Origin of the sequence: Pontibacter fetidus, from assembly GCF_010119545.1 — a bacterium.
Taxonomy (GTDB): domain Bacteria; phylum Bacteroidota; class Bacteroidia; order Cytophagales; family Hymenobacteraceae; genus Pontibacter; species Pontibacter fetidus.
Genome location: NZ_JAAEAA010000026.1, coordinates 1 through 52,624, shown reverse-complemented (window position 1 = coordinate 52,624; position 52,624 = coordinate 1). Strand labels below are relative to the sequence as shown.

48 protein-coding genes are annotated in these 52,624 nt (G+C 45.8%); 17 read left to right on the top strand and 31 right to left on the bottom strand.

Annotation, left to right across the window (positions count from 1 at the left end):
- Positions 1-144: 144 nt before the first annotated feature.
- From GWO68_RS16075 to GWO68_RS16055, 5 genes are all read right to left on the bottom strand, one after another.
- A complete protein-coding gene (locus GWO68_RS16075) occupies positions 145-564 on the bottom strand; it encodes a response regulator (protein WP_162347494.1) in 420 nt (139 codons plus the stop codon).
- A gap of 28 nt (positions 565-592) precedes the next feature.
- A complete protein-coding gene (locus GWO68_RS16070) occupies positions 593-1,372 on the bottom strand; it encodes a sensor histidine kinase (RefSeq protein WP_162347493.1) in 780 nt (259 codons plus the stop codon).
- Positions 1,369-2,028 carry a hypothetical protein gene (locus GWO68_RS16065; protein ID WP_162347492.1) on the bottom strand — a complete coding sequence of 220 codons (660 nt, stop codon included), beginning with the start codon at positions 2,026-2,028 and terminating at the stop codon, positions 1,369-1,371. The genes GWO68_RS16070 and GWO68_RS16065 overlap by 4 nt, the downstream gene beginning before the upstream one ends.
- Complete coding sequence (locus GWO68_RS16060; RefSeq protein ID WP_162347491.1) at positions 2,028-2,354, bottom strand: hypothetical protein; 327 nt, start codon at positions 2,352-2,354, stop codon at positions 2,028-2,030. The genes GWO68_RS16065 and GWO68_RS16060 overlap by 1 nt, the downstream gene beginning before the upstream one ends.
- A 567-nt stretch (positions 2,355-2,921) precedes the next feature.
- Entirely contained in the window at positions 2,922-3,527 is a 606-nt protein-coding gene (locus tag GWO68_RS16055; protein WP_162347490.1) for a hypothetical protein, read from the bottom strand.
- Between the two features lie 225 nt (positions 3,528-3,752).
- Here GWO68_RS16055 and GWO68_RS16050 point away from each other — a divergent pair, with 225 nt between their 5' ends.
- Positions 3,753-5,048 carry a PQQ-dependent sugar dehydrogenase gene (locus tag GWO68_RS16050; RefSeq protein WP_162347489.1) on the top strand — a complete coding sequence of 432 codons (1,296 nt, stop codon included), beginning with the start codon at positions 3,753-3,755 and terminating at the stop codon, positions 5,046-5,048.
- Between the two features lie 77 nt (positions 5,049-5,125).
- On the opposite strand, the gene GWO68_RS16045 is transcribed toward GWO68_RS16050, so the two are convergent.
- Positions 5,126-5,800, bottom strand: coding sequence for a YceI family protein (locus GWO68_RS16045; RefSeq protein ID WP_162347488.1), 675 nt, complete (start codon positions 5,798-5,800; stop codon positions 5,126-5,128).
- A gap of 347 nt (positions 5,801-6,147) precedes the next feature.
- Here GWO68_RS16045 and GWO68_RS16040 point away from each other — a divergent pair, with 347 nt between their 5' ends.
- The 4 genes from GWO68_RS16040 to GWO68_RS16025 all read left to right on the top strand — a co-directional run bounded on the left by GWO68_RS16040 (position 6,148) and on the right by GWO68_RS16025 (position 8,547).
- Complete coding sequence (locus tag GWO68_RS16040; RefSeq protein WP_162347487.1) at positions 6,148-6,339, top strand: cold-shock protein; 192 nt, start codon at positions 6,148-6,150, stop codon at positions 6,337-6,339.
- Positions 6,340-6,476: 137 nt separating this feature from the next.
- Positions 6,477-6,701 carry a hypothetical protein gene (locus GWO68_RS16035; RefSeq protein WP_162347486.1) on the top strand — a complete coding sequence of 75 codons (225 nt, stop codon included), beginning with the start codon at positions 6,477-6,479 and terminating at the stop codon, positions 6,699-6,701.
- A gap of 62 nt (positions 6,702-6,763) precedes the next feature.
- On the top strand, positions 6,764-7,219 hold the full coding sequence (locus GWO68_RS16030) for a cold-shock protein (protein ID WP_162347485.1): 456 nt from the start codon (positions 6,764-6,766) through the stop codon (positions 7,217-7,219).
- A 344-nt stretch (positions 7,220-7,563) separates the two neighbouring features.
- Positions 7,564-8,547 (top strand): ABC transporter ATP-binding protein, encoded by a 984-nt coding sequence (locus GWO68_RS16025; RefSeq protein WP_162347484.1) that lies wholly within the window; start codon positions 7,564-7,566, stop codon positions 8,545-8,547.
- Positions 8,548-8,930: 383 nt separating this feature from the next.
- Here the strand turns inward: GWO68_RS16025 and GWO68_RS16020 are convergent, their stop codons facing one another.
- Entirely contained in the window at positions 8,931-9,344 is a 414-nt protein-coding gene (locus GWO68_RS16020; protein ID WP_162347483.1) for a DUF4625 domain-containing protein, read from the bottom strand.
- A gap of 400 nt (positions 9,345-9,744) precedes the next feature.
- On the opposite strand from GWO68_RS16020, the gene GWO68_RS16015 reads away from it, so the two are divergent.
- Positions 9,745-10,101 carry an endonuclease domain-containing protein gene (locus GWO68_RS16015; protein ID WP_162347482.1) on the top strand — a complete coding sequence of 119 codons (357 nt, stop codon included), beginning with the start codon at positions 9,745-9,747 and terminating at the stop codon, positions 10,099-10,101.
- A gap of 191 nt (positions 10,102-10,292) precedes the next feature.
- Here GWO68_RS16015 and hrpB read toward each other — a convergent pair whose 3' ends face one another.
- The 4 genes from hrpB to GWO68_RS15995 all read right to left on the bottom strand — a co-directional run bounded on the left by hrpB (position 10,293) and on the right by GWO68_RS15995 (position 17,026).
- The gene (gene hrpB / locus GWO68_RS16010) at positions 10,293-12,743 is read right to left on the bottom strand and encodes an ATP-dependent helicase HrpB (RefSeq protein WP_162347481.1); all 2,451 of its coding nucleotides are present in this window, start codon (positions 12,741-12,743) and stop codon (positions 10,293-10,295) included.
- Between the two features lie 119 nt (positions 12,744-12,862).
- Entirely contained in the window at positions 12,863-15,865 is a 3,003-nt protein-coding gene (locus GWO68_RS16005) for a DEAD/DEAH box helicase (RefSeq protein WP_162347480.1), read from the bottom strand.
- A 334-nt stretch (positions 15,866-16,199) separates the two neighbouring features.
- Positions 16,200-16,709 (bottom strand): SRPBCC family protein, encoded by a 510-nt coding sequence (locus tag GWO68_RS16000; protein ID WP_162347479.1) that lies wholly within the window; start codon positions 16,707-16,709, stop codon positions 16,200-16,202.
- Positions 16,706-17,026 carry an ArsR/SmtB family transcription factor gene (locus GWO68_RS15995; RefSeq protein WP_162347478.1) on the bottom strand — a complete coding sequence of 107 codons (321 nt, stop codon included), beginning with the start codon at positions 17,024-17,026 and terminating at the stop codon, positions 16,706-16,708. The genes GWO68_RS16000 and GWO68_RS15995 overlap by 4 nt, the downstream gene beginning before the upstream one ends.
- Positions 17,027-17,274: 248 nt before the next feature.
- Between GWO68_RS15995 and GWO68_RS15990 the strand changes: the two genes are divergently transcribed.
- Positions 17,275-18,144 (top strand): DUF5694 domain-containing protein, encoded by an 870-nt coding sequence (locus GWO68_RS15990; RefSeq protein ID WP_162347477.1) that lies wholly within the window; start codon positions 17,275-17,277, stop codon positions 18,142-18,144.
- A 27-nt stretch (positions 18,145-18,171) separates the two neighbouring features.
- Here GWO68_RS15990 and GWO68_RS15985 read toward each other — a convergent pair whose 3' ends face one another.
- From GWO68_RS15985 to GWO68_RS15960, 6 genes are all read right to left on the bottom strand, one after another.
- Entirely contained in the window at positions 18,172-19,002 is an 831-nt protein-coding gene (locus tag GWO68_RS15985) for an MBL fold metallo-hydrolase (protein ID WP_162347476.1), read from the bottom strand.
- An 831-nt stretch (positions 19,003-19,833) separates the two neighbouring features.
- Positions 19,834-20,463: a DUF4403 family protein gene (locus GWO68_RS15980; RefSeq protein ID WP_162347475.1), complete on the bottom strand. Its 630-nt coding sequence runs from the start codon at positions 20,461-20,463 to the stop codon at positions 19,834-19,836.
- A gap of 287 nt (positions 20,464-20,750) precedes the next feature.
- Positions 20,751-21,389, bottom strand: a complete 639-nt coding sequence (locus GWO68_RS15975; RefSeq protein WP_162347474.1) for a hypothetical protein — start codon at positions 21,387-21,389, stop codon at positions 20,751-20,753.
- Between the two features lie 219 nt (positions 21,390-21,608).
- A complete protein-coding gene (locus GWO68_RS15970) occupies positions 21,609-22,802 on the bottom strand; it encodes a tetratricopeptide repeat protein (protein ID WP_162347473.1) in 1,194 nt (397 codons plus the stop codon).
- Between the two features lie 142 nt (positions 22,803-22,944).
- Positions 22,945-24,693, bottom strand: coding sequence for an ABC transporter ATP-binding protein (locus GWO68_RS15965; RefSeq protein WP_162347472.1), 1,749 nt, complete (start codon positions 24,691-24,693; stop codon positions 22,945-22,947).
- Between the two features lie 389 nt (positions 24,694-25,082).
- Positions 25,083-25,448, bottom strand: coding sequence for an endonuclease domain-containing protein (locus GWO68_RS15960; protein ID WP_162347471.1), 366 nt, complete (start codon positions 25,446-25,448; stop codon positions 25,083-25,085).
- 163 nt (positions 25,449-25,611) lie between these two features.
- On the opposite strand from GWO68_RS15960, the gene GWO68_RS15955 reads away from it, so the two are divergent.
- On the top strand, positions 25,612-26,418 hold the full coding sequence (locus tag GWO68_RS15955; protein ID WP_162347470.1) for a tRNA pseudouridine synthase A: 807 nt from the start codon (positions 25,612-25,614) through the stop codon (positions 26,416-26,418).
- Positions 26,419-26,428: 10 nt separating this feature from the next.
- On the opposite strand, the gene GWO68_RS15950 is transcribed toward GWO68_RS15955, so the two are convergent.
- Positions 26,429-27,196 (bottom strand): hypothetical protein, encoded by a 768-nt coding sequence (locus tag GWO68_RS15950; protein WP_162347469.1) that lies wholly within the window; start codon positions 27,194-27,196, stop codon positions 26,429-26,431.
- Positions 27,197-27,606: 410 nt separating this feature from the next.
- On the opposite strand from GWO68_RS15950, the gene GWO68_RS15945 reads away from it, so the two are divergent.
- From GWO68_RS15945 to uvrA, 3 genes are all read left to right on the top strand, one after another.
- Positions 27,607-28,386, top strand: a complete 780-nt coding sequence (locus tag GWO68_RS15945; protein WP_162347468.1) for a hypothetical protein — start codon at positions 27,607-27,609, stop codon at positions 28,384-28,386.
- Positions 28,387-28,503: 117 nt separating this feature from the next.
- Entirely contained in the window at positions 28,504-29,574 is a 1,071-nt protein-coding gene (locus GWO68_RS15940) for a proline iminopeptidase-family hydrolase (RefSeq protein ID WP_162347467.1), read from the top strand.
- Between the two features lie 211 nt (positions 29,575-29,785).
- The gene (gene uvrA, locus GWO68_RS15935) at positions 29,786-32,344 is read left to right on the top strand and encodes an excinuclease ABC subunit UvrA (RefSeq protein WP_162347466.1); all 2,559 of its coding nucleotides are present in this window, start codon (positions 29,786-29,788) and stop codon (positions 32,342-32,344) included.
- A gap of 148 nt (positions 32,345-32,492) precedes the next feature.
- Here the strand turns inward: uvrA and GWO68_RS15930 are convergent, their stop codons facing one another.
- From GWO68_RS15930 to GWO68_RS15915, 4 genes are all read right to left on the bottom strand, one after another.
- Complete coding sequence (locus GWO68_RS15930) at positions 32,493-32,990, bottom strand: hypothetical protein (RefSeq protein ID WP_162347465.1); 498 nt, start codon at positions 32,988-32,990, stop codon at positions 32,493-32,495.
- A gap of 10 nt (positions 32,991-33,000) precedes the next feature.
- Positions 33,001-34,155 (bottom strand): zinc-dependent alcohol dehydrogenase, encoded by a 1,155-nt coding sequence (locus tag GWO68_RS15925; RefSeq protein ID WP_162347464.1) that lies wholly within the window; start codon positions 34,153-34,155, stop codon positions 33,001-33,003.
- A gap of 323 nt (positions 34,156-34,478) precedes the next feature.
- Entirely contained in the window at positions 34,479-35,348 is an 870-nt protein-coding gene (locus tag GWO68_RS15920; RefSeq protein ID WP_162347463.1) for an aldo/keto reductase, read from the bottom strand.
- A gap of 105 nt (positions 35,349-35,453) precedes the next feature.
- Positions 35,454-35,879 (bottom strand): DoxX family protein, encoded by a 426-nt coding sequence (locus tag GWO68_RS15915; protein WP_162347462.1) that lies wholly within the window; start codon positions 35,877-35,879, stop codon positions 35,454-35,456.
- Between the two features lie 298 nt (positions 35,880-36,177).
- On the opposite strand from GWO68_RS15915, the gene GWO68_RS15910 reads away from it, so the two are divergent.
- Together GWO68_RS15910 and GWO68_RS15905 are read left to right on the top strand one after the other, a co-directional pair.
- Positions 36,178-36,519, top strand: coding sequence for a hypothetical protein (locus tag GWO68_RS15910; protein ID WP_162347461.1), 342 nt, complete (start codon positions 36,178-36,180; stop codon positions 36,517-36,519).
- Between the two features lie 190 nt (positions 36,520-36,709).
- Positions 36,710-37,129, top strand: a complete 420-nt coding sequence (locus tag GWO68_RS15905; RefSeq protein ID WP_162347460.1) for a hypothetical protein — start codon at positions 36,710-36,712, stop codon at positions 37,127-37,129.
- A 44-nt stretch (positions 37,130-37,173) separates the two neighbouring features.
- On the opposite strand, the gene GWO68_RS15900 is transcribed toward GWO68_RS15905, so the two are convergent.
- On the bottom strand, positions 37,174-37,374 hold the full coding sequence (locus tag GWO68_RS15900; RefSeq protein ID WP_162347459.1) for a hypothetical protein: 201 nt from the start codon (positions 37,372-37,374) through the stop codon (positions 37,174-37,176).
- Between the two features lie 285 nt (positions 37,375-37,659).
- Here GWO68_RS15900 and GWO68_RS15895 point away from each other — a divergent pair, with 285 nt between their 5' ends.
- Positions 37,660-39,216 carry a protein adenylyltransferase SelO gene (locus tag GWO68_RS15895; RefSeq protein ID WP_162347458.1) on the top strand — a complete coding sequence of 519 codons (1,557 nt, stop codon included), beginning with the start codon at positions 37,660-37,662 and terminating at the stop codon, positions 39,214-39,216.
- Positions 39,217-39,689: 473 nt separating this feature from the next.
- Positions 39,690-42,155: a TonB-dependent receptor gene (locus GWO68_RS15890; RefSeq protein WP_162347457.1), complete on the top strand. Its 2,466-nt coding sequence runs from the start codon at positions 39,690-39,692 to the stop codon at positions 42,153-42,155.
- Positions 42,156-42,376: 221 nt separating this feature from the next.
- On the opposite strand, the gene GWO68_RS15885 is transcribed toward GWO68_RS15890, so the two are convergent.
- Entirely contained in the window at positions 42,377-42,760 is a 384-nt protein-coding gene (locus GWO68_RS15885) for a DUF3037 domain-containing protein (RefSeq protein ID WP_162347456.1), read from the bottom strand.
- Positions 42,738-43,535 carry a HipA family kinase gene (locus tag GWO68_RS15880; RefSeq protein WP_162347495.1) on the bottom strand — a complete coding sequence of 266 codons (798 nt, stop codon included), beginning with the start codon at positions 43,533-43,535 and terminating at the stop codon, positions 42,738-42,740. Before GWO68_RS15880 ends, GWO68_RS15885 begins: the two co-directional genes overlap by 23 nt.
- A gap of 203 nt (positions 43,536-43,738) precedes the next feature.
- Between GWO68_RS15880 and GWO68_RS15875 the strand changes: the two genes are divergently transcribed.
- Positions 43,739-44,305: an NADPH-dependent FMN reductase gene (locus tag GWO68_RS15875; RefSeq protein ID WP_162347455.1), complete on the top strand. Its 567-nt coding sequence runs from the start codon at positions 43,739-43,741 to the stop codon at positions 44,303-44,305.
- Between the two features lie 77 nt (positions 44,306-44,382).
- Here GWO68_RS15875 and GWO68_RS15870 read toward each other — a convergent pair whose 3' ends face one another.
- Positions 44,383-46,626: a cation:proton antiporter gene (locus GWO68_RS15870; RefSeq protein WP_162347454.1), complete on the bottom strand. Its 2,244-nt coding sequence runs from the start codon at positions 46,624-46,626 to the stop codon at positions 44,383-44,385.
- Between the two features lie 152 nt (positions 46,627-46,778).
- Complete coding sequence (locus GWO68_RS15865) at positions 46,779-47,171, bottom strand: hypothetical protein (protein WP_162347453.1); 393 nt, start codon at positions 47,169-47,171, stop codon at positions 46,779-46,781.
- 318 nt (positions 47,172-47,489) lie between these two features.
- On the opposite strand from GWO68_RS15865, the gene GWO68_RS15860 reads away from it, so the two are divergent.
- Positions 47,490-47,738: a hypothetical protein gene (locus tag GWO68_RS15860; protein WP_162347452.1), complete on the top strand. Its 249-nt coding sequence runs from the start codon at positions 47,490-47,492 to the stop codon at positions 47,736-47,738.
- A gap of 91 nt (positions 47,739-47,829) precedes the next feature.
- Here GWO68_RS15860 and GWO68_RS15855 read toward each other — a convergent pair whose 3' ends face one another.
- From GWO68_RS15855 to GWO68_RS15840, 4 genes are all read right to left on the bottom strand, one after another.
- Positions 47,830-49,473 (bottom strand): ABC-F family ATP-binding cassette domain-containing protein, encoded by a 1,644-nt coding sequence (locus tag GWO68_RS15855; protein ID WP_162347451.1) that lies wholly within the window; start codon positions 49,471-49,473, stop codon positions 47,830-47,832.
- Positions 49,474-49,813: 340 nt separating this feature from the next.
- A complete protein-coding gene (locus tag GWO68_RS15850) occupies positions 49,814-50,563 on the bottom strand; it encodes a DUF4184 family protein (protein WP_162347450.1) in 750 nt (249 codons plus the stop codon).
- A 108-nt stretch (positions 50,564-50,671) separates the two neighbouring features.
- Positions 50,672-52,066, bottom strand: a complete 1,395-nt coding sequence (locus GWO68_RS15845) for an undecaprenyl-phosphate glucose phosphotransferase (protein ID WP_162347449.1) — start codon at positions 52,064-52,066, stop codon at positions 50,672-50,674.
- A gap of 175 nt (positions 52,067-52,241) precedes the next feature.
- Positions 52,242-52,624: sugar nucleotidyltransferase (locus GWO68_RS15840; protein WP_262887505.1), on the bottom strand; the 383-nt coding region annotated here is incomplete at its 5' end.

The window sequence follows — 52,624 nt, the reverse complement described above, 5'->3', positions numbered from 1 at the left end:
CGGCAGGGATGCCATAGAACAGGAAAGCGGTACCAGAAAGCCCTGATACCGCTTTATCGTGTCCGAACTGCACTCATGCACATCTGGACTCAAGCACAATCCCTAAATTCGGGATGACTCATGTTTGCTTATACTATAACCAGGTTATAAGGCTATTTTTAAAGTATTGTAGAAATATTTTTTGTCTTGTTTCAGGTAGTGCAGGGCTTCGCGCAACTCATCGGGCTCGGCGCTCTTCAGCAGGTAGCCATGTACGCCTTCATGCAGCAACTTTTCTACCAACGATTCTTCTCCATACATCGATACGATCAGGATTTTTACCATCGGATACTTGCTTAAAATATAGCGGGCAGTCGCGATTCCATCCATTTCCGGCATTTCCAGGTCCAGGATTACGATGTCCGGCAACTGGGGAGTGGCTTCAATCTTTTCAATCAGTTCGGCCCCGTTATTGGCATCGGCAGTTACTGTAATTTCCTTATATGCTTTCAGTATTTCCAGAACGCCTTTCCTGAAAAGCGTGTGGTCATCGGCAATGGCAACTGTAAGATTCTGAAAATCCATACTTTAAGCTTTTTAACTTTGCACTAATTTACGAAATTGGAACAGAAATAATAGCCTTTGTGCCAGAATTTAGTGCCGAGAAGAAATCAAATTTTCCATTAAGCAATTCCAGGCGGGCCTGCAGGTTCATTAAACCTAATCCTCCACCCGAGTTTGGCTCGCGCGACAAGCTATTGTAATCAAAACCATTCCCATTGTCCTGGTAGGTCAGCAACAGGTCTTTGTCTGAATACTGGAGGCTTAACTGTACTTCCGAAGCCTGGGCATGTTTCAGGGTATTGTTCAGGAGTTCCTGCACCACACGGTATAAGAACAGCTCGGTTTTAGGCTCAATCCGTTTATCTGGCTGGTTACAGGTTAGCGTTAAGGCAACCCCGGATGCCGCTGGTATGGCACGCCGCATGGCCTCCAGGGCTTGTCCTAAGCCCATTTTCTCAAGCACCACAGGCATCAGGTTATGCGATATCTGGCGAACGCTTCCCATTACATCATCCAGCATTTTCTTAACCTGCTGGCCACTTTCCTTATTCTCCGACTGTGCAGTCAGCTGGTGTACGTTTAGCTTTACCAGGGCCAGCATGGCGCCAACCTCGTCGTGCAGGTCGCGGGCTACACGGCGGCGCTCCTCTTCTTCGGCCTGTATGGTGGCATCCAGCAACTGGCGTTGTCTTATTTCCTGCAGGTGCCTTACGTGCTCCTGGTGCTGCAACATGCGCCGCTGGTATTTAAACACAAACAAAATAATGCCGATGGCAAGCACCAGCAGCACCGGTGTTATAATAATAACCGGTTTAAGTATTTCTATCATGTTGTTGCCCTCTTTAAGATTAAAGCCAGAAAAGCATAATACAGAAAATTAAGCACCAGCATAATAGCGATACAGATGCGCGCTGCATCATAAGAGGCTGCCAGGGCCGCATTAAACATAGCATACGACATGGTAGTGCCTGCCTTATGGATGAGGATTCCGCAGCTCAACAAAAAAACAGGGTCCTGGTCCAGGTAAGTTACGGTAAGGTCGTTGGCAATTTTATAGAAGTACAAGATCCCCATCAGGATAAGCATCGCATTTCCGGAAACCTTAGTAAGGGAATTCATCTGGGTTATGCCTTCCAGCACAAACGCATCGATAAGGCAAATACCTGTAAAAAGGACAACCGCCAGTATAATACCCTTCCTGAAAAGCGGCCTCCTGAAACTATAATAAAAGATAGAAGACAGGATCAGGAACTCCAGTAAGGTGTAGATATGGATAACCCAGATGTTGTTTTTAGCACCCAGGTACACCGTTAAATGACTCACCGATTCTGAAATAATGGCCAGCGAAATATGCGTAAAGATAAGCCAGAAAAGGACGCCTTTAGTTTTGCGAAGCAGGAACAGGCCTACTACAAACGGTAAAAGCGCACTTGCCGACGAAACTTCGATTAACCAGGGATATATCTGCCGTAGAAAGAATTCCATTATCCGTTTAAGATACCATCCGTGCTACAATCCGGCGGGCATATCTTGCCATTATCCACTACCATACTTTCCAAATCATTCCCGTTGGCATCTGCACCAACCAGCACCAGTTGCTTCTGCCCTCTTTCGTCGCGGGCATAGTACATTCTTATACCCATGCAGCCTTCCTGGTCCAGTAGCTTCTGCAGTATGTCGCGGCCATAAAAATGCGCCTTAACTACAATTCCGTCTGCCGTTGCAACAGCTTGCTTTCTATAGTTTGCGGTCCAGGCTGCTGCCTGCTCCAGGTCTATAGTTGTGCCTTCGGTACCATTAAATGTGCCCATATTTTTTTTACAAAGTTAAGTAAATGATACTTTAAATATAGGAAATTTTATATCTAATACATACAGCTTGCACGTGCATTCACTTTTTATTTGGCCCTATTTGTATCGCATTGGCAAACAGGCACTAAGGAAGGATAACTATAGTTTTTACGTTGCAAGCTATAGTTGTGAGATGATGATGCTAAATACTGTACTGTTCACTTGTCGCACAGGAACTATCAACTAATGCTACTTGCTCTCCTCTGGCAAGTGTGAGCTACGCGCTGCCTCTGGCGGCTTTAAACTATAGATAAAAAGTATAGAATTGATCTTCCTGATATTCCTTTCTGAAAGCAGTAATCTATTAACTTTCGTTTGAGATGGCGAGACGCGAGCCAGGTCAGGGTATGTTTATAAATGAGATTTGCAGAATGGCCGCCTATCTATAGTTTGCCACAAGTACCTAATTCAAAGCATTTAGGGCATGTACACGCAAGCTATAGTTATATAATTTCCAGCACGGCTGTCCCTCCCCGGAAAAGTTTCGGGCGGACTAAATAAAATCTAATGATAGGTTATAATTATAGTTTACTGTTTGTCTTTTGCTGGTGGCGGCGGAGTGATCATGATATGGGCGCCGTGGGTACCTGGGTGCATGATCCAGGGCATGGCGGGTCCTTCGGGTTTTAGCGGCAGCCCGGTACTTTCGGCAGTGGCATACGGGATATACACCACATAGCGCATATAGCCGTCTTTTACTTCACCGGTTGTCGGGTTATAGTTCTCGTCGGATGCTGTAAACACGAACAGGGAGGTAGCTTGGTTTGGCATTTTCAGTTTACCACTCTTGGCTTCTGCTTCGCGGGTCTCAAATATCTGGTGCGTGTCTTTGCCGGCTTTTCTAAGCTCGCGGCCGCGTGCCATAAACGGGTCCAGGTCTTTGTGGTAACAGGATACAGAAAAGCCTTTTTGTTTCGGGTCATCAGCCAGGCACACCATTTCATTAGTGCCTTTACGCAACTGTACAAACTCCCCTTTCTGGTTATAGCCATACACGGTTGCGTCGCTTCGTTTGTCGGCAGGTGCGGCCAGTACGGCGCTTTTTATCTGGGCATCGGCAGCAGGTATAGTTGACTGAGCCGTTGCGGCAAACCCGGTAACCGAGACCAATAACGTAAACAGGTAGATTTTCATGAGGCTTTTATAGGTTAAAGTGCAGGCTAACTTACTGTAACAAGGCATGTTAGGCTATACGTAGCCACAGTAAAAAGTTAGTTAGCAGTAGGCTATAGTTTGCTGCTATAGCGCTGCAACCCTACCAACAACTTTATACCAGCTTACTTAGTATTATAATTTTCAGCAGTTTATAACTATATAGCTGATAAGGATTTGCAGTAACCTAAGTAACACGACTAACCTATGAAAAGAACTACACTTACTATGGCTTCGGCTATACTTCTGGCTTTGGCTGTAACGGCATGCAACCAGGCTGCCACCACTACCGAAAATAGCACAGAAACAGAAACCACAACATACACCACAGCGGCTCCGCCATCAAACCCAGCAGCACAAACCGATTGTCAGCCACTTGAAACCCGCGAACCAAACTCGCCGGAACAAAAGCCCACTTTTCCGGAACAGACCCGGGCCTGCGGTATCACTTCGAAAGCTGCTTTTGATGTGGTAGTGCTGGCTAAAAATTTAGAAAAACCATGGGCTGTAGAACCACTTCCGAACGGCGACTTGCTGGTAACCGAAAAACCTGGAAGGTTGCGCATTATAACAGCTGCCGGGCAGGTGGGCCAGCCTATAACTGGTGTGCCTAAAGTAGATGCCCGCGGACAGGGCGGATTATTGGATGTAGCCCTAAGCCCTGATTTTGCCACAGACCGTACTATTTTCTGGAGTTTTTCGGAGCCACGCGGTAACGGAAATGCCACCAGTGTAGCACGCGGCGTGCTTTCAAAAGATAACAAAAGTCTTGCGCAGGTAAAGGTCATCTTCCAGGCTAAACCAGCATACAACGGCACTATGCACTATGGCTCGCGCCTCGCATTTGGCCCGGATGGTATGTTGTATGTAACCCTGGGAGAGCGCTCTGACCTTGAAATAAGACCGCAGGCGCAGCAGATGAACAGCCACATGGGTAAGCTCATCCGTATCACCCCAGATGGTAAACCAGCCCCCGACAATCCCTTCCTGAACCAGCAAGGCGCCTTACCTGAAATATTTACTGTTGGCCACAGAAACGTGCAGGCAGCCGCTTTCGATACAGATGGCAAACTATGGACAGTAGAGATGGGACCGCAGGGCGGTGATGAACTGAACCTGATAGAAAAAGGAAAGAACTATGGCTGGCCGCTGGTAACGTTTGGCGAAGAATACTCTGGTAAGCCTGTGCCTAATGCCGTTACCACCAAAGAGGGCTACGTAGATCCTGTCTATTACTGGGACCCTGTTATTGCTCCGTCTGGTGCACAGTTTTATACCGGCAATGCATTTCCGGCCTGGAAGGGGAACCTGTTTGTGGGCGGCATGAAAGACCAGCAATTGGTACGCCTGCAGATAGAGAACGGACGCGTAACCGGCGAAGAACATTTACTGAAAGACAGAGGGCAGCGGGTGCGCGATGTAAGACAAGGACCGGATGGAGCTTTATACATTGTAACAGACCAGGAAAACGGTGAACTATGGAAAATAGCGCCTAAGCAATAACAACTAAATAAACTAAAAAAGAGCGCCTGCCAGGTTTACCGGCAGGCGCTCTTTTTATTAATCACCATACACTATAGTTACTTGGTTCCCAGGGTTTTGGTGCCAGCTTCGGCCACCAGTTTCAGGTCTATGGTAAAGGTATCGTAAATGACCTTGTCGGCAGCGGTGCCCATCATCCCCGATCTGTATTTAATATCGTACTTGGTGCGGTCAACTTCAACCAGGGCGGTGGCTTCGGCAGCTTTGCCGTTTATAGTTACCGTAGCCGGAAACGTGATCGGGTTAGTGATGCCCTTTATCGTCAGGTTGCCGGTAATGTTATAGTTTGGCTCGCCGGCTTTTGGTTTTGCCAGTTTTGCCGCTTTGGTAATGGTAAACGTTGCCTCCGGGTGCTTTTCTACCGCAAAAAAATCATCTGACTTCAGGTGGTCGGTCAGTTTTTTGTTGGAGTCGGGCCGGGTAATGTCTTTCACAACAATGGAGCCCATCGCAATGGTAAAAGTGCCACCAGTTAATTTAGAACCATTCACCTGCAAACTACCATCTGCCAGGTTTATCGTTCCGTAATGCTCCCCTCCTACTTTTTTGGCATTCCATTTCAGGGTACTGTTCTGGGTATTTACCAGCAGGGTGGTTTCGGCAACCGCAGGGGCAATGGTTGTGCCGGCTGCATTGTTAGTGGCCGCAGTAAATGAGGAAGTAAGCATAGCAGCCAGCGATAGGGCCCCCAGCACCAACGTAATTTTTTTCATACAGGTAGTTTTATTTTGGTTTACAGATGATGAAAGATACTATAAGTTTTTGATACAGTGCAAATAAGAAACGGTCCGGTAGCTATAAATCAAAGCACAGCTTCACAAATTCTATAACTATAAAAGGATTTGCCGGATAGTAAATGTAAACGCATTTGCTGCGCTTAAATTGTTGATTTGGGGTTAAATACATCCGGCTTTTAAAAATATTCTTCTTTTTAGTGTAATTATTCATCTATAAAGATAGCAAAAAGCAATATTGTAAACTTTTTATTGTACATTGTAAAAAATAATGAACGTATATGCCGCTTAACTTGTAGTAGGTATATAATAAATCAAATCACATCATGAATAACGGAACAGTAAAATTCTTCAATGACACTAAAGGTTTTGGTTTCATCAAAGAAGACGATTCAAATCAGGAGTACTTTGTACACGTAACTGGTTTAGTAAACGAAATCAGAGAGAACGACAAAGTTACTTTTGAGCTTAAAGAAGGCAAGAGAGGACTGAACGCAGTCAATGTAAAGTTAGCTTAAGCTGGCTTAATAACTGATTATAAAAAGCCTTACGTTCAGTAAGGCTTTTTTATTTGTTTGCGAAGCAACTGCACCTCTCCCCTGGTTTTAGCAACCCTGGCTATCGTTTCGTTATCCATTTTTAAACCCCAACTAAGATGAACAGAAAATACCTGGTAGATACCACCACCCGCGAATATATATGTGTAGCCTTAAAAAAAGGACAGGAATGGATCCCGAATAACCAGGATTCGTTACCAGGTTTCATGGATTCGCGTACAAACAAAAACGTAGCTGATTTTGAACTGGTAACAGGCGAGTTTAGCGACAATAACTTCTTCGAGAAGTGGATACGCAACGGCACCAATTACCTGGCCAAGTAACAAGCCCCCAAACTGCGGTAACCAACAGTAGAACATAAAAAAAGAAAAACAGAGAACAACAAATGGGTAGATCACAGGAAACCTTCAGTAAAAAAGAAAAAGAAAAGAAAAAGTTAAGAAAGAGACAGGACAAGGAAGCAAAGAAAGAGGATCGTAAGGCTAACTCTAACAAGGGCAAAGAACTGGACGAGATGCTGGCATACGTGGATGAAAACGGTAACATTACCGAAACCCCACCGGATCCTACCAAGAAAAAGAAAGTTATTAAGCAGGAAGACATACAGATCGGTGTGTCGCGTCAGGCAGATGCTGACCCGGCTGACCTGATCCGTAAAGGAACGGTAACCATGTTTAATACTTCTAAAGGCTACGGTTTTATTAAAGACCACGAAACCCAGGAAAGTATTTTTGTGCACCAGAACGGCCTTGCAAGCGCCATTAAGGAAAACGACAAAGTTACTTTTGAAGTGGAAAAAGGGCTGAAGGGCCTGAACGCCGTTAAAGTAAAACTGGCCTAAAAATAACCGGCGCTGCCATACTTGTAAAAGGAGTGCTGCCGTATTGCTGCTGATGGTACTGGTAAACGTTTCAGGTATATACGTTTATCATTACCCTCCGTACTTTTTTCTTTGCCAACTCACATACCCTTGGCAACTATAGTTTCACTTTTAAGATAGCCTCTCTTTTTATCGGAGCGGCTATTTCTGTTTCATACTATTCCCTAATTATAGTTGCTCTGTTATTAAACTACTGCCCCAACTATAGCGCATCTGCCAACACCATCTATCGGGCGTAACACTCGGAAACATGGCTGCTTTAAAGTAGCTTTGTGCGTTAACTGCTGGCAGCAAAACTTACCCTTATGAGCTTTTTAGATGTATCCGGAATTAGTGTGGTGGAAGAAGGAAATGTGATCTTGCATGATATTACCTTTAGCCTGAAAGAACATCAGAAAATTGCGATTGCCGGCGAAACAGGCTCTGGTAAAAGCACGCTGCTGCAAACTATAGCCGGCCTGGTGCAACCTGCCTCGGGCCAGGTTTTATACCAGGGCAAAAAAGTGATCGGCCCGCACGACAAACTGGTACCCGGCCATGCCGATATCGCTTACCTGTCGCAGCATTTTGAGCTGCCGCAGTTTTTGCGGGTAGAGCAGGTGCTCAGCTATACCAATACCTTGTCGGGTGAGGAAGCCAACACCCTGTACGAAATTTGCCGCATCAGCCATTTAGCAAAACGCAAAACCAACCAGCTTTCGGGTGGCGAAAGGCAACGGATTGCATTAGCCCGCCTGCTTAGCTCTTGGCCCGGCCTTTTATTACTGGATGAGCCTTTTTCCAACCTCGATATGGGCCATAAAAGCATCCTGAAAGCAGTGATAAACGACATCAGTGAAGAACTTGGCATTACCTGTCTCCTCATCTCCCACGACCCGCACGATACGCTCTCGTGGGCTGACGAAATTATGGTAATGCAAAACGGGAAGCTGATACAACAAGGCAGGCCGCAGCAAATTTACCAGCAGCCGGTAAACGAGTATGCCGCATCCCTTTTCGGAAAGTACAATGTGATACCTCCTGGCAAAGCAGGCATATTTACCCAACTTACCAGCAAAGAAACAACAAGTAAAAGCTTACTTATCCGCCCTGAAAGGTTTATTGTTACCCGTCAGGATAGCAGCGCCATAACCGGAAAAGTTACCACCACACATTACTTCGGAAGCCATTACGAACTGGAAATTTTAGTAGAAGAGGTGCCCTTAACTATAAGGACTGGCGAAAATAACTATAAGCCAGGCGACAGCATCGGTATTTCTGTTCCGGACAATGCGGTTTGGTTTGTATAGCAGACTATAGACAGTCAAAACCAAATGCCTTAAAAACAAAAACGGACGCCTTTTCAGGAGTCCGTTTTCTATATCGAATGGTTTATTATTAAAATAGAACCATCTTCAACTTTTAGCCACCCTTTTATACGGGGGTTGTTGCAGGCAGGTTACAAACTCATCAAAAATAATTAAATTATTTTTCAGAGATTATCCCATTTCCAACTCAACATGCTTTAATCGCAGTTTTTTAATCGAAAAAAATTTAAAAAAAGTTTAAAGTATAGCTATTCTGAAAGCCTATAGTTGCCTGATAAGTAGTTTCCAGGATTTGCATAAAACACCAAAGGCCTTACATATTGCAAGGCCTTTGGTGTATTGTAACTTACGTTAGGTTTTCAGGCTTATTCAGTCAGCGTAACAGTTACTGACTCCGAAGCTTCGTTACCGGCATCGTCTACTGCAGTAACAGTTACCATCCAGTCACCAGCAGCTGCATTTGCATCTACGTTAATATCAATGTCGAAATCTGCTTCTCTGTCATCGTTCAGGAAATCTCTGATAGACTTGTCTGAAAGCTCTGTAGTAGTGCCATCCGGGTCAGTCATGCTCACGGTAATTTCTTCCAGGCCTTCGTTATCGGTTACAGTACCTTCCAGGTTAATTACACCACCAGCAGTAACAGTAGCACCAGTTGTAGGAGAAGTAATCGTGATTACCGGATCGGTTGTGTCCAGTGTTACATCATCATCGTCATCGTCGCAGGCAACAAATGCAAAAGAGAAAAGAATAAGGAATGCCCAATTAAGTTTTTTCATAGTATTTAGTGTTTATTTATAAATATTTCATGCTTCCTTCAGGCCAAATGCCATCAGGCAAGCGATTTTGTTTCCTATTTAACGGCAAGAATTGTACGTTGTTGTGTTGGATGCCCGAAAGTATGTGCAGAAAGTAGTTATGCCATAGGCTAAATTGCATTTGCAACTCCTGGTAATATGTTTGGTTTTAGCACAGACTATAGTTCTTTAGTTAGACTTTAACAGCTCTGTGAGGTGAGGTTAGCTTACTCGCTGCAAACTCTCGTTTTAACTTGTGTTTCAGGGGAATTTCAGTTTTTGCTATAGTTGCCGTGGTCCAACCACCCCTGCCCCTCCTTGTCTAAGGAGGGGAATTTTTGGTTTGTAACAGTTGTCTGCAAAGAGCACACTGTAATGAATTATGAAACTACATAACAGGCAATACCTGAAGGACTTTAGAAGGGAATTAAGGAACAATTCTACTGTTGCTGAGGGCGAACTTTGGAAATACTTAAAAAACGGTCAACTTCATGGGCGAAAATTTAGACGGCAGCATAGTATAGGAAATTATATCCTAGACTTCTACTGTACCTCAGAAAAGGTAGCCATTGAGTTAGATGGTCAGGTTCATTATCACAATGTGACAGAGCAGGCAGATATGGAGCGTGACCAAGTTTTAAAAGAACTAGGCATAAAAGTTCTCCGCTTCGAAAACAAAGATGTTTTTCAGCAACTAGATTCGGTTCTACAAGAGATAAGCAGTCACTTTCGTAAGTAAGTAAGTAAGTAAGTAAGTAAGTAAGTAAGTAAGTAAGTAAGTAAGTAAAATTCCCCGCCTTAGACAAGGAGGGGTTAGGGGTGGTTGGACCACGTTACCTACAAAGCAATACCAGCGAGACACTCGCAGGACCACCGGATGCTGCGAGGTCTAAAAACTTTCTAACCTTAAAGATGCAAAGTATTGCGTCTCTACACTCCCCTACTCCAATCTATCTCCGGAAACACCACCTCCAGCTGTCGTTTGATCACGCGATAATTCCCTTTCCAGAAACTAGCCAGGTCCGACACCGTGGTAATAGGCTTTAGCTCCGGCGACAGCAAAGCCAGCTCTACCGTCATCTCTCCTTCATCCACAGTCGGGCTACTCTCCCAGCCAAGTATATCCTGCAAACGAATCTCCAGTTTTGGCTGCGACCCATCGGGTTTATACTCCAGCTCAATCGAAGAACCATCAGGTAAAACTATACACGCGGGAGCCAGCACGTCCATTCTTGCCAGTTTATCAGTATCTAAAAACTTCTGAAGTATAGGCAGCAGCTCCAGCTCCATTAGCTCGTCGGGGTGCTCAATGTCGAACAGGTATGGCTTCAGCCAGTCCCAATTGGTCATCAGTAAAGTAGCGGTGCTTACGTCGGGCCAGAACTCGGAGGGGCGCCATTTGCGCAGGCTCATTACACGGTTTTGCCATTGTGTTACGTCGTGGTTAAAGTCCAGCAGGTGCTCGCCTTCGTGCTTGATGGCTTCGGAAATGGCAGGAACGCGGTGCTTCTCGTCGGGTGGTGGCAGCGGTTTGCTTTGCAGAACTATACTTCCGATGCGGGTATCCATAGAGGCAGTCAGTTCGCCGTCGTTTACATCCCAGGTATAAACTTCCTGCTGTTTTACGAGCGGGGCCAGATCTCTCGGGTTGAGCGGCGATGCCAGGAAAATACGACCGGGGTTGTCGCCGGTTCCGGCGTGCAGGTGCGCGATGGCCAGCCAGGGCTCGTGCGCCAGGTCGTCGCGGTGACCAGCAGACGCGTATTGACCGCTAGCCAGCTGGAACTGCGCGTTGTTGCCGGGGCGGGCGTACGCAATACGCTCGGGGTAGCAATGCGTCAGCAGCACACCGGTTTCATACTCATCAAATTTGCCGTTATCAGGCTCTATACTAAACAGCTGGCGGTACGAGCGGGCTACCTTCTCTATCTTACCAAATTTCTTGCCCTGCCCCTGCTCTTTCCTATACCTTCTAAGCGCTTCAATTCTTAAGTTAATGTCGATGCCGGCATTGCGATCCAGCGGGTCGCGCTCTTCCAGGATGGCGGCAATATCACCTGCCAGCGCTACCTGGTCGGATCCATCGGCTTTTAATAGCATGTGCGCGATGCGTGGGTGGCAGGGCAGCGTGTGCATTTTCTTGCCATGCGCTGTTATGCGGCCATGCTCCAGCGCCTGCAGCTGGTGCAGCATTTCAGTGGCCGATTGCAAAGCAGCGCGCGGCGGCGGGTTCAGCCAGGTAAGGCCCCGGATATCCGTAATGCCCCACTGCGCCATGTCCAGCACCAGCGAGGACAAGTCAGCTTCCATGATCTCGGGGGTGCGGTGCGGGGCCATGCGCTCCTGCGTGGTTTTGCTCCACATGCGGTAAGCGGTACCAGGGCCCAGACGACCGGCGCGACCGGCACGCTGGTCGGCGGCGTCTTTGGAGATACGCACCGTTTCGAGGCGCGACAAACCGGACTTCGGATCGAAGCGGGAGGTTTTGCCGAAGCCCGTATCCACCACCACCGAAATGCCTTCTATGGTTAAGCTGGTCTCGGCGATACTGGTGGCCAGCACTACTTTGCGTTTGCCTTCGCGGTTGGGCATAATGGCGGCGTACTGCTTGTTAAAAGGCAGCATACCGAACAGCGGGTGTATCTTAAAATCGCGCAGCTGCCTGTGGAGTAATTCTTCTACCTTCCGGATGTCGTTTTCGCCGGGCAGGAACACGAGGATATCTCCTTCCCGCTCCTGCGCTGCCTGCTGCACCACACGGGCCGTCATTTCGGGCAGCATGCGGTCGTCGGCGTCGCCGGTGTAAATGGTATCTACAGGGTATTGCCGCCCCATACTTTGCGCCACCGGGGCCTTGAGTATACTCGTAAGCTGGGGCATATCCAGGGTGGCCGACATCACCATAATGCGCAGGTCCGGGCGAAGCGTGTGCTGCGCTTCCCGGCTCAGGGCCATGGCTACATCGGCATGGATGCTGCGCTCATGAAACTCATCAAAGATCACGAGGCCTACACCCGTAAGCGAGCGGTCGCTGTGGATCATGCGGGTAAGGATGCCTTCGGTAACGACTTCGATGCGGGTTTGCTCGGAGATGCGCGTCTCGAAACGGATGCGGTAACCAACGGTCTGGCCTACCTCCTCGCCCAGCAGTTGCGCCAGGCGCTCGGCAATGGTTTTGGCCGCCAGGCGCCGGGGCTCCAGCATGATAATCTTCTGATCTTTCAGCCATACTTCATCCAGTATAGCCAGCGGCAGCAAGGTGCTTTTACCGGCTCCGGGAGGGGCATTTACGATCAGCGTGTTCTGCGCCGCAAGGTGCTCCCTAACAGCAGGTATAATTTCCCGAACGGGTAAGTCTATGGTAAATGGATTGAAGGGCAAGGGGTAAAAAATTATATGATAGTATAGCAAAAAGCAGGTACAAAATACCTGCTTACAAAATTATGAGAAGTTGAAGTCTAGTGTAAATAAATATTTTTCAAACTAATGTCCGTACAAAATTAATAGCTAAATATTTTCAATGTTGCACCCACACTTGAAACCGCACTCCATGTTGATCTAATTAGATATACTAATTGAATCACTTCAGGTTTTACATCTTCTATTCTTGTTTTTTGCAATTCTATTTCTAAATCGTTTTTGCAAAATAAAGCTCCTGTGAGTAAACAAACTTCTTTTTTAGTATTTGGATCTTTTAACATCTTTTGATAAAGATCCCAAATCTGACTACCATTTTTATTCCCACATAAAATTCTTGAATTTATGGTACCTACATTACTATGCTTCCATTTACCATCCCATCTCTTAACATTCAAAACAGGTTCTTTTTCATAGAAAGGAGACAAAAAATCTAGGTTCTTTACTGCTTGACCGCATACTTCTTGAAACGCACTCGCCGAAAGCCTTTTATCATCTGCTTTCGCATGTATCAACACTAAGCGATTTTTACGGGTATCAATTCCTATAAAATCTGCCATTTCAGTATTTAAATCTTCACAAACTAAAATATCGAATGAGAAATAATTGCTTAGTTCCTTAGATCTATAACCTTTTCCCATCCTTGCAACTATTCCAAATAAAGTGTCTTTATGCCATAAGTTATTTGAAGTAGGTAATGTTGTACTATTACCCTTTTCACTTTTTATGTTTTTTAATATTTGAACAGAAGTAAAAACTTCTAATATATTTAAGTCATTAGAGCGACCTAATAGATCCAACTTCGGAGAATAAAAATTCCCAGAAGTGTAAAATGCTTTATTATCTTTTGTAACAATTCTAATAGGTTGATACCTATTAAGGTAGGAAATGAAGTTTTCCTTATTCGCGGGGTTAGTTAATAGTTTTGAAAGATTAGGGGATTTAATTTTATACTTCTTTGTCTTAGAGTCAAACTCAATACTACATGGAAATTCTTTTTTAATATTGTTATTGTAGCTAACAATAACTTTGAATTTTTTATTAACAACAGGTATTGAACACTCTTCAATCTCAAAATGATATCTATCATTAGCTCTAAAAACAGATAAATCATCGGCATCCACATCGAACATAATATTTGATGGAGTAGGGTCATTGGGGACATTAATTTGCTGAGCAAATCTTCTGAGATAGTTGCTTTTAATTGATGCTGTATTAAGGGCAGTATTTAATTGTATTAGCCAATTGTAATAGCTATTGATAGGTATATAATCTGATTTGTAATCTGATATTCTAGATCTTGTTAACCCTACATATCTTCTACTAATATCAGTCCCATCACTTATAATAGCTTCTGTTAAAGTAGCAACTTGATTGTGATCTGTTAAACCAATCGGAGATTTTTCTAAAGCGTATGATGTAAGATTATTTGACTTTATAGTATTTCTACCAACATCTGAATTGATTAAGTTAATTCTAGTAAAACGTTTACTACTACTCAAAACCCTTAATAAAACAGATTGATCTAAATTTGGCAATTCATTTATACAACCAGGTATGATATTATCTGTTGAGAAATAGAACAGGTTATTATTTATATGATAGAAAATAATTATACCTAATTTATTTTCTATAAAAACATCTTCTTTAACATATGGTGAGTTATTAAACATTTCATATAAAATAGCATAACCTTGATTCGCTAATTCAAACGCATTGATAGGAATAATATCATATTTCTCAATTTCTTCTTCAACATTTGCCTTTAAAATTTCGAAGTCGAACGTAGATTGAACATCTTTTGCGATAACTCTTCTTGGAAGTATAATATCATTTTCACCAATTTGCTGTTTAAGACTTACACGTTTGAATTCACCATTAAAATATATCCAACTAATTCTCTCATTTGGCAAAGTAAAATCACTTAAGTCATAAAGCTTATTATACTCTACAATATTATTATCATATAATAAATACTTCTGCCATATTTGGTCATATGCCTGTTTATCAGAGCATATAACAACTGATTTCATTGCTGGAGTATTATTATTCCTTGTGATTCGACCAATCTGTTGTATTAAAGATCTTTCGTTATTAAAATCTTCAAAGACAACAAGTATTAAGAAATTAGGATAATCAATTCCCTCCGCTAATTTGAACTGATGTACGATAATATCATAATTTGCTAATACTGTATTATCGGGTACTTCATTTAAACAATTTCTCTCATTGCCCAAATCCTCATGTATACCAAGTACTTTAAATCTTTTCTTTTTTAAGTAGTTAACTATTCTTTTAATAGACTCTTTATTATCACAGCGTATTATAGTTTTGGGCTCAAGACTTTCTCCATTAGATTTAAAGTTTGCTATTTGTTGGTTTACAGTTCTTAAGATATCATCGATCCAATCTCCAAACTTCCCATTTAATGAAAATTGGAAGAATTCTACATCCCTAATTATATTATTATTGATGGCTTCCTGATGTGACAAATAATAATAAGACTCTTTATCTACCTTAAATAGCTTTAGGTCATTCCTGAAAGGTGTAGCAGTAAATAAGAGAGTCTTCTTTTTTATACCTCTAACTGCTGATGCCCAAGAAAATGCTGGTTCACGATGTCCTTCATCAAATATTACGAAATCGACATGATCTTTTAGAAATCTATAATGGTCTGGATTCTTTTTCCTTAATAGATGAAGTGTATTTATAACACATATTAAAATAAAAGGAGAGTTGCTTGTGTTACTTTCAATATTTGTTCGAATAATATCAAAATCTGCGGGCGCAAATTGCTTAATATATTTCTCTTCTAAATTAACTGGGTCAACATTAGTCTTACCCCAAAACTTTTCTCTTACTTCATCATAAACTTGTTGTCGCAATGCTATAGATGGCACCACTATCAAAATATTACTATCAGAATAAACTACTCTTGAAAGTGTAGCAAAAATTCCTGTTTTACCAGCACCTGTTGGAAGTTTAAGTAAGAAACTTTTTTCATTAGCTCCATCAAGATATTCTTTAGCTTTTTCTATAGCCTCCTTCTGATGACTCCAAAGTGTAATATCTTCTATCCTTACCATTATAAAAAATTTTTACAATATAGTAAAAATTAAATATTACACTAATTGGATTGTGGTGGACAAAAGCTTTAAACTAGTTTAATTCTTTTTTCATATATCATCATATCTAAAGGATAAGATACGAATCACCTCGAGCGCAAGCATATAGCTCGTGCCTCTTCTATTCTAAGCAGCTATACCTTTAGCATGAGTAACAGTACGAGCTACAATCTTGAACTAGCAGACGATGAATGAGTACTATAAACTATAAAAGCGGGACTCTAAGGTTATGCACCAGCCCCGCTCTTATAGTTTATGCTTTTAAATATGATCTCTTTTCTGCAGCTTACAACTCTTAAGCCTCCTGTTTCTGAGCAGCCAGTAATGCATCAAGGCCTTCCATGGCCATGGTCAGGCCTTCTTTAAAGCCCATCTGGATGGTGGTTTCGAGCTGTGACAGGTCATCGAAGGTGATCAGGTTCTCTACAAAGGTAACCTCCTCTTTGGGTGTAAAGCTTACCTCCCACTTCGATTGCGGCATTTCTGTGTTTACCACTCCTTCGGCATCTGCAAACCCATCCAGCGCGGTAAAGCGCTTTTTAGGGTCAATGGCTTTATAGTTAGCCAATGCCCAGTGCTCTTCCCCTTCGGGGCCAACCATGGCATAGTGCCAGTAGCCACCTTCTCTGAAGTCCATCGATTTGGTGCGCGATTTCCATGGTTTAGGCGCCCACCATTGGTCCAGTATCTCGCTTTTGTTGTAAGCATCCCACACAAGCGGGAGCTCTGCGGCAAACTCTCTTTTAACGGTGATCGTGTTGTTTTCCTTGTTCACGGAGAACTCGAATACAAGGTTTCTTTTCATGGCTTAGTTTGTTTTATGTTAGAAAATATAGTGTCGAGTTGGTTAAAGCGGTCTTCCCAGATCTTCCGGAACTGTTCCAGCCATTTGTCTATTTCTTTCATTTTAGCTACTTCCAACTGGTAGTAAATTTCGCGCCCCTGCTGTTCCTGTTTCACAAGCTGGCACTCTACAAGTATCTGCAAGTGCTTCGAAACAGCCTGCCTGCTGGTGTCAAAATGTTCGGCTATCGCATTCGGCGTCATGGCCTGCAAGGCAATCAACCCAATAATGGCTCTTCGGGTAGGGTCTGCTATCGCCTGGAAAACGTCTCTTCTCATCTCTGGATAAAAATATGCAACCGTTTGTTTGCTAATATACGCGCAACTAATCGGTTGCGATTATTATTTTGGTTTATTTTTTATGTAAGACCTTGACATAGCCGCACTTGAGGTGTAGGTAGTATAGAGTTTTGATACACTGATTCCTATAGAAAGTATACAATACTATCCGCTATACAATTTTGGTTCTCCCAGGCAACCTCTCTCCACTCACTTCCATCTATTGCAAAAACAAACCCTACCTAACTATGAAAAAACTATTACTCGCCGTTCTGCTTTTGGCAGGTACTTGCCTTTCTCCTGTACTGGCGCAACAAGGTAAAACCGATGGCAATGATGCCCGGGCACAGGTCATGCTGTTGGGCACTTTCCACTTCGCGTACCCTAACCTGGATGTGGTAAAAACTGAAAAAAGCGACCAACTGGATATAAACTCTCCCGAAAGCCAGCGTGACATAGCGCGCATTACCAGCCAGATGGCTACCTTCAAACCTACCAAAATTGCCATTGAGGTAAGGCCGGAGAAGCAGGCCCGCCTGGACTCGCTATACCAGGCTTACCTGGAGGGCCGCTACGAGCTGGGCGTGGGCGAAGAGTACCAGTTGGGTTTCAGGCTGGCCAAACAGCTGGGGCACCCGCGCGTGTACGCCATCGATACCTGGGGTAATCTGGATGCCTACCAAAAGCCTGGCAGCAAAGACTTTGAAGTTAGGGAAGACAAAGCAGCGCACATGGAGAAGTTCTGGGAGTACATGCAGGCAACGGTAAAAGCCCGCCACGAAGCCAAACAAAAGCTGTCAGGCAAACAAGTACCTACCCTTTACCAGAAAGTAAAGGAAATGAACCAGCCTGAAGCTATTCGCAAGGACCTGGAAAACTATTTCCGGGAGGCTTTTCAGTATGAGGCACAGCCCTACGATTATACCGGCGTGGACTGGTACAGCGCCTCCTGGTTTAACCGCAACCTGCGCATATTCCGCAACATCCAGCGCATCACCGAAAGCCCTGAAGATAAGATACTGGTGATCTACGGTGCCGGCCACCTGGGGCCGCTGCAGCAGGCTGTGGATAGTTCGCCTTATCATGAGCTGGTGCCGGCGTATAAGGTGTTGCGGTAGTGGTTTGGGATGGTTTACACTGTAGGGCTACTCCATCTCAAAGCCTTCCCGAAACTCTTTTAAGTGGGCATAGCAGACCGGGCTGCTCAGGTCCTGTGGCTTGTCTTCAGGGGCAGGCGTTTGGGTGGGTTTATAGGTTGCCAGCAGTTTGTCCAGTTTCTCATGGATGGCCCCATCTACAACGCCGCCGTGGTAACAGATGATGCGTTCCAGTTCCAGTTGTTGTAGTTTTTTAACGGACTTTACTGCCTGCGGGAGGTCTAAGGTATAGTTGGGGTTTGCCAGGTCCAGTTCCTCCTGGGCTGCTACCACAGCATCGGCAGCTATTAGCGTTTTACTTTGCGGCAGGTAAACTGAGATATGCCCCGGCATGTGTCCGGGTGTCAGGATGATGTGAATGTCGCCCCAGGAAGCAGGCACTTCATTTTCGGTAAGCACCACATCAACAGCTACAGGCTGCACTACTTTTAGGCTCTCCTGGAACTGTCTGGCCCAGGCCCTTTGCTCGTCGGGTACGGTATGATACAGCGCTTCGGCCTGCTGCAACCGCAACGACTTTTTACGCCCGCTGATGTAGGGTTCTTCCAACGCGGAGGCGTATACTTTTGCCTTCGGAAAAGCTGCTTTCAGTTCCTGCAGTCCGCCCATGTGGTCGATGTCGTGGTGGGTGATGAGGATACCTGTCAGGTTATCCAGTAAAATTCCATAGCTGGCAGCGGCCTTTTGTAGCATAGGCAAAGAACCGGCATAGCCACAATCCACCAGCAAGAGCTCGCTGCTATTCCGGAGCATGACCGGGTACAGCACTTCGTCCTGCCCCTGGTGGTTATGGGTTATTTCCAGCACTAATACTTCCATTGGGTTTATAAGTGTTTGGGATATTGTGGGTTGGTAACTAAGGTAACTACTTTTATATACTTCTGAAATGGGTAGTGGTTTGGGTTTCTGGGTTATAGTTTATAGTTGCTGTGGTCCAACCACCTATTTTTCCCACAGCGCTACCGCTCGCTACCTTCAAACTCTCGTTCCCGATAGTCTAAGGAAGGGAGCTTTTCTTTACTTACTCTCTATTTTGTCATCCTGTAAGAAGTGAAGGATAGCCTTTGCTATAACACACCCCTGCCCCTCTCAAGAAGGGAATTGCTGCCTTTACTATAGTTTACTTTATAGTTTTATAGTTGGTGTTAGTCATCCCCCTGCCCCCTTCAAAGGGGGACTTTCTGCCTTTGCTATAGTTGGATTCATGGTTTTATAGTTACAGTCCACGAGGCGGACAGGTCGCGACCTGTCCCTACGGAATTATAGTCATGATCAATCTCGGAGCTTATCCTATCAAACTATAACTAAGCTGTCAATAGTAGAAAGATCGCAGTCTTTGGGTTGAGCGACTATGACTTGTAGGGTGGCGTGAGCCAATCCGAGGAGCGGGGATAGCAAGAAGGCAGCAGCGCAATGCCCTTATCGAGGTCCCCTACCCCAAAGACGAGCCCTCGCGGGCTGCGAGCGAGCCAAAGCGAACTATAAACCTGTAAGTTGATAGAGCTCCCAGGATTAGAGATAGTTTGAAACGATAACTTGGTTCGGGTATGTATAAACCTTAACTATAAGCTGAAACAGATTTCTTACGTTGTCCGAAATGACAGTTAAAAACAATAAACCTAACGTTGCCAGGTTGTATTAATTTCTAACCTATAGTTCCCCAGCCAGCAACGGTAAGATGATTGAAGCATCTTGCACTGTTACTTCCAGGTTACCTTGTACCTGTACATTTACTGAAAGTCCATCGGGTTTTGGGGCCACATCCTGTACTGTTACTGCGGCTACAGCACCTTTCAGTTTCAGCCCTTTCAGCTCCAAACCTTCGGCTAATTGGCTGTTCACTTTTTCTAGTTCTTTGCCAATAATTGCACTAACATCAATCCGGGCTTTCTCGATGATCTGGTTATAGGCTACTTTGTTTACCAGCACCTCGAGGGCGGTGTTGTAAAAGCTACTGGTAGTAGCAGACTCCATCGAAAACTGTTGCACAAATACCTGCTGGGTAGCGTTGTCGTAAGCCAGTGCGACCGAGGCGTAAAGGTCTACCTTGTCACGTTTCAGTACGGTTCGTAAAATACTGAGCTGCACCCTAAGCTGTAGGTTATAAGCTCCTGCCCTGCTTCCTGTTATACCAACATCCAGCACCTGCGCATAGGGGTTCTCTGATATGCCGTCTTCGGGTCTTGGGATGTACATACCGATCAGTTGCTGCTGCAATACACTTTCCAGGGCAGAGTAAGAAATGGTAATAGGTATGTTGAGTTGTAAAGGGTTTTCCATAGTGTTGAGTTCAGGAGAAAGTATGCACGTTGATGCAGCGTTTATAGTTACAGCAGTGTGCCTAGGTAGGGCAAAACAAACTAACTATAGCTGGTTCCTCCGGTGATAAGCTGTATAAAGGTACGCAGAGAAGCGCGGCAGGGCAAATCAAAAATTCTGTACACTGCCAGGTGTTGCTGAAAACCGATGAAACTATAGCTCCCGCTCCGGTGTATTTTTCTGTTATGCTTAAAACTAAAACAGCCGCTACCTGTGCGGCAGCGGCTGTTTTTTAAAGTTTATAGTTTTTAATAATAGCGGACTCTTTCACCATCGTTGTTCCAGTGTGAGCTGCTGAAACGGTTTCGGCCACTGTTATAGCGTGAGTATTCATCAGCACTATATCTGCCAGCAACGTTAGAACCGGAACGGTTGTACGCTCCTTCGTCGCTATCCGGTATGTAGTGTATATTTCTGGATTCGTTGCGTGAACTATAGTTGTAGTCCTGGTTATGTGGTCCGGAGTAGCGGCTGCTGTTATAAGAACCGTAGTCGTCTGAGAAACCAGAACTTACGCCTCTGTCACCAAACTGACGGTTCTGGTCCTGATTTTCTCTGTAGAACTCCTCGTCGCCGCGGTAGTTGTCCTGGTTATCATTATAATGTCCGAAATAATTGGTTTCTCTGTCTTGATCCCGGCGCATGGTATTGTTCCGGTCAGAATAATTCTGGCGCGTTCTGTTATGCCTGTTGTATTCCTCTTCTATTTCGCTGCCCTCATGGTAGCTGCGTTGCGGGCGGTAACGGTCTCTGTTGTTGTTGCCTCTTTCGTGGCGATAGTGCTGCTCAAACTCATCGGTCAGGTTACGGGCAGCGTGGTAATGTGCATCGTTGTTATAGCCCTCGTATCGGCCATAGTTGTACCAATCTCTTTCTTGTCTGTTCATAGCTTTATCAGGTTTATATAAAATTATGTCTTCTATATAAACGACCTTCAGGCATAACGGTTTAATCTGAACTATAGGCATTTATTGAGTCTTAAACTATAGCTGCGTATCCGGGAAAAGCAAAACGGATGTGGTATGAGCCTGGTAACGTAAAAAAAGCGCCCCGCAGTTTGTAACCTGGGAGGCGCTTTTTTTAAAGAGGTAAGCAGGTTTGGCATTTTACTTATTACAGCCGCACTGCCATGTAAAGCCATTGTACTCTACTGTAACCTGGGCTACGTTGGTGCCTGGCTGGTACCTGGTCAGTTTAGGTCCTTTGCTTTTCATAGGTCCGGATAGCCAGGTAATTACGCCTGTTTTGGGGTTGTAACTATACTTGCCGGTTCCTCCGTCATCGAGCCAGCGGTAGGTACCATCTTTTTTAAGCGCGAAATAGCCTTTATACTCATAGCGGTAAGCCGGGCTCGTGTTCGGTCCATTCCATACCGATTGGTCGCAGGCATAGTTACCGTATACCAGCGCACCGCCATAAGTTACTTTTTTGGCCGGGGTCGTCTTTACCACTTTAGAAGCCTGCAGTTTATTCCATTTTGTTTTGCCCGACGTTACATCCGTGGCATAGCGTGCGGCCAAAGCCTTGTCGCCGGCTATGGCTTTCTGGTAAAAAGGCTTTGCAGCGGCTTCCTTTCCCTGGCCCGCCAACGATACTGCTTTCAGGTAATTTACATAAGGGTTTTCGGCATCAACGCCCAGCGAAAGACTGAACCGTGTTTCGGCACTGCCAAATTCGCCTTTCTCGTAGTATAGTATGCCCTGCAGGGCTTCCTGGCCGGGCGCAAACATCTGTGTTTCTTTACCGCCGGTGGCATAAGAATGCTTTAGCTGTGCAATGTAGGCATCGAGGCCTGCTATAGTAGCGGTGTTCGCTTTTGCTGGAGCGCTAGCAGGAGTGCCAGTAGTTTTAACAGGGGTGGTTGTTTTATCTGGAGTTACAGCAACCTGTGCGGGCACATCAGTGGCATAGCGTGTTTTAAGCGACGGATTTAATGCAAGGGCTTTCTGAAAATATGTTTGTGCCAGCTTCGTTTTTTCAGGGTTTTTCTGTTTCAGCAACGACACGGCATACTGGTAATTCGCAAACGCATGGTCGGGGTTGGCGCGCACGATGCTTGCAAAACTATACTCTGCAGAAGAGTAATTTCCGGCCTCCAGGTAATCCTGCGCATACAAAAAATCAGACCCTAGTGACATAAAAGAGGTTTCGCTGCCGCCTGTTGCCAGGGAGTGCCGAAGCCGCTCAATGTATGCTGTCAGTTCGTCGTTGGTTTGCTGTGCATAAAGCTGTGCGGCGCAAAGCAGCAGTATGCTTACCAGTAACATTTTTAGTTTACGGCCCATCTTATTACGGTTCATCTTTTCAACTATAAATATAATCATCCGGCACAAAAGTATAGTGTTTTACAGATGTTTTAATCTAAAATTAATAACCACTGCGTCAGCTGATTGCAAATGCTATAGTTACCTGTATCACCGTGATCGGCTCATCTACAAAAGATCAGATGCGGGCCTGGTAAGTGTACAGCTGGTAATACCGTCCCTGCTTTTCCAGGAGCTCTTCGTGACGGCCTTGTTCTGCAATACGCCCCTGCTCAATTACCAGAATCTGGTCGGCCTGGCGGATAGTGCTGAGGCGGTGTGCAATTACAAATGTAGTGCGGCCCTGCATCAGGGTTTTGAGGCTGGCTTGTATCAGGCTCTCGCTTTCGGTGTCGAGGTTAGAGGTGGCTTCGTCGAGTATCAGAATGCGTGGGTCGGCAAGTATGGCGCGGGCAATGGCAATACGCTGGCGCTGCCCACCTGAGAGTTTTACGCCCCGCTCTCCTATCAGCGTATCAAGGCCATCGGCAAAACGGTCGGTAAACTCCTGCACGTGCGCTGCATGTACGGCCTGCATTAGTTGCGTTTCGGTAGCGTTTGGCCTCGGGAAAAGGATGTTCTGGCGGATGGTGCCCTCAAACAGGAAATCGTCTTGCAACACTACGCCCAGCTGGCTTCGGTAACTTTGCAGGCTTACCATTTGCAGGTCGTGGCCATCTATCGTTATGGTTCCACTGTCGGGGTTCAGGAACGATGCGGCCAGCCCGGCTATAGTTGTTTTACCGGAACCGGAGGTGCCTACTAACGCGGTAACCGAACCGGCTGGTGCTTTAAAGCTGATCTCTTTCACGACATCTTTCCCCGACTCGTAGGCAAAAGCAACCTTATCGAAAATAATGTCGCCGTGTATTGCTGGCAATTGCAGATTCCGGATCCCGTGTTCATCTTCCAGGGGTGTGTTCAGGATTTCCTGTGTACGGTCGAGGCCGGCGAACGCTTCGGTAAACTGGCTCCCGATGTTACTCATCTGCAGGATTGGCGCGATCATAAATCCCAGGTATAAGGTAAAGGCCAGGAAATCGCCAAAGGTGAGCTCGCCCTTCATAATGAGGTAACCGCCAATGCCCATAATACCCGCCGAAGCAAAACCCAGCAACAACGTTGCCGCGCTGGTTACCATGCTGGTAGTGGTCAGGCTTTGTTTTACGTTCAGGAAAAGTCTCGTTACGCCATCTTCAAAGGTCTTGATCTCTTGGGCTTCGGCATTAAACCCCTTTATTACGCGCACGCCGCCCAGCGTCTCGGTCAACCGCCCTGTTACTTCCGCATTTATCACCCCACGCTCCCTGAATATTGGCCTGATCTTACCAAATGCTTTCATCGAGATCACCCCGAAAATGGCTACCGGAATGAGGACAAAACCCGTCATGAGCGGACTGATGTAAATGAGCAGCACCAGGCAGATAAGCGAGGTCAGTACACCACCGATCATCTGGGCAAAGCCGGTACCGACCAGGTTACGCACGCCTTCAACGTCCGTCATGATGCGCGATACCAGTTCGCCGGTTTTGGTATTATCGAAGAAGCGGATAGGCAATTGCATGATGTGGCGCTGTACTTTGGCCCGTAACTGCGAAATAAGGTGCTGCGCCTCTACGCTCAAAATCTGTGTAAGGGCAAACGAGGTAACCGATTGTATAACGATAGCTATTAACACTGCCCCGATCAGCCACTTCAGCATGGTGCTGTCGCCGTTCGGAATTACATCATCAATCAGGTACTTGCTCGCGCCCGGCAACACCAAGCCCGCCAAACGACTGATGATGATGAGTACCAACCCGATGCCAAGGTACTTTTTGCGCGGCCAGATAATGGTCTTGAAAACCTGGGCTATAGTTACATTCTTGAGTTTTTTGGATTTGGACATACGTAGAGCGTTATGTGCTGTGGTAATAAAGTGCAGGTTGGTAAAGGAATCTATGGTTTATTCTAAAGGCACAAGTTAGCTGTTTTATAGTTGCAGGCTTGTCATTTTATTTAGGATTCTCCTTTACCATTGCTCACTATAGTTAATAAATTATCTGCTAAAGTTAATCTGCTAAAGTAGTCATCCCCCTACCCGCTTCAAAGGGGGACTTTCTGCAATGCATATTTTTAAATAATTCCATGCTTTAAAGAAACTTGGAATCAGGAAAGCAGGCTTTTACTAGAGCCCCACAAGATCCTTCAGGATGACAAAAAAAGTCCCCCTTTGAAGGGGGCAGGGGGATGTTTTACACTTACAGAATTTACATCAGCGAGTTATTTCGCCGATGATTAAATATGATGATTCTCGATATATGCCACAATAATCCGCTCTACATTTGGCAGATCTTTTATTACTTCTTCATCCGAAAATCTGAGCGTTATAAATCCAAGTTGATACAATTCATTATCCCTCTTTACATCTTCTACCGTTTTAAAATTATGCGAGTACCCATCTACCTCTATGATCAGCTTTAACTCTTTGCACATAAAGTCTGCGATGTAGTTGCCTATGGGTCGCTGGCGAAGGAACGTATAGCCTGTTTTACCCTTGCTTAGTAACTCGCACCACAACCGGATTTCAGCTTTGGTAGATTCTGTTCTTAACTTTCGGGCAAAAGTCTTCAGGTTCTTGTTATAGTTGTTGTTTTGTTTCATAGTTTAAGCTTGATGCATTTCATCATCCCCCTACCCCCTTCAAAGGGGGACTTTCTGACGTGTTTCTCATCATTCATTTGTATGCTGTAGCGCATGGCATTTTCTACGGAAAAGTATGGTAACTTGTAAGCCTGTTTTGAGCACTAAAATCTAACCAAACAACTTGCGTTATTTCTTCCATATCGGGTATAAGGGCACCAACTATAAAGGCTGGCAGCGGCACCCGTATGGTGTTGGTGTGCAGGAAGTAATAGAGGGCTGCCTGGCAAAAATCCTGAAGATGCCGGTGGCTATAGTTGGTTGCGGACGTACGGATGCGGGTGTGCATGCCACCCAGTTCTTTTTTCACCTGGATGTGGCAGAGGCCTGGGAGTTTGATATGCTTTTCAGGTTGAACAAGGTACTGCCCGAGGATATTGCTGTGTTTGATATTATACCGATGGAAGGGTTGCCACATGCCCGTTTTGATGCCTTCCAGCGAAGCTACGACTACTTTATCCATACTCGTAAAGACCCGTTTCTGAGCCATGTAAGTGCTTTATACTTTTTACAAGACCTGGACCTGGATGCCATACGGGCAGCTTCTGCCCTACTCCCACAGTATACCGACTTCCGTAATTTATGCCTCACACCTGCCGACCACGATAGCACCAATTGCCTTGTAACAGAAGCTAGCTGGTTTATAGATGAAACCGGCGACAGGCTGCGCTTTAATATCTCTGCGAACCGTTACCTGAGCCGTATGATCCGGATTATAGTTGGGCAGTTGCTGAAAGTAGGAACAGGCAAGCTCAGCGTAGCTGAATTTGAAAGTTACCTGGCCTTGGAAAATGCACCCAAACACCTGACCCCAGCCTACCCGCAGGGGTTATACCTGTCCAAAGTTACCTATCCTTACCTTGATATTCCTCCACGCAGCTTGTTTACTACCGTTCAGAACCTGGCTGAGGATAGCTGGCAGCAACTATAGAAATACACGCTTAGAGGTTGAAGAGCAGGTTAGCCTGCAGTATAGATTCGTCGAGGTCTTTGATGCCGGCCACATTGTTCCAGTAACGCCATTCCGACCCGAAGTATACCTTGCCAGGTTTACTTTTGATCGCACCCAGATCCAGCAATAATTGGGGTTGTGTAAGGTACTGCGTGCTGCCCGGTCCTCTGTCTCCAATAAAATCCATAAAGCCCCGGAACCGGAACTGTACAGTTTCAGAAAATGCAAGTGGTATGTCCCAGCTTGGGGTTAGCTGATAGGTGCCGTTATAAGCTGCGCCGTGCTGTTTATAGTAATAGGTTTCGAGTTGCAGCAGGCCCGGCACCCCAAACTTAAAGGCCGGACCAACCAGGTATGCAAAAAAATCTTCGGGGCCACCAAACAGTACGTTTATACCTGCTCCCAGCAACACATCGCTGATGGGGCCAAATTTAAATTCGGTGCCTGTAGCGCGGCCAAGGCTTACTTTCGGGTAATATTCCAGGTACATGTCCGGGCTTTTCAGGCTTACATCATTGGAAAGATCCGTGAAGCCAAAATGCTCGAAAGCGCCATAGTCCCCGAAATGCTCTACGGTTATAGTTGCCAGGTCGCCTTTCTGGATTAGGTTGCGCCCGTAAAGCAACTGCACATCCGAGCCTCCTCTATAAATAACCTGCGCATTTGCCGTTGTACTACTCAGCAGCAAAAACCCTGTAAGCAACAGAAAAGTGCTTATGCCGGAAAGTATAGTTGGCCTTGTAGCATTTGATGCCATCCCCTGAAAAATGTATTTAAAGTATAGAATGCTGATTTAAACTATCATTGGCTGCGTAGTAAGCCACACGTTTCAAAACATTATACTCGCTGCGCTATTTAAAGATTTATACTTAGCGCACTGAGTGCTATAGCTACTATAGAATTATAGCCGAACTGGTTAAAGCAAGACACACAATCAGAAAATTTAACCAGCCTGTACAACTATAAAACAGGCAATAAGTACAGCAGATGGGATGAAAAAGATGCCGGCAAATGGTTAGATTTACACAACTATAGTTCACCTGGCGAACCAGATCATGGCTGCGTTTACTTCACCTAATTTGACTTACCAACTATGATCAAACAAGTGCTGCACGAACCTTTACCGTATCTTTACAAAGCTAACCTGCCAGTATTATTCCACTGCTTATGAACCGCCTTTTACCTACTGCTAAAGCTGCCGATCTGCTTCGTATTATCCAGGCCAAAAGCATACCCACCACTTACGACCCCGAAAAGCACCGGCTTGCCCTACTCGATGCCGCCGGCAACGAGCAGCTATACTTTCGCTTGCCCATCACGGTACTAGCCCCTGCTGCCAGTTCAAACGACAGTAGCCTACAGGTTAATTATGTAATTCTGCTGATACAATCGGGTAACTGTGCGCTGGGTTATTTTGAGAACGGCCGTAACCTGGACCACAAAGTGTACCGTTCGTACATGGTGCGTAAAAAGCAGGGCAAAAGCCAGATCAAATACCTGAAAACCAAAGGTAAATCAAGAGCTGGCTCGAGGGTTCGTTTAGGTGAAACGGTGGAGTTTTTTGAGAATATTAACGGCCGGTTGCAGGATTATTTTGAGGACCATGAAGTGCACCGAATCGCCATCAGTTGCTCTAAAACCCTTATCCCATATTTATTCGGTTCTAAAGTAGCAACGCCTTTTGATAAGCACGACCCCAGGCTTTTTAAAATACCCAAACACATTCATACCCCCATTTACGAAGTACTGCTGGATGCCAACCGTTTTCTGCAGCGCGGTGAACTGATCTATGACGAAACGCAGCAAGCTATAGTTAACGAGCTTACCGCTGAACTGGGCGACTTCTTACCGGACGATGATGAAACAGAAAGCAACTATAGCGAGGAAGAATTTGATGAGGAACCGGATGTTTACTTGCAGGATGAAGAGGACGAAATGGAATGGTAAACCAAGGTAGGCTAAGCTGGCAACTATAGCTATAGTTTGGAGGTAGTATGACTGGTAATTAATTACTTTAAAATGCTATATTTACTTTGATTTGCCCTCACCTCAAACTATAGAAACATGAAAAACATTTTACCATGCTGGCTTGTCTGCCTATTCTTCCTGCTGCAGGGGTGTACTTCCTCTTCCGACTCCACTGCATCAGAAAACAGCACCGCCCAAACCATTGATTACCTTGATTATTCCGGGAAACCAGATGAACTAAGTGGAGGCGCCCGCAGGATAAAGATCAACACCCCGAAAGGCGAATTTTATGTCTGGACCAAGCGCGTCGGCAACAACCCGACCATGAAGGTGTTGTTGTTGCACGGCGGACCTGGCGGTACCCACGAGGCATTTGAGTGTTTTGACAGCTACCTGCCCAAAGAAGGCATCGAATATTATTATTACGACCAACTGGGCTCACATTACAGCGACCAGCCAAACGATACCAGCCTCTGGAACAATGCCCGCTTTGTAGAAGAAGTAGAACAGGTACGCAAAGCCCTGAACCTGGACAAGACTAACTTTTACCTGCTGGGCCACTCGTGGGGCGGCATTCTGGCGACGGAGTATGCCCTGAAGTATCAGGACAACCTGAAAGGCCTGATCATATCGAACATGGTAGCCAGCGTGCCGGCTTATAACAAGTATGCCGATGAAGTGCTGGGCCCACAAATGGACCCGAAAGTGCTGGCCGAAATAAAGCAGATAGAGGCTAAAAACGACTTCACGAACCCGCGTTACATGGAGCTGCTGATGCCGAACTTTTATACCAAACATGCTCTCCGTATGCCGCTGGAAGAATGGCCTGACCCGGTGCTGCGAATGTTTAACCACATGAACCAGACCATTTATGTGCAGATGCAGGGGCCGAGCGAATTCGGTTTGCGTGGTAATGCCTCCCTCAAAAACTGGGATCGTTCCAAAGATCTGCCAAAAATAAAAGTACCAACCTTAACTATAGGCGCCCAGCACGACACCATGGACCCAAAGTATATGGAATGGATGTCTACCCAGTTCCCGAGCGGGCGCTACCTGTATTGCCCCAACGGTAGCCACATGGCGATGTATGATGACCAGAAAACCTACTTTGCCGGTATTGTTAAGTTTATAAAGGATGTAGACAGCGGTGCTATGACTAAAAAGTAACTATTCTGTTCTGTCATTTAAAGAGGCATATTACTTCGGTGGTATGCCTTTTTTATAGCTATAGTTTAAACTATCGCCCACACCGAAACCAAAAGCATAAAATTGAAACTATAGCTCATCTAACTATTATAGGCTAGTTGCAGTAAATTACCGGACGGCAGATTAGAACTATAGGTACTAAAAAACAGCCGGAATTAGCACACATAACCACATGGCAAAAGACACAGCTACTGCGAAACAAACTACCTTTACAGGCTTTGTAACCGTACGCGGCGCACGCGAACACAATCTCAAAAATATTGACCTGACCGTTCCCCGCGATGCTTTGGTGGTTTTTACCGGTGTTTCGGGTTCAGGTAAATCGTCGCTGGCTTTTGGTACCCTTTACGCCGAAGCGCAACGCCGTTACCTGGAGTCTGTTTCTCCTTATGCCCGCAGGTTGTTTCACCAGATGGCCGTGCCCGAAGTAGATGCCATTGAGGGATTGCCGCCTGCTATTGCCCTGCAGCAACAGCGTGGCACACCTACTACGCGCTCTTCTGTAGGTAGTGTTACCACGCTCTCTAACCTGGTGCGCATGTTGTATTCCCGAGCCGGCGATTACCCTCCGGGCCAGGGGATAATTTATGCCGAAGCTTTCTCACCTAACACCGCAGAAGGTGCCTGCCCTACCTGCCACGGCCTGGGCCGCATTTATGAAGTAACTGAAAAGTCGATGGTACCGGATGATTCTCTGACAATACGGGACCGTGCCATTGCCGCCTGGCCTACTGCCTGGGGTGGCCAGAACCAACGCGACATATTGGTTACATTGGGTTATGATGTAGACCGCCCATGGCGCGACTTACCACAGAAAGACCGAGACTGGATATTGTTTACCGAAGACCAGCCGGTAGTGCCTGTTTATCCGGGCTATACTCCCGAGCAAACCCAGCGCGCCTTAAAACGGAAAGAAGAACCGAACTATATGGGTACATTTACCAGTGCCCGCCGCCATGTGTTCCATACTTTTGCCAATACCAACAGCCCGCTGATGAAAAAACGGGTAATGCAGTACATGCTAAGCACCGATTGCCCCACCTGCCAGGGCAAGCGCCTGCGCCCGGAATCGTTGTCGGTTAAGTTTGCCGGGTATGATATTACAGAACTGTCGCGGTTACCATTAAAACGGGTAGAAACTATTCTTAAACCCTTTGCCGAAGGAAAAGCAACCGGCCATAAAAAACAGGAAGCCGAACATCCCGAACAAACTATAGTTGCCCAACGCATTGCCGAAGATCTCTGTGCACGCATCACTGTTCTGCTGGACCTTGGCCTTGGTTATTTGTCGCTGGAACGCAGCACTCCCACCCTATCGCCGGGCGAATTGCAGCGTCTGCGACTTGCCACACAACTTTACTCGCATTTGTTTGGGGTGGTATATGTGCTCGATGAACCTTCTGCGGGCCTGCATCCCTCCGATACGTTAGCCCTGTTGAAAGCACTGGAAGGACTGAAAAAAGCTGGTAATTCGTTGTTTATAGTTGAGCATAACCTGGATGTGATCCGGCATGCGGATTGGCTGGTTGATGTGGGACCTGATGCAGGCGAGAAAGGAGGACAAATACTTTTCAGTGGCCCGCCGGATGAATTACAAAACGTCACAACATCTAAAACTTCGGATTATCTTTTCGGAAAAACAGCATTGCCACAGCGTACGCCCCGCAACCCTATGGGCTGGCTGCGCCTGAGCGGTGTAACACGTAACAATTTGCTTAACCTGGATGCCGACTTTCCGCTGGGTGTTTTGACGACCGTTACCGGGGTTTCGGGCTCTGGTAAATCCAGTTTGGTAAGCCAGGTGTTAGTAGAGCTGGTAGCAGAGCATTTAGGCCATACGTTGGATACAGAGGAAGAAGAGACCGATGCCCTGGAACGAGCCGAACCACAGCAAACCGGTGGCTACATAACCGCAGGGATGGAAAGTATAAAACGCCTGGTGCGCGTAGACCAGAAACCGATTGGCCGCACGCCCCGCTCCAATATGGCTACGTATACCGGCCTTTTCGATCATGTCCGGAAGTTGTTTGCAGCTACCCCGATGGCTAAGAAAAGAAGGTATGATGCTGGTCGTTTTTCATTTAATGTGGCAAAGGGCCGTTGCGAAAACTGCCAGGGCGAAGGCTTTGTGATGGTGGAATTGCTCTTTTTGCCAAGTGTGTACGCTCCCTGCCCTGTTTGCCACGGAGCCCGCTATAACGCCAAAACACTGGAAGTAACCTACCGTGACAAGAACATAGCCGAAGTATTGAACATGACTGTAGACAGCGCCTGGGAATTTTTTGATGAGGAGCCAACTATAAACCGTGCCTTAACCGTGCTGCGGGAAGTTGGCCTGGGCTATCTGAGACTGGGGCAACCGGCTACAGAACTATCGGGTGGCGAGGCACAGCGCATAAAACTGGCCACAGAATTACAACGGGCACAACGCGGCAACACACTTTACATTCTGGATGAACCTACCACTGGCCTGCACCCCGCTGATGTGGAGAAACTGATGGTACAACTCGACAACCTGGTAGAGGCCGGCAATACCGTTATAGTGGTAGAACATACCATGCGCGTAGTAGCCAGCAGCGACTGGGTGATAGATATAGGCCCGGGCGCCGGCGAAGAAGGTGGCAAGGTGATAGCTGCAGGCACCCCGGCACAAGTCGCCAGATCCAAGAAGAGCAAAACAGCCCCGTTTTTAAAAGAGATACTTGAAAATCCAGAGAACTATAGTTCGTGAATGTGTAGATGAAAGCCATCGCAACTATAGATTGTGGCAACTAGAGCTGTAGCAAAAGGATGTGAAACTTGAATGATACAGATGTCTTGCCTTTTAAGCAAAAAAGAGGCAGCCTTTTGCAGGGCTGCCTCTTTTTTCACATCATCAATTAATATTCGTCATCATCATCTTTACGCACAAGCAACATTACACCTGCGGCAGTAATAGCAGCAACTACAGCCATTTTGGTAAGCAGGCCGGTGCGGTTATGCTTCCATTCGGCCATATAGCCTTTCTCCGCAAAAATGTTAGGTACTTTGCCACCTGCAAAGTCTTCTACAATACCTTCTACCACATTTACGCGGTCTGCTACCAGCAGCGGTAGCCAGTGCAGGTAACTGTTCTCGCTGTACTTAAAGGCAAACCGCCTGATCATGCCGCTAAGCCCCGATGGGGGTACCGATTCTCCGAAAACGGCCGTTACATTTGGTCTTTCGTTGGAGTGCAGCACTTCAATATTTATCGGTTGCTGGGTTGGGCGCTCCCACGAATAGCCTTTGTGCTCCTCGTTGGTGCGGCGCTTCATCGGGTAGGTCGGGTCATTCTTCGGATCGGCGTCTATCCCCCATCCTTTTATATGCTTAAATTTTTCTGGTGTATTTTCCATGACAAGTTAATTACATTCTGGCTGATGGTGGAATAAGAACAGTTTTGATACAGTTGTCCAGTTTTTCAGAGAACATGCGGTAGCCATCTGCTACATCCTCTAACGGTATGCGGTGCGTGATCAGGCCTTTCGGATTGATGACACCATTCTGCACATGTTCTATCAAGCGCGGGAGCAATCGTTTTACGGAGGCCTGGTTGGCTCGTATTGTCAGGCCTTTGTTCAGCACATTGCCTATCGGCACCAGGTTATCAGTAGGTCCGTAAACGCCAACTATAGATACTATACCTCCTTTTTTAACGGAGTTTATAGCCCAGTGCAGGGCCGTAGCCGAACCAGCCTGTAACAGCAACTTACGTCCGGTTATAGTCTGCATAACGTTACCTGCGGCCTCTGCCCCAACAGCATCTATGCACACATCGGCACCCATCCAGTCGGTCTGCTTTTTAGCCCATAAAACCGGGTCATCCATTTCTTCAAAGTTATAAGCTTCGCAGTCGGCATAGTTGCGGGCAAACTCCAGTCTGTACTCTTCCTTATCCAACACAATTACGCGACCCGCGCCAAACAGCCACGAACATTTTGCAGCCATAATACCTATCGGTCCGGCCCCGAATATCAGCACGGTGTCGCCTTTCTGTATACCTGCCATTTCGGCGGCCTGGTAACCGGTTGGCACCACGTCAGTCAATAACACGGCATCGTCAGGGTCCATGCCCTCTGGTATTACGGTTGGGCCTACGTTAGCGTATGGCACACGCACATATTCTGCCTGACCGCCATTGTAGCCACCTGCGGTATGTGAGTAACCAAATATGGCCCCCACCGCCGTTGCTTCCGGGTTAGCTTCGTGGCAGTTGCCATATAGTTCCTGCTTACAGAAAGCGCATTGCCCGCACGAAATATTGAACGGAACGATCACGTGGTCGCCTACTTTAAGTTTGGTAACCTCCGAGCCAATTTCTTCAACTATACCTGTAAATTCGTGACCAAAAGTGGAGCCAACGCGGGTATCAGGCACATTGCCATTGTATAAGTGGAGGTCGGACCCGCAGATACACGAGCGCGTAACACGCACAATCGCATCTTGGGGGTGTTTTATTTCTGGCATCGGCTTTTCGTCGATGCGGACCCGCTTAGGCCCCCGGTAGTTCATTGCCAGCATAAGTTTGTTTTCAGTTAATGTTAGACATGTAGTATTGTATGATTTGTATGTTATTCAGTGATTTACAGAAAAGACTAAGTCACTGGAAAGCATAGAAATTACGTTTCAGTTAATACTACTCTAAGACATCAAAGTTGCATAAATTGTATTTTTAAGGTAAAACACTATATTTAAATGGTGCTATTTACCATACTTCACCACCCGTTCTTTAAGCTGCCAATTGCACCGCTTTAACAACAAACTATAGTTAGTATTTTACAAACGGAAAGGCCGATGCAGTTATAAACTACAGCGGCCTTTACACCATTTGGTTACTTCCGGCGTTACTTTTCGGATTGTTTCAGTTGGTCCAGTTCTTTAATATCTTCTGCTGCAAGGGCAATGGAGGCAGCCTTATAATTTTCTTCCAGGTGTTTTACTTTAGAGGTGCCCGGTATAAGCAGAATGTTCGGGGAGTGATGCAGTAGCCAGCTTAGCGCTACCTGGTGGGCACTGGCGTCGTACTTTTTACCGATCTCTTCCAGTTTGCTGATTGCGCCTACATTGCCGGCGTTTATCGGGTTCCAGGGGATAAAGGCCATGTCCTGTTCTTCACAAAACTTCAGCTCATCTTCCCACTTCGTCCTGAAATCGACACTATACTTGTTTTGTACCGAAACTACGTTGAAATACTGCTGCCCTTTCTTGATCTGGTCAACTGTTACTTCGGAAAGGCCTATGTGTTTTACCAGTCCTTCTTCCTGGGCGCGTTGCAAAAACTCCAGCGTTTTCTCGTAAGGTACTTCGGGGTCTACGCGGTGCAACTGGTACAAGTCAATTCTGTCCTGTTTCAGTCGTTTCAGGCTTCCTTCCAGGGCTTTCTGCAGGTAATCGGGGTGTGCGTTAATGGGCCAGACATTAGGGCCGGTGCGGGTAAGGCCGCCTTTGGTGGCAATTACCAGGTCTTTCGGGTACGGGTAAAGTGCTTCTGCAATCAGTTCCTCCGAAATATTTGGTCCGTAACTATCGGCAGTATCTATAAAATTAATACCCAGTTCTACGGTTCGCTGCAGTACCCGAATGGCTTCGTCTTTGTCTTTTGGCGGCCCCCAGATGCCTTCGCCTGTAATGCGCATCGCGCCGAAACCCATCCGGTTTACGGTCAGGTCGTTGCCAATTGTAAATGTCTTTTTAACCGAGGTCGTCTCTGCCATAGCTATGTTTGCCTTGTTAGTAAAATATACGTTTACGACCCATACCACAGCTGGTTAGCAACTATAGCACAGGTGTGTAAACAAACTATAAAGCAATCAGAATGTTCAGATCCGGTGACGTCGGGCATCAGCATCGGTTACTGTTCCGCGGTTCATGGCAGCATCTATACTCCAGATACCAGAGCCACGCGCCGCTATGTACAGGAACAGAAAACAGTATAACGCTGCCAGTTCGCCCTGGTTTAACAAAGGTATTGGCCCCTGCGGAAAATGCGCCATAAAAAAAGCGACCGCCATTTCGCCGCTACAAATAAAAGCTGCTATACTTGTCAGGAAACCAAATGCGATCATAAGGCCACCTACTAACTCAATAATACCGGCTACACCCATCATTGAAGCGATATCTACCGTGTTGCCATCGCCGGGCCAGCCAAATAGTTTTTGTGTGCCGTGCATGGCAAACATTAAGCCCGCTACAATGCGGAGCAAGGCATAAATATGCGGACTGTAACTACCTAAAACTCTTTCCATAGTTTGATCTTTTGAAGTATACATTTAAGGAAAAAATCAGCATAACCAACTATAATACTGCTACTTAAAAGCCATAAACGAAATACTATATATAAAGTTGAAAAAGTATAAAATTTGCCAACTATAGCATCAGCCCGCTCTTTATTCGTCTTAAGCTTAGCATCTCATTTTAAGGTTGAAATTACTGGCTGCCGACAGCTTACACTTAACCTAAAGCAGCAGTTCCTGCGTAAACCCACATACCCCGAAGCAGTTCGGGCTTTTGCAAACCCATACATTAACTTAAAGAAAACAAACGATGAGCAGTAATAACAGAAACATTCCGGAAGACAATAATACGAGAAAAGGACAGGGCGTAAGCGGTTTAGGACAAGGCACCCAAACGAAAGGAGTAGCCGGCGGAGCAGATAACACACGCGGCGAAAATAAACCAAGCCAGGAAGGCAAAAGCGGTGGCGCCAAACACGGATCAGGTAACCGTGACCGCGACAACATTACACCACAAGACCCAAATGCCAACCTGACCACCACCAGCCGCGGCTCTGACAGCTCGGATAAAGAGTTCCGTAACAACCAGCCTAACGCCAGCACAAACCTGGGCCAGAAAGGAAACAAAGGAACCGAAAGCAATACCAAATAAGCATACAACTATAGTTTGATACGAAGTGCAACAGCTTCGGAGAAAAGGCCTGACACTGTGCGGGCCTTTTCTTTTTTATATGCTGCCATCCCAGGCATAACTATAGCTGCGTGCCTAAGTTATAGTTGTTATCTTTGTACGGGTATAGCTAAAACGATAGCCCCATAGCCACAGAACCACAAAAACGCAGATGAGATTAACAGGCAACATACAGGACATAAAAACCAAACGCGACAGCAATAACAGCGGCATAGCGCTACAGCTGGACAAGGTTGAGTACATTACGCACAAGAAAGACGGAAAATATTACCAGCCCTTTGACCTGGTAGTGGAGCTGGATACACCGCTTGTAATTACCGGCGACTGCCTGGCACGCATCCCAAACAAGCAGTTGGAGGAAGGCGAATACGAGTTTGAGGTGTATGATAAAGTAGGTGAGGAATACGTGCTAAACCCGAACAAAGAGCTGGCACTTACCATTACCTATGACTATGATACCGACCTTACCATTTTAACGGAAGTATACTATACTGTAACGGTTACCAACGAGGAATATAAAGACCTGAAAGCTGAGGTAAACAAGGCAAAAAAGGGGAAAGGCAAAAAGTAAAAAGATACGGGCTATGCGCACCGTATCTTTCTGTTATGTTGTAGTTATACGTTTTGTTTGCCCAGGTAAATGGCATACCCGATAAGGCCTGCAGCGGCTGCAAACAAAATATACTGTTTTTCTTTTGTCGAGAGTCCGTTATAAAAGTCCAGTCCGTGTCTGGAAGGGTCTTTTAAAATATCTGCCAGTTGCGACGGATTATGCATCAGGCTCACCAGCGTTGTTTGTGATGTGTTATTTTCCATAGTAGTCGTAGCGTTTTATAAGTTCATTTTACATACGATAGGCGGCGCACATTAGATATATAGTTTAAACCAACCGGCACCTATCACCGAATTATGCTGCTATACTATGTAGCTGCCTCTAAAGTTATACTCATTTTACCTAAACTTACAGGAAGCTATACTTACCAGATATGCCGGCAACCGTCAACTATTTGTGCGCTATAGTTGTTAGTTAAAAGGCTGCAACCTATACTACTGAAAGCTAAAGCATACGCAGCAGCAAATACACTTACTAAACCTGAACCTATGGAGAGCCTTCGCTCAAAGAACTATAAAAAAGAATTTGTAACTTCCTTCCCGGGTGATGATAGTGGCAACGTAACACCCCGCCAGACACCGGGCGTTTTATACAGCAAAGCCATGCCCACACCTGTAGAAAAGGTTAGTTTACTGGCCTGGTCTGAGGAGCTGGCAAAAGAACTTGGCATACAAAAACCCGAAGGCCAACAGGAGCTTGATATTTTAGGTGGCAACTATGTAACTGATACCATGTACCCTTATGCAGCCTGCTATGCCGGGCACCAGTTTGGTAGCTGGGCAGGGCAACTTGGCGATGGCCGCGCCATAACCCTGGGCGAGTGGGAAACTATAGCTGGCCAAACCTATGAGCTGCAGTTGAAAGGTGCCGGCCCTACGGCGTACTCGCGCCGGGCAGATGGCCGTGCAGTTTTGCGTTCGTCGGTGCGGGAGTACCTGATGAGCGAGGCCATGCATTACCTGGGTGTGCCTACTACGCGTGCGCTTAGTTTGGTAACAACCGGCGAACCCGTGCTGCGCGACATGTTTTACAACGGAAACGCAGCTTACGAGCCCGGTGCTATAGTTATGCGCGTAGCACCCAGTTTTCTGCGGTTTGGTAATTTTGAACTCCTGAATGCCCGTAAAGAAACCGAGAATCTGCAGCAACTGGTAACCTGGACCATAGACCGCTATTATCCGCACATAACTGGCGAAAACAAAGTGATTGATTGGTTTAAAGAAGTGGTTGAGCGTACCGCAGGTTTAATGGTAGAATGGCAGCGCGTAGGGTTTGTGCATGGCGTTATGAACACCGATAACATGTCGGTACTTGGATTAACGATAGACTATGGCCCCTACTCTTTTGTAGATGACTTTGACCCTGATTTTACCCCAAACACCACCGACCTGCCGGGCCGCCGCTACGCCTTTGGAAAACAGCCATCTATAGGTTACTGGAACCTGGGTTGCCTGGCAGCCGCACTGTTGCCACTCGCTGAAAAAGAACAGTTACTGGCTGCTTTAGAAACCTACAAAGAGATTTACTGGAAAAAGTATTACCAGATGATGGGCCGAAAACTGGGCCTCGATAAAGTAACGAACCAGGACACAGACCTGATCACGCAGTTTGAGAAAACCCTTGCCGCCATCAAACCTGATATGACCATCTTTTTCCAGTTGCTGATTGAATTGCCGCTGTACATGGCAAGCGCCCAGGAGGTAACCGGGCATTTTAAAGACAGTTTGTATGATGACCTTACGCCTGAGCAAAGCGAACAACTTTATAGTCTGATCTCGAATTACCTGGAGCGCCTGAATACCAACACTATAACCAGGGCAGCATCGCAGGAGTTGATGCGCAAAACCAACCCGCGGTTTGTACTCCGGAACTACCTGCTGCACCAAGCCATTGAAGAACTGGAGCAAGGCAAAAACGACTTATTCCTGAAACTACAGCAAGCCCTGAAAACACCCTACTCCAACGAGCATGACGCGTTTTTCCAGACGCGCCCGGAATGGGCCAGCCAGAAAGCAGGTTGCTCAATGCTTTCCTGTAGCTCGTAACGTGTAAGTTATCGTTTGCTATACTTTAAAGCCATCCTGCAAAGGGTGGCTTTTATGTTTAACTATAGTTTGCTATTCTTAAAATTTTCGGATATCCGGCTCTGTACTTCCCTCCTGTTCTCACCACTTTTAAAATAATTTTTATTCTCGGTGCAACCTGCGTGCAATAGCTTTGTCTTTAATGTACGAAAATTATCGTATGTAAAACTATAGTTGCAAAAACCTCATGCATTCAGCCTTCTCCAACTTAACAAGTGGTGTTCATTTTCAGACGCCCCGCTGTTCGATTTCAGACAGCAAACGGGATCTGACCAATGTTCTTAAACCTAACATCTTCACACAAAAACCTATACATCAATAACTTACAAAAATGGCACGCTCCTTGGTATGCCCAATTTCAAAACTCACAGCATTTTTAAACTATAAATTTCATCACCTGACACACTATCTATCATCAAACAAAATCTAAAACTATGAAGAAATTACTACTACCACTTTTGCTGCTTGCCTTCACTAATCTGAGCGCACAGCAGGCAAGTATAAAAGGCAGTTTGCTGGACGGCGATAAAAAAGCGGTCGGATATGCCAATGTGCTGCTCTTACATGCTGCTGATTCGTCGCTGGTAAAAGGTGCATTATCGGAAGAGTCGGGGGCTTACCGGTTTGACGGATTGGCGGCAGGCAAGTATAGGGTAGCTGCCAGCATGGTAGGCTATGCCCGAACAATGAGCCAGGAAATTACACTATCCGGAACATCCGGAACGGTGGAAATAGCGCCTTTAACCTTACTACAAAACAGCACCAACCTGGCTGAAGTGGTGGTAGAAGGCCAGCGCCCGCTGATTGAGCAACACATGGATAAGACCGTGCTGAACGTGGAGAACAGTATTATGGCAGCTGGCAACACCGCCCTGGAAGTGCTGGAAAAAGCGCCCGGCGTAACCGTAGACCAGAACGACAACATCAGTATGCGCGGCCGCGCCGGTGTAATTGTGATGATAGACGGAAAACAAGTGCCTATGACCGGCGCAGAACTGGCCAATGTATTACGCAGTATGTCGGCTAACTCTGTAGATAAGATCGAGCTGATCACAAATCCATCGTCGAAGTATGATGCAGCTGGCAATTCTGGCATTATCGATATTAAACTGAAGCGCGACAAAAGCCTGGGCACTAACGGTAGTATTTCTTCTTCGTTTGGGTATGGCCAGAAATTTAAAACCAACCAAGGGCTACAGCTGAATAACCGCACTAAAAAATTCAACCTGTTTGGCAGCTATAACTATGTGTACCGCGACGACTTTACCCAACTGGACATCTTCCGGACTTTTTATGACGAGAACAAAAACTTTGATGGCAACTACGACCAGAAAAACAGGTTCAACTTTCAGTTTAACACCCACAATGCGCGCGTAGGTGCCGATTATTTTGTAAGCCCTAAAACTATAGTTGGCGTTGTAGCCAGCGGCTACCTGACTGCAATAGACCGCGACAACCATAATTTTTCGGAAGGCAGAAATTACCAGGGTGTTGCTGACTCTACGTTTATTACAGATGCCATTGCCGGCCACGACCGAAAGAACCACGCCCTGAACCTGAACCTGAAACATACTATAGACAGCACCGGCCGCGAGGTTACCGCTGACCTGGATTATGTAAACTATTCGAACACCGACCTGCAGGATTTTACAACCAAAACCTATAATCCGGATGGCAGCCTCAGAAGATCTCCTGATCTGTTATATGGTACGCTGGATGGCAAACTGACCATACAATCGGCGAAAGCAGACTATACCCAGCCACTGCAAAGTATAAACGGTAAACTGGATGCCGGTTTTAAAAGCAGCCTGGTAAGTGCCGATAACAACCTCGCGTTTTATAACAGAAGCAACGGCGGCAACGTGTTTGATGCCCGCAAAAGCAACCATTTTTTATATGATGAGAACATTAATGCCGCTTACCTGAACACTTCTAAAAAATGGGAAAAACTAAGCATGCAGGCCGGCTTACGACTGGAGAACACGAATGCAAAAGGCGAGCAGCTGTCTGAAATTGTTGATGAAAGTGAACGTAAAATTGACACCAGCTACACCCAGTTGTTCCCGAGTGCTTTTGTAGGGTATGCCTTAAGTAAGAAACACGACCTGGGCCTTTCCCTGAGCCGCAGAATTAACAGACCCTCTTACAACCAGCTTAACCCTTTTAAAAACTATTTAGACCCAAGCACTTACTCTGCCGGTAACCCTTACTTAGCCCCTGAAACTTCTTACAACTTTGAGTTTACCTATACATTTGACCAGCGCATTGTTACAAAACTGAGCTATAGTTATACTTCTGATGCTATTGTACAGGTTTTGCAACCAGACGAGGAGGAAGATGCACAAGGCACAAGAAGAGTAGTAAAGCAGATATTCGAGAACCTGGAGCGCTATGATTATTATGCCCTGGCAGTTACGGTACCCTTCTCGGTAGGCAACTGGTTTAACAGTGTAAATAATGTTACAACCTACTATGGCCTGTACCGCGGCAACCTGGCAAACACTGATCTTAACAACGGCCAGGTTTCCTTTAACATCAACTCTAACAACACGTTCAACTTATCGAAGGGCTGGTCTGCGGAAGCGACCGGTGTATACAGAACATCTGAGGCGTATGGCTTCCTGGATGTAGACCCTATCTGGTTTGTGTCGGCGGGTGTGCAGAAGCAGCTTTGGGACAAAAAGGCAAGCATAAAACTGAACGTAAGCGACATCTTTTACACCAACAAAGTAAATGGCGCCACCGCTACCAGCCGCTACGCCGAAAACTTCTACCAGACCCGAGATTCGCAGGTGGCAACCCTCAGCTTTAACTATCGCTTTGGTCAGTCGCAGGTAGCACCGTCGCGCAAGCGTACAAGCGGCGCCGAAGAAGAAAAGAGCAGAGCTGGCGGCAATTAACCAGTAACAAAAAAATTGCTTTAGAACTATAGCTTGCTTGCCAGAAAGGATAACAGCAAATGACTTTTTGGTAAGTAGTAGCTACTAAACAAAGACCACCCCGTTATAGTTGGGTGGTCTTTGTTTTTATATCTGAACTATAGTTGATCTCAAAGCTGCCGCCCTCACTTGTGTCCCACGAGCGAGAGCAAAACAGGTATCATATTATGTATGAACTATAGTTATAGTACTAACTGATGAAAGAGCTTTTCAAGGGTTTGGCTGGCATCTGCAGTTAACCCCGGGTGCACCGGTGAAGTTTGCACGATGGTACTGCGCGCAGCGGTTAACCACCGGAAGCGCTCGGCAATCCCTAATGCTCCTATCCTGCCGCCTTCTTTGCGGCCACAACAAATGCGCTCAAACGCGTGCAGCCGTTCCTGTAATTCCTGTAAGTCCAGGTCGGGGGCAAAAGCTAGTAACCGGTTCTCGTTTAAGGTATAAAGTGTGTGCAGAAATCCCTGGTCGCGGCAGTACAGTATCACCCCAACATTCAGAAATTCTTCGCGCTCTACCCGGGGTACCACCCGGATAACGGCGTACTCAAATAAGTGCTTTTCTGGCATGTTGCGCTTCTCTGATAAAGGTTTCTGAATGGGCAATGCGGGTGTTAAGGAACTGGGCGTAAGCCTGTCGGTGCTCCTGGGCAGTTTCGAACGGGGATTCTATAGTTATGAGCCACTCTGTAGGTATGAGGTCAACTATAGTTTGGATGCGCTCCGGGGTAAGTATGGCTTTAAAGTCAGCGTCTACTTTTTCCAGTTCGGTAGCTTGCGGCAGTAGTACGTGGTCTTTTATCTGGGCAAAGGGGCGCTTGGCCTGTTCTTCCCAGTTCTGCCACGCATGGTGGAAGTATAACGAAGCCCCGTGATCGATGAGCCAGAGTTGTTTGTGCCACATCAGCATGTTAGTGTTGCGCGGCGTGCGGTCTACGTTGGTTATCAAACTATCCAGCCAAACCACCTGCGAGGCCAGTGTTTCATCTATCGTTGTTACCAGCGCATCAAAGGTAATGGCCCCGGACAGGTAATGCAGCCCCAGATTTACCCCTTCACTGGCACGCAGCAGGTCCTGTATCTCTTCGTCGGGTTCGGTGCGGCCAAAGGCTTCGTCCAGTTCTATAAACACAATTTCAGGCACCCTAAAGCCAAGCAAACGGGCAATCTCCCCCGATATCAGTTCGGCAATCAGGGCCTTAATCCCCTGCCCGGCTCCCCTGAATTTTAACACATACATAAACTCGTCGTCGGCCTCTACAATGGCAGGCAGCGAGCCTCCTTCGCGCAGCGGCGTAACGTACCGGGTTACCTGCACAGTTCTTATCTGTTGTTCTATATCCATATGTGTGCTGTTCAATATTTTCCTTCGGCGCAAAACTATAGGTACGGCCACGGGTTGCACATGCCTGAAAGTTAAAGCGAATTTCTGAAAAATCAGGTTTATAGTTTCAAACTTCGGCTGCGCTGCACCTGTTATCATACAACCTGTAGGAACAATTTGCAGTTGAAGGAACAACCGACTAAATACACTGCTAAACTATAGTTATGCCCCACATCGCTATCCTCTCTGCCAGCGTGCGTACCGGCCGCAATTCGCATCGTGTGGCGTTGTTTTTTCAGAAGTTTATAGAAGCGCAGCAACTGGCAACCACTGAGCTACTGGATCTGAAAAAGTATAACTTCCCGGTATTTGAGGAGCGCCTGAAGTACCAGAAAAACCCGGCCGCGCTGGTGCTGGATTTTACAGAAAAAATACGGGCTGCAGATGCTGTGCTTATAGTTACACCGGAGTATAACGGAGGCTACCCGGCCAGCCTCAAAAATGTAGTAGACCTGCTGTACGAAGACTGGCACCGCAAACCGATTGGGATAGTTACCGTTTCTGATGGTTCGTTTGGAGGAACACAGGTTATCACTTCGCTCCAGTTTTCGCTCTGGAAAATACGGGCCTGGGTAGTGCCTGCTATGTTCCCGGTACCAAAAGTGCAGGAGAACTACGATGAGGAAGGTAACCCCACCAACAAGGAAGCCACCGAAAAACGGGCCAAACGCTTTCTGGATGAAATGCTGTGGTGCATAGAAGCCAAGCTCCGCATGCAAAAGCAACTATAGCTGCCCACTAAACTATAGATCCACCCCTGCTATTGAAAGCAAAGGTGGATCTTATATAACTTACGCTGATTTATAGATCAGCCAGCCATAACATTTGGTACAGCTTCCAGTTCTTTAATGCGCCACGGGCTGCCCACTATCCAGATAATGTCGTTTACCTGGAACACCAGGTCTGATTCCGGATTCAGGATGCGTTTGCCGTTTCGTTCAATGCCCACAATAAGGCCTTTGGTTGTCTCGCGTATGCCAGACGCCCGGATTGACGTATGCAGCAACGGTGATGCTTCAGAAACAACCAGTTTCTGCAGTTTCACGTCCTCTGCTCTATCCCGTTCTCCCTGTAAATTCACTTCCGACTGAATAAACTGTCGGAATGTCTCGATCTGCTCATCTGACCCAAACACATAAATTTTATCTCCCGGGAAAATAAGCTCCTGCCGGGTCGGGGCCATTATGGTGCGGTCGCCACGCTCTATAACTGCTATGTTCACGCCATATTTTTCGCGCACCTGCAGTTCCAGCAAACTACGGCCAACCACTACCGATTTCGGAGACACATCAAAACTGGTCAGGTGCACATCCCAGGGCGTAAGGGTGTGGTGCATTTTGCTGGCAGCTTTTATTTCGCGGGCATTCAGGTTGGTCATAAAGCGATGCTCAATCCGGACGTAAAATTTCTGTATCCTTTTAGAGAAAATAACCAGCAACGCAATAATAAACAACGCCACAACTATAGACACCTGTACCGGGAAAAACTGGTTGAGCAGGAAACCAATGAAAAGCAACGAAAGCGCTACCCGCACAAACTCCAGCACAATAAGCAAACTGCGGTAATTTCGGTTAGCCCAAAGCCTGCCCAGTGCCTCTTTCTGCGGATGATACACAGCAAATGCCCACAGGAAAGGCGCCATAAATACCAGCGTAATTGCCGTAGTTACAATCGTGCCCATCTCACCATTTATAAAATTAGCGCTGATGAACGGGTTTAAGTAACGTGCCGAAAGCAGAACTATAGCTACCAGGATAACCGAATACAGTACCAGGTTTACGACATACGAGCGCAGCACCAGTTTCCAGTCGCTGGTCGTGTTTATGGCCTGCGCACCAGAGCTGTACTCGTTCAACGAGCGTTTCCATTTTTCAGGAAGTATAGATTCCAGGAACTTGTACAGTGGCGTGGAAAGCTGGATCATGTACGGGGTGGTAAACGTGGTAATGGCAGAAACCGCAACCGCTACCGGGTACAGAAAATCGCTGGTTACTTTCAAGGTTAGGCCAAGCGTGGCAATGATAAACGAGAACTCCCCTATCTGCGAAACGCTCATCCCCGACTGTACCGAGGTCTTTAGTCCCTGTCCGGCCATCAGCCCGCCACCGGTTATACTCAGCGCTTTACCTACCAGGGTAACTATAGTTATGATAGCAATAGGGCCAGCATAAGTAAGTATTGTTTCTGGGTTGATAAGGATACCAACTGATACGAAAAAGATGGCTCCGAAAAGGTCTTTTACAGAGGCAATGAGGTGTTCTATTTTTTCAGCTTTGGTAGTTTCGGCAAGTATAGAACCCATAATAAAGGCACCCAGCGCCGGTGAGAAACCAACCTGAGCTGCCAGTATCACCATCAGCAGACAAAGCGCCAGCGACACGATCAGCAGTGTTTCGTCGTTCATTAGTTTGCTTGCCTTGCGCAAAAAGGTAGGAATAAGGAAGATACCGGCCAGGAACCACACCACCAGGAAAAAGCCCAGTTTGAGCACAGCGGCCAGCATTTCAGAACCTGCAAACTGCTGGCTTACAGCCAACGTAGAGAGCAACACCATCAGCAAAATAGCTACCAGGTCCTCCACGATCAGTACCCCGAAAACCAAACCGGCAAAGCGCTGCGATTTTACGCCCAGTTCTTCAAAAGCCCGGATGATGATGGTGGTGGATGAAATGGAAAGTATACCGCCCAGGAAGATGCTGTCCATGGTGCCCCAGCCAAGCAGTTTGCCGGTAAGGTAGCCAAGCAGCAGCATTACGACCACTTCTACCAGCGCCATAACGGACGATGCGCCGCCTACTTTTACAAGCTTTTTAAAACTGAACTCCAGCCCCAGGCTAAATAGCAGGAAAATTACTCCTATTTCAGCCCAGATGGTAATGTTTTCGGTTTCGATGATAGTTGGAAATAAGGCTACATGCGGCCCAACCAGTAAGCCGGCAATAATGTAGCCCAAAACAAGTGGTTGCTTTAATTTTTTAAAGATCAGGGTGGTGATACCTGCCGCGCAAAGTATAAGCCCCAGGTCGGTTATTAAATTTGGAAGATGTGTCATGTATGCAATACTTTATCCCGGCGAAGGGATCAGGTTAATTTAACGTATGCCGGAAAACCGGACTGAGAAAAAGGCAGGCGCAGCTGGCTACCTTAAGTATAAAACGTAACTATAGCTGCTACTGAATGCCTGTTGCTGAAAAAACCTGTAAACTATGGCGCATTCGGGAGCACTGCAATGAGCAGCCCCTTGTGTAAAGCCCTGTTAGGAGAAGATATGAAGGGAAGGCTATCAAATCTGTTTGGCAGCTTAACGAAAAGGCTGAATACGCCGGGTATAAAATGCACCGGCTGCGACACCAGCTTACCTGCAAAAGTAGCCGGAGCCGCTTCCAGGTAAACATGGCTTGTAATTTTCTGTGCTTCTGCCCTGCTTATCGCGTCCCTGGAGTTGGCAAGTGTGCCGGCAGGTGCCCCGGAAATTACTTTCAGCAGAAAATCATACACGATAACCTCATGGCCAGGCAACGTGATAGCCCATAGCAGCATAACCCACATCAGCGGGTATTTTAGGTAAGCGTTTATAGTTCTGGCTATGTTCGGCATCGGATTACTACAAAAATATAAACTTTTTACCTGTATCTGCAAGTGTAGCGTTGCAAGTAGCCGGCAAAAATTTTATGGTAGCGTTAATGAACCGCTTTCTTTTATGATCCTAAAAAAACAGCAAACTACAGTTGGATGTTTCTGCGCTTAGGCTCCTATTGTGCTAGCCAAGAGCTCATGCTTTGCACTTTATTTATTACGCCCTATTAATAACTTTCTATTTATAAACCCTTTACAACTATAAATTCGTACAAAAAGCAGCACAAAACCTTTGATGCCTGGCATCAGGTAATTTGTACTGTTTTGTTAACCTAAACTATGAGAAAAATGAAAAAGATAATAGTTGCAGGAGCGTTTGTACTTGGTACGCTGGGTATGTTTGCCTGCGAAAGACAAAATGAAAATACAACCGATAAGGAAGGTGAGGAAAGCGTAGTAGTAGACCGTGACTCCGTAGCTACTGAATACGAGGTTACAGAAACTGTAGTGGACTACGATACAACAACCCGTACTAAAACCGTTGACGCCGACAAAGATCACGACAAAGACCACGACAAGAAAGACTAAATAGTAAGCTACTTATAGCTTAACTTAACAAAAAAGCTGCCTTATAACAGGGCAGCTTTTTTGTTGGCTATAGTTGTAAAGTGGGGTATCCTTATTTAGCAACTGCTCGTTCTATTTCGCGTAGGTTCTCCATTTTCTTATTTCTCAGGAAACCATTAATATCCTCGAAGTGCTCACGGATACGCTTGTTACCAAACTCAAACACTTTATTGGCAAGCCCATCCAGGAAATCGCGATCATGCGATACCAGTATCAGCGTACCATCAAAAGCCTTTAAGGCATCTTTCAGGATATCCTTTGTCTTAATGTCTAGGTGGTTGGTAGGCTCATCCAGGATCAGCAGGTTTACAGGTTGCAACAACAGCTTTATCATGGCAAGTCGCGTTTTCTCCCCACCCGAAAGCACTTTTACCTTCTTCTCTATCGTATCGCCACTGAACATAAAGGCCCCTAGCAAATCTTTTATCCGGGTACGGGCATCTCCTACGGCAATCTCATCTATCGTCTGGAAAACAGTCAGGTCTTCGTCCAGTAATGATGCCTGGTTCTGGGCAAAATACCCGATCATACAGTTATGACCCAATTGCAGTTTACCGCTATAGTCTATCTCGCCCATGATGGCCTTCACCAACGTAGATTTACCTTCGCCATTCTTCCCAACAAACGCTATTTTCTCACCTCGATCAATCGTTAGCGACACATCACTAAACACCGTGTGGTCGCCATACTTTTTGGTCAGTTCTTCGGCAATTACCGGGTAATTACCAGAACGCGGCGCCGGCGGAAACTTCAGATTCAGCGCCGAAGTATCTACTTCATCCACTTCAATAATTTCCATCTTCTCCAGCATCTTTACCCGCGATTGCACCTGCAGGGTTTTGGAGTACGTGCCTTTAAAGCGGTCTATAAACGCCTGTATCTCGGCTATCTCCTTCTGTTGGTCGTCGTACTGTTTTTGCTGTTGCTCACGGCGCTCTTTACGTAACTGCAAATACTGGCTATAGTTTACCTTATAGTCGTAAATGCGGCCCATGGTCACTTCAATAGTGCGGTTCGTGATATTATCTACAAAGGTCTTATCGTGCGAGATCACAATTACCGCCTTCGCATTGTTCACCAAAAAATCCTCCAGCCACTGAATCGATTCAATGTCCATATGATTGGTAGGCTCATCCAGCAAAATCAAATCGGGTTTCTGAAGGAGAATTTTAGCCAGTTCAATACGCATGCGCCAGCCACCACTAAACTCACTTGTCGGCCTTGCAAAATCTGATCTTAGGAAACCAAGGCCAAGCAACGTCTTCTCTACTTCGGCATCAAAATTTATCTCCTCAATAGAGTAATACTTTTCTCCCAGTTCCGATACCTGCTCTATCAGTTTATAGTAGTCGTCAGAGTCGTAATCGGTGCGTGTTTCCAGCTGCGCGTTCAATTCATCCATCTGTGCTTTCATATCCAGCACCTTGGAAAAAGCCTTAGAAGCTTCTTCAAATACCGAGCATTTATCCTCTGTTAGTAAGTGCTGTGGCAGGTAGGCAATTACCGCATCTTTCGGTGCTGACACCTTGCCGCGAGTAGGCTTATTGGCTCCTGCAATTATCTTAAGAAGTGTAGATTTGCCGGCCCCGTTCTTACCCATCAGGGCAATACGGTCATTTTCGTTGATATTAAAAGAAACGTTGCTGAAAAGCGTAGAGCCATTAAACTCCACCGCAACCGCGTCAACTGAGATCATAAATTTAAAGTTAAGGCTGCAAAGATAAGTTTTATCTTTCGTTTTTTTAAGCTGGAAACTATAGTTAGCACCTCTGCTTCGGAGAAGAAGGAAAATGCAGCGAAAAAGGTTTCCTAAGGCTGAAAAGAGATTGGATGTCGGTAAAGTTAAGAGATTCAATGAACAGAAAGATGGCCTTGGTCATGTACTCTTAACCCCAAAAGCCACAGATTAATTGCTTATTACTACTTAGGTCCAATCGGGCTATAATTAGAATGAATTCATAAAAGTGGTAAGTAAGATTTAAGCTGTTACAGCATATAATATCCCACATCAGATATGACTGAACTATAGTTTTTAGCTATTTACACAGCAGCTTAAGTAGATTTAGTTTTACGAAAACTGAAGCTACCAATATTCCTCCTAATAGGGCAGAGATAGAAGTGATTACTAGTTCCCAATGCCATAGGTGGCTTAATCCAACTCCAATTCTCATGAACATAATGGCAAGTGCAGTTAGTAAAACAATTATCCAGAACAGAGATTTATAATGGGTATTATGCATCCTTTGTACTTTAACAGGTAAGTTACTAATGGTTATAAACACATATAACCCGCCGATTAAGGTGCTAAGTATGTCCAGAATACTAAATATGGGGTGAACAAATCCAACTATAGTTACTTCATTTGTTATGGCAGGTATTAGCCGGACGATTAATCCCTGCTTATGCGTCATGCTATCCCAACCGATATGGGTTATAGCCCCAAAAAGAATGGAGAGGATCACTATCAAGTAGTTTAGTCTAAAATGCCTGATCCAGATAAAGCTCTTTAGATGTTGAAAACGCTTACTGATAAAGGTTGGTAAATGCTCAATCAATGGGTTACGGACTAAACCGTGAAATAAAAAACAAAGCAATAAACCAAGCGGCAAGTCAAACAAGAATACACCCATCCAGTTATGACTTAATGTGTTCCCTGGCCCCATATTAATGAACTTCTCAAAATCCGGTACCACACTCCCCACTATAAGCCCTGTCAGGGACACATGCTTTTTAGGCAGGTAACGTAAAGGCAGCACGATGGCCGGATGCGAAAAGGTAAAAGGCATGAATTGAAATTAATTTTAGGGAATTAGTGAATTACAAAACTCAACTATAGTTCTATTCCCTACGAGTAGATACGCTTAACTAGCGTTAAAACCCCTACAAAAGTTTAATTAAAACGCATTTTTGCTACCACGTATTGCCTGCCATACCGTTAGAACTACAATTTTCAGGTCTAGTAAAAAGGACCAATTCTCTAGGTACCAAATATCAGCTTCTACGCGCTTTTCCATATAAGCCGGGTCTTTTGTTTCACCGCGTAGGCCATTCACTTGCGCCCAACCCGTAATGCCTGGAGTCAGGAAATGTCGCACCATAAATTTCTCGATCAGTTCAGAATAGTCAGACGTATGTTTCAGCATATGTGGCCTTGGCCCTACCACTGACATATCTCCCATCAGTACATTGAAGAATTGCGGCAACTCATCTATACTTGTCTTCCTGATAAAAGCTCCAACTCGTGTAATTCGTGCATCTCCCCGACTTGCCTGTTTGTGATCCGCATCATGGTTTACTGTCATACTTCTGAACTTCAGGCAATAAAAGGCTTTATTGTCTTTACCCGAGCGTAATTGCTTAAAAAACACAGGCCCTTTCGAATCTACTTTTATAATGATAGCTATCAACGGGATCAGCCAACTTAACAGGAAAATGATCACTAAAGAAGAGAATACAATATCAAAGGCCCGTTTTAACAGTTCATTTGCCTTATCTTCCAAAGGCTCCCTACGTGGGGTAAGTATGGGCAGGTGGCCATATAACTCCACCATAAAGTTCTTTTTAAAGTAGTCCTTTACGTCGGGTACAAGCTTAAAACGGATCATACGCTTATCCGTTTCCCGCATCAGGTACTTTATCTTATCCTGTGCCACATCTGGTAAAGCACAATACACCTCAGCTATGTTATTCTCCTCCACAAAATCCAGGCATTCTTCTACTCTTCCTAGAATAGGTATACCATTATATCTAAGATCTAAGTTATCATCAAAAAAACCTGATATCTTATATCCATATTGCCTATGCTGATCAATATGATTATAGAGATCCTTACCTAATGGTCCAGCCCCAACTATTACTATTTTTTTATAATTAATTAGTGACCAACGCGTTGGTTTCCGAATGAACAGAAATACTGTTTTCCAAAGCAAAAGTAAAACGCTAAATAACAGGAAGGACAGTGTAATAAACTTATTCGAAAAGTCGAACTGAACCAGGGCTAATTTTAAGAGTAACGCTATTAACAAATATAGCAAAAGGCATCGCAGAGCGATACGTATAGTAGGTACAGCATCACGACGATATATATCCTCGTAAAGCCGGTTTATACTACCACAATAAAACCAGATCAGATTAAGTAAAAGCACATCCCCCCTATAAATAGCCGGGATTCTATCACCAATCCCAACTCCTGAATCAAATAAGAAGACAGTGTAGAGTGAAATGTTTAAGATCAGGAAATCAATTAGCAGGTTTAATACCTTAGAGATCCTGGTATATCGGTTGTTCATTTTCGGTAAGATGGCGAGCGCATAAGGTATTTGCCAAAATTACGCAAAATAGAATAAGAACTTAATAAAAGGTTTGTTGAAAAGATAACTTTTTAATTATATATAATAAACTAGTCCTGAAATTTGCATTAAAAAAACATCAAATTTTCCGCCTAAATTAAAATAATAGTTTTTTTTAATTTATAACATTCAATAGATACTCGCCATAGCCGCTTTTGCGGAGCGGTTCTGCTACCTGCTGTAGCTGTTCGGCCGAAATAAAGCCCATGCGCCAGGCCACTTCTTCAATGCAACCAATCTTCAGGCCCTGCCGCTCTTCTATGACCTGCACAAACGTAGCCGCTTGCATCAGCGATTGAATCGTTCCCGTATCAAGCCAGGCCGTGCCGCGGTTCAGGATGCCCACCTTCAGCTTGCCACGACGCAGGTATTCTTTGTTCACGTCGGTTATCTCGTATTCGCCACGCGGGCTTGGCTCCAGGTTTTTGGCAATCTCTACTACCTCGTTGTCATAGAAGTACAGCCCCGGCACAGCATAACTGCTCTTTGGTTGTGCTG

Excerpts from the sequence above, each read along its gene's own strand:
- GWO68_RS16075 (WP_162347494.1), bottom strand. The coding sequence starts at position 564 with ATGGATTTTCAGAATCTTACAGTTGCCATTGCCGATGACCACACGCTT.
- GWO68_RS16070 (WP_162347493.1), bottom strand. The coding sequence starts at position 1,372 with ATGATAGAAATACTTAAACCGGTTATTATTATAACACCGGTGCTGCTG.
- GWO68_RS16065 (WP_162347492.1), bottom strand. The coding sequence starts at position 2,028 with ATGGAATTCTTTCTACGGCAGATATATCCCTGGTTAATCGAAGTTTCG.
- GWO68_RS16060 (WP_162347491.1), bottom strand. The coding sequence starts at position 2,354 with ATGGGCACATTTAATGGTACCGAAGGCACAACTATAGACCTGGAGCAG.
- GWO68_RS16055 (WP_162347490.1), bottom strand. The coding sequence starts at position 3,527 with ATGAAAATCTACCTGTTTACGTTATTGGTCTCGGTTACCGGGTTTGCC.
- GWO68_RS16050 (WP_162347489.1), top strand. The coding sequence starts at position 3,753 with ATGAAAAGAACTACACTTACTATGGCTTCGGCTATACTTCTGGCTTTG.
- GWO68_RS16045 (WP_162347488.1), bottom strand. The coding sequence starts at position 5,800 with ATGAAAAAAATTACGTTGGTGCTGGGGGCCCTATCGCTGGCTGCTATG.
- GWO68_RS16040 (WP_162347487.1), top strand. The coding sequence starts at position 6,148 with ATGAATAACGGAACAGTAAAATTCTTCAATGACACTAAAGGTTTTGGT.
- GWO68_RS16035 (WP_162347486.1), top strand. The coding sequence starts at position 6,477 with ATGAACAGAAAATACCTGGTAGATACCACCACCCGCGAATATATATGT.
- GWO68_RS16030 (WP_162347485.1), top strand. The coding sequence starts at position 6,764 with ATGGGTAGATCACAGGAAACCTTCAGTAAAAAAGAAAAAGAAAAGAAA.
- GWO68_RS16025 (WP_162347484.1), top strand. The coding sequence starts at position 7,564 with ATGAGCTTTTTAGATGTATCCGGAATTAGTGTGGTGGAAGAAGGAAAT.
- GWO68_RS16020 (WP_162347483.1), bottom strand. The coding sequence starts at position 9,344 with ATGAAAAAACTTAATTGGGCATTCCTTATTCTTTTCTCTTTTGCATTT.
- GWO68_RS16015 (WP_162347482.1), top strand. The coding sequence starts at position 9,745 with ATGAAACTACATAACAGGCAATACCTGAAGGACTTTAGAAGGGAATTA.
- GWO68_RS16005 (WP_162347480.1), bottom strand. The coding sequence starts at position 15,865 with ATGGTAAGGATAGAAGATATTACACTTTGGAGTCATCAGAAGGAGGCT.
- GWO68_RS16000 (WP_162347479.1), bottom strand. The coding sequence starts at position 16,709 with ATGAAAAGAAACCTTGTATTCGAGTTCTCCGTGAACAAGGAAAACAAC.
- GWO68_RS15995 (WP_162347478.1), bottom strand. The coding sequence starts at position 17,026 with ATGAGAAGAGACGTTTTCCAGGCGATAGCAGACCCTACCCGAAGAGCC.
- GWO68_RS15990 (WP_162347477.1), top strand. The coding sequence starts at position 17,275 with ATGAAAAAACTATTACTCGCCGTTCTGCTTTTGGCAGGTACTTGCCTT.
- GWO68_RS15985 (WP_162347476.1), bottom strand. The coding sequence starts at position 19,002 with ATGGAAGTATTAGTGCTGGAAATAACCCATAACCACCAGGGGCAGGAC.
- GWO68_RS15980 (WP_162347475.1), bottom strand. The coding sequence starts at position 20,463 with ATGGAAAACCCTTTACAACTCAACATACCTATTACCATTTCTTACTCT.
- GWO68_RS15975 (WP_162347474.1), bottom strand. The coding sequence starts at position 21,389 with ATGAACAGACAAGAAAGAGATTGGTACAACTATGGCCGATACGAGGGC.
- GWO68_RS15970 (WP_162347473.1), bottom strand. The coding sequence starts at position 22,802 with ATGAACCGTAATAAGATGGGCCGTAAACTAAAAATGTTACTGGTAAGC.
- GWO68_RS15965 (WP_162347472.1), bottom strand. The coding sequence starts at position 24,693 with ATGTCCAAATCCAAAAAACTCAAGAATGTAACTATAGCCCAGGTTTTC.
- GWO68_RS15960 (WP_162347471.1), bottom strand. The coding sequence starts at position 25,448 with ATGAAACAAAACAACAACTATAACAAGAACCTGAAGACTTTTGCCCGA.
- GWO68_RS15950 (WP_162347469.1), bottom strand. The coding sequence starts at position 27,196 with ATGGCATCAAATGCTACAAGGCCAACTATACTTTCCGGCATAAGCACT.
- GWO68_RS15945 (WP_162347468.1), top strand. The coding sequence starts at position 27,607 with ATGAACCGCCTTTTACCTACTGCTAAAGCTGCCGATCTGCTTCGTATT.
- GWO68_RS15940 (WP_162347467.1), top strand. The coding sequence starts at position 28,504 with ATGAAAAACATTTTACCATGCTGGCTTGTCTGCCTATTCTTCCTGCTG.
- uvrA (WP_162347466.1), top strand. The coding sequence starts at position 29,786 with ATGGCAAAAGACACAGCTACTGCGAAACAAACTACCTTTACAGGCTTT.
- GWO68_RS15930 (WP_162347465.1), bottom strand. The coding sequence starts at position 32,990 with ATGGAAAATACACCAGAAAAATTTAAGCATATAAAAGGATGGGGGATA.
- GWO68_RS15925 (WP_162347464.1), bottom strand. The coding sequence starts at position 34,155 with ATGCTGGCAATGAACTACCGGGGGCCTAAGCGGGTCCGCATCGACGAA.
- GWO68_RS15920 (WP_162347463.1), bottom strand. The coding sequence starts at position 35,348 with ATGGCAGAGACGACCTCGGTTAAAAAGACATTTACAATTGGCAACGAC.
- GWO68_RS15915 (WP_162347462.1), bottom strand. The coding sequence starts at position 35,879 with ATGGAAAGAGTTTTAGGTAGTTACAGTCCGCATATTTATGCCTTGCTC.
- GWO68_RS15910 (WP_162347461.1), top strand. The coding sequence starts at position 36,178 with ATGAGCAGTAATAACAGAAACATTCCGGAAGACAATAATACGAGAAAA.
- GWO68_RS15905 (WP_162347460.1), top strand. The coding sequence starts at position 36,710 with ATGAGATTAACAGGCAACATACAGGACATAAAAACCAAACGCGACAGC.
- GWO68_RS15900 (WP_162347459.1), bottom strand. The coding sequence starts at position 37,374 with ATGGAAAATAACACATCACAAACAACGCTGGTGAGCCTGATGCATAAT.
- GWO68_RS15895 (WP_162347458.1), top strand. The coding sequence starts at position 37,660 with ATGGAGAGCCTTCGCTCAAAGAACTATAAAAAAGAATTTGTAACTTCC.
- GWO68_RS15890 (WP_162347457.1), top strand. The coding sequence starts at position 39,690 with ATGAAGAAATTACTACTACCACTTTTGCTGCTTGCCTTCACTAATCTG.
- GWO68_RS15885 (WP_162347456.1), bottom strand. The coding sequence starts at position 42,760 with ATGCCAGAAAAGCACTTATTTGAGTACGCCGTTATCCGGGTGGTACCC.
- GWO68_RS15880 (WP_162347495.1), bottom strand. The coding sequence starts at position 43,535 with ATGGATATAGAACAACAGATAAGAACTGTGCAGGTAACCCGGTACGTT.
- GWO68_RS15875 (WP_162347455.1), top strand. The coding sequence starts at position 43,739 with ATGCCCCACATCGCTATCCTCTCTGCCAGCGTGCGTACCGGCCGCAAT.
- GWO68_RS15870 (WP_162347454.1), bottom strand. The coding sequence starts at position 46,626 with ATGACACATCTTCCAAATTTAATAACCGACCTGGGGCTTATACTTTGC.
- GWO68_RS15865 (WP_162347453.1), bottom strand. The coding sequence starts at position 47,171 with ATGCCGAACATAGCCAGAACTATAAACGCTTACCTAAAATACCCGCTG.
- GWO68_RS15860 (WP_162347452.1), top strand. The coding sequence starts at position 47,490 with ATGAGAAAAATGAAAAAGATAATAGTTGCAGGAGCGTTTGTACTTGGT.
- GWO68_RS15855 (WP_162347451.1), bottom strand. The coding sequence starts at position 49,473 with ATGATCTCAGTTGACGCGGTTGCGGTGGAGTTTAATGGCTCTACGCTT.
- GWO68_RS15850 (WP_162347450.1), bottom strand. The coding sequence starts at position 50,563 with ATGCCTTTTACCTTTTCGCATCCGGCCATCGTGCTGCCTTTACGTTAC.
- GWO68_RS15845 (WP_162347449.1), bottom strand. The coding sequence starts at position 52,066 with ATGAACAACCGATATACCAGGATCTCTAAGGTATTAAACCTGCTAATT.